The organism is Aeromonas sp. FL131 (genome assembly GCF_049860615.1).
Lineage (GTDB): Bacteria > Pseudomonadota > Gammaproteobacteria > Enterobacterales > Aeromonadaceae > Aeromonas > Aeromonas hydrophila.
Genome location: NZ_CP187595.1, coordinates 4,416,524 through 4,472,818, shown reverse-complemented (window position 1 = coordinate 4,472,818; position 56,295 = coordinate 4,416,524). Strand labels below are relative to the sequence as shown.

General features: G+C 57.0%; 55 protein-coding genes and 1 pseudogene (2 of these 56 only partly in view). 35 read left to right on the top strand and 21 right to left on the bottom strand.

Annotated features, from left to right (window positions below; all coding sequences use genetic code 11):
* Both msrP and ACPW75_RS20835 read left to right on the top strand, forming a co-directional pair.
* Positions 1 to 795 carry the 3' portion of a protein-methionine-sulfoxide reductase catalytic subunit MsrP gene (gene msrP / locus ACPW75_RS20840; RefSeq protein ID WP_077097931.1) on the top strand. Its footprint begins 213 nt before the window's first position, so only the last 795 of its 1,008 coding nucleotides appear in the window; the start codon falls outside the window, past its left edge; it ends in the stop codon at positions 793 to 795.
* A gap of 30 nt (positions 796 to 825) precedes the next feature.
* Positions 826 to 1,479 carry a protein-methionine-sulfoxide reductase heme-binding subunit MsrQ gene (locus ACPW75_RS20835; protein WP_077097929.1) on the top strand — a complete coding sequence of 218 codons (654 nt, stop codon included), beginning with the start codon at positions 826 to 828 and terminating at the stop codon, positions 1,477 to 1,479.
* Between the two features lie 212 nt (positions 1,480 to 1,691).
* Here the strand turns inward: ACPW75_RS20835 and ACPW75_RS20830 are convergent, their stop codons facing one another.
* On the bottom strand, positions 1,692 to 1,898 hold the full coding sequence (locus ACPW75_RS20830; RefSeq protein ID WP_077097927.1) for a zf-HC2 domain-containing protein: 207 nt from the start codon (positions 1,896 to 1,898) through the stop codon (positions 1,692 to 1,694).
* The gene (locus ACPW75_RS20825; RefSeq protein WP_077097925.1) at positions 1,898 to 2,515 is read right to left on the bottom strand and encodes a sigma-70 family RNA polymerase sigma factor; all 618 of its coding nucleotides are present in this window, start codon (positions 2,513 to 2,515) and stop codon (positions 1,898 to 1,900) included. Before ACPW75_RS20825 ends, ACPW75_RS20830 begins: the two co-directional genes overlap by 1 nt.
* 254 nt (positions 2,516 to 2,769) lie before the next feature.
* Between ACPW75_RS20825 and ACPW75_RS20820 the strand changes: the two genes are divergently transcribed.
* A complete protein-coding gene (locus ACPW75_RS20820) occupies positions 2,770 to 3,144 on the top strand; it encodes a NirD/YgiW/YdeI family stress tolerance protein (protein WP_077097923.1) in 375 nt (124 codons plus the stop codon).
* A 153-nt stretch (positions 3,145 to 3,297) separates the two neighbouring features.
* Here ACPW75_RS20820 and ACPW75_RS20815 read toward each other — a convergent pair whose 3' ends face one another.
* Positions 3,298 to 4,278, bottom strand: a complete 981-nt coding sequence (locus ACPW75_RS20815; RefSeq protein WP_042011362.1) for an IS5-like element IS5 family transposase — start codon at positions 4,276 to 4,278, stop codon at positions 3,298 to 3,300.
* A 377-nt stretch (positions 4,279 to 4,655) separates the two neighbouring features.
* Here ACPW75_RS20815 and ACPW75_RS20810 point away from each other — a divergent pair, with 377 nt between their 5' ends.
* Positions 4,656 to 4,997, top strand: a complete 342-nt coding sequence (locus ACPW75_RS20810) for a DUF6216 family protein (protein ID WP_425904346.1) — start codon at positions 4,656 to 4,658, stop codon at positions 4,995 to 4,997.
* Here the strand turns inward: ACPW75_RS20810 and ACPW75_RS20805 are convergent.
* The 7 genes and pseudogenes from ACPW75_RS20805 to ACPW75_RS20775 all read right to left on the bottom strand — a co-directional run bounded on the left by ACPW75_RS20805 (position 4,935) and on the right by ACPW75_RS20775 (position 11,882).
* Positions 4,935 to 6,197: a hypothetical protein gene (locus ACPW75_RS20805; RefSeq protein WP_223955009.1), complete on the bottom strand. Its 1,263-nt coding sequence runs from the start codon at positions 6,195 to 6,197 to the stop codon at positions 4,935 to 4,937. The genes ACPW75_RS20810 and ACPW75_RS20805 overlap by 63 nt on opposite strands.
* 216 nt (positions 6,198 to 6,413) lie before the next feature.
* Positions 6,414 to 6,776, bottom strand: a pseudogene (locus ACPW75_RS20800) (hypothetical protein); the annotation flags it as partial.
* A 13-nt stretch (positions 6,777 to 6,789) separates the two neighbouring features.
* Positions 6,790 to 7,722: a TniQ family protein gene (locus ACPW75_RS20795; RefSeq protein WP_077096345.1), complete on the bottom strand. Its 933-nt coding sequence runs from the start codon at positions 7,720 to 7,722 to the stop codon at positions 6,790 to 6,792.
* The gene (locus tag ACPW75_RS20790) at positions 7,713 to 8,693 is read right to left on the bottom strand and encodes a TniB family NTP-binding protein (protein WP_077096344.1); all 981 of its coding nucleotides are present in this window, start codon (positions 8,691 to 8,693) and stop codon (positions 7,713 to 7,715) included. The genes ACPW75_RS20795 and ACPW75_RS20790 overlap by 10 nt, the downstream gene beginning before the upstream one ends.
* Positions 8,686 to 10,635, bottom strand: a complete 1,950-nt coding sequence (locus ACPW75_RS20785; RefSeq protein WP_081398605.1) for a Mu transposase C-terminal domain-containing protein — start codon at positions 10,633 to 10,635, stop codon at positions 8,686 to 8,688. Before ACPW75_RS20785 ends, ACPW75_RS20790 begins: the two co-directional genes overlap by 8 nt.
* Positions 10,589 to 11,338 (bottom strand): TnsA endonuclease N-terminal domain-containing protein, encoded by a 750-nt coding sequence (locus ACPW75_RS20780; protein ID WP_081398604.1) that lies wholly within the window; start codon positions 11,336 to 11,338, stop codon positions 10,589 to 10,591. Before ACPW75_RS20780 ends, ACPW75_RS20785 begins: the two co-directional genes overlap by 47 nt.
* Before the next feature lie 166 nt (positions 11,339 to 11,504).
* Positions 11,505 to 11,882 (bottom strand): helix-turn-helix domain-containing protein, encoded by a 378-nt coding sequence (locus ACPW75_RS20775; RefSeq protein ID WP_077096342.1) that lies wholly within the window; start codon positions 11,880 to 11,882, stop codon positions 11,505 to 11,507.
* 307 nt (positions 11,883 to 12,189) lie between these two features.
* Here ACPW75_RS20775 and ACPW75_RS20770 point away from each other — a divergent pair, with 307 nt between their 5' ends.
* From ACPW75_RS20770 to ACPW75_RS20755, 4 genes are read left to right on the top strand one after another with little or no spacing between them, the layout of a single operon-like run.
* On the top strand, positions 12,190 to 12,507 hold the full coding sequence (locus ACPW75_RS20770) for a hypothetical protein (protein ID WP_077096353.1): 318 nt from the start codon (positions 12,190 to 12,192) through the stop codon (positions 12,505 to 12,507).
* 19 nt (positions 12,508 to 12,526) lie between these two features.
* Positions 12,527 to 13,738: a PfkB family carbohydrate kinase gene (locus ACPW75_RS20765; protein WP_077096341.1), complete on the top strand. Its 1,212-nt coding sequence runs from the start codon at positions 12,527 to 12,529 to the stop codon at positions 13,736 to 13,738.
* A complete protein-coding gene (locus ACPW75_RS20760; RefSeq protein WP_077096340.1) occupies positions 13,735 to 14,340 on the top strand; it encodes a 7-cyano-7-deazaguanine synthase in 606 nt (201 codons plus the stop codon). The genes ACPW75_RS20765 and ACPW75_RS20760 overlap by 4 nt, the downstream gene beginning before the upstream one ends.
* Complete coding sequence (locus ACPW75_RS20755; protein ID WP_077096339.1) at positions 14,318 to 14,998, top strand: nitroreductase family protein; 681 nt, start codon at positions 14,318 to 14,320, stop codon at positions 14,996 to 14,998. The genes ACPW75_RS20760 and ACPW75_RS20755 overlap by 23 nt, the downstream gene beginning before the upstream one ends.
* Here the strand turns inward: ACPW75_RS20755 and ACPW75_RS20750 are convergent.
* From ACPW75_RS20750 to dnaA, 6 genes are all read right to left on the bottom strand, one after another.
* A complete protein-coding gene (locus ACPW75_RS20750) occupies positions 14,933 to 15,766 on the bottom strand; it encodes an 8-oxoguanine DNA glycosylase (RefSeq protein ID WP_077096338.1) in 834 nt (277 codons plus the stop codon). The two genes, ACPW75_RS20755 and ACPW75_RS20750, sit on opposite strands and share 66 nt — an antisense overlap.
* Positions 15,766 to 16,443, bottom strand: a complete 678-nt coding sequence (locus tag ACPW75_RS20745) for a DNA adenine methylase (RefSeq protein ID WP_077096337.1) — start codon at positions 16,441 to 16,443, stop codon at positions 15,766 to 15,768. The genes ACPW75_RS20750 and ACPW75_RS20745 overlap by 1 nt, the downstream gene beginning before the upstream one ends.
* A gap of 188 nt (positions 16,444 to 16,631) precedes the next feature.
* A complete protein-coding gene (gene gyrB, locus ACPW75_RS20740; protein WP_016348869.1) occupies positions 16,632 to 19,043 on the bottom strand; it encodes a DNA topoisomerase (ATP-hydrolyzing) subunit B in 2,412 nt (803 codons plus the stop codon).
* A complete protein-coding gene (gene recF, locus ACPW75_RS20735) occupies positions 19,040 to 20,143 on the bottom strand; it encodes a DNA replication/repair protein RecF (RefSeq protein ID WP_017410490.1) in 1,104 nt (367 codons plus the stop codon). Before recF ends, gyrB begins: the two co-directional genes overlap by 4 nt.
* 2 nt (positions 20,144 to 20,145) lie before the next feature.
* Positions 20,146 to 21,249, bottom strand: coding sequence for a DNA polymerase III subunit beta (dnaN, locus tag ACPW75_RS20730; RefSeq protein WP_011704048.1), 1,104 nt, complete (start codon positions 21,247 to 21,249; stop codon positions 20,146 to 20,148).
* 83 nt (positions 21,250 to 21,332) lie between these two features.
* Positions 21,333 to 22,703, bottom strand: a complete 1,371-nt coding sequence (dnaA, locus tag ACPW75_RS20725) for a chromosomal replication initiator protein DnaA (protein WP_005307141.1) — start codon at positions 22,701 to 22,703, stop codon at positions 21,333 to 21,335.
* Positions 22,704 to 23,016: 313 nt separating this feature from the next.
* Here dnaA and ACPW75_RS20720 point away from each other — a divergent pair, with 313 nt between their 5' ends.
* From ACPW75_RS20720 to mnmE, 8 genes are all read left to right on the top strand, one after another.
* The gene (locus ACPW75_RS20720; protein ID WP_077096336.1) at positions 23,017 to 23,775 is read left to right on the top strand and encodes an amino acid ABC transporter substrate-binding protein; all 759 of its coding nucleotides are present in this window, start codon (positions 23,017 to 23,019) and stop codon (positions 23,773 to 23,775) included.
* Positions 23,776 to 24,444, top strand: coding sequence for an amino acid ABC transporter permease (locus ACPW75_RS20715; protein ID WP_011707929.1), 669 nt, complete (start codon positions 23,776 to 23,778; stop codon positions 24,442 to 24,444).
* A 12-nt stretch (positions 24,445 to 24,456) separates the two neighbouring features.
* Positions 24,457 to 25,191: an amino acid ABC transporter ATP-binding protein gene (locus ACPW75_RS20710; RefSeq protein ID WP_016352407.1), complete on the top strand. Its 735-nt coding sequence runs from the start codon at positions 24,457 to 24,459 to the stop codon at positions 25,189 to 25,191.
* Between the two features lie 269 nt (positions 25,192 to 25,460).
* A complete protein-coding gene (gene rpmH / locus ACPW75_RS20705) occupies positions 25,461 to 25,595 on the top strand; it encodes a 50S ribosomal protein L34 (protein ID WP_005307156.1) in 135 nt (44 codons plus the stop codon).
* On the top strand, positions 25,595 to 25,954 hold the full coding sequence (gene rnpA / locus ACPW75_RS20700) for a ribonuclease P protein component (protein WP_016352406.1): 360 nt from the start codon (positions 25,595 to 25,597) through the stop codon (positions 25,952 to 25,954). The genes rpmH and rnpA overlap by 1 nt, the downstream gene beginning before the upstream one ends.
* On the top strand, positions 25,921 to 26,169 hold the full coding sequence (gene yidD, locus ACPW75_RS20695) for a membrane protein insertion efficiency factor YidD (RefSeq protein ID WP_010635605.1): 249 nt from the start codon (positions 25,921 to 25,923) through the stop codon (positions 26,167 to 26,169). Before rnpA ends, yidD begins: the two co-directional genes overlap by 34 nt.
* Before the next feature lie 5 nt (positions 26,170 to 26,174).
* Complete coding sequence (gene yidC, locus ACPW75_RS20690; RefSeq protein ID WP_011707925.1) at positions 26,175 to 27,821, top strand: membrane protein insertase YidC; 1,647 nt, start codon at positions 26,175 to 26,177, stop codon at positions 27,819 to 27,821.
* A 109-nt stretch (positions 27,822 to 27,930) separates the two neighbouring features.
* Positions 27,931 to 29,292 (top strand): tRNA uridine-5-carboxymethylaminomethyl(34) synthesis GTPase MnmE, encoded by a 1,362-nt coding sequence (gene mnmE, locus ACPW75_RS20685; RefSeq protein ID WP_029302505.1) that lies wholly within the window; start codon positions 27,931 to 27,933, stop codon positions 29,290 to 29,292.
* A 70-nt stretch (positions 29,293 to 29,362) separates the two neighbouring features.
* Here the strand turns inward: mnmE and fhuB are convergent, their stop codons facing one another.
* The 5 genes from fhuB to ACPW75_RS20660 all read right to left on the bottom strand — a co-directional run bounded on the left by fhuB (position 29,363) and on the right by ACPW75_RS20660 (position 36,920).
* Positions 29,363 to 31,345 (bottom strand): Fe(3+)-hydroxamate ABC transporter permease FhuB, encoded by a 1,983-nt coding sequence (gene fhuB / locus ACPW75_RS20680; protein ID WP_077096335.1) that lies wholly within the window; start codon positions 31,343 to 31,345, stop codon positions 29,363 to 29,365.
* Positions 31,345 to 32,268 carry an ABC transporter substrate-binding protein gene (locus tag ACPW75_RS20675; protein ID WP_077096334.1) on the bottom strand — a complete coding sequence of 308 codons (924 nt, stop codon included), beginning with the start codon at positions 32,266 to 32,268 and terminating at the stop codon, positions 31,345 to 31,347. The genes fhuB and ACPW75_RS20675 overlap by 1 nt, the downstream gene beginning before the upstream one ends.
* Before the next feature lie 18 nt (positions 32,269 to 32,286).
* Positions 32,287 to 33,051: an ATP-binding cassette domain-containing protein gene (locus tag ACPW75_RS20670; RefSeq protein WP_039214120.1), complete on the bottom strand. Its 765-nt coding sequence runs from the start codon at positions 33,049 to 33,051 to the stop codon at positions 32,287 to 32,289.
* Between the two features lie 22 nt (positions 33,052 to 33,073).
* A complete protein-coding gene (locus ACPW75_RS20665; protein ID WP_077096333.1) occupies positions 33,074 to 34,732 on the bottom strand; it encodes a multidrug ABC transporter permease/ATP-binding protein in 1,659 nt (552 codons plus the stop codon).
* A gap of 79 nt (positions 34,733 to 34,811) precedes the next feature.
* Positions 34,812 to 36,920, bottom strand: a complete 2,109-nt coding sequence (locus ACPW75_RS20660; RefSeq protein WP_179101426.1) for a TonB-dependent siderophore receptor — start codon at positions 36,918 to 36,920, stop codon at positions 34,812 to 34,814.
* A gap of 383 nt (positions 36,921 to 37,303) precedes the next feature.
* On the opposite strand from ACPW75_RS20660, the gene mioC reads away from it, so the two are divergent.
* The 19 genes from mioC to ACPW75_RS20565 form a co-directional block, all read left to right on the top strand.
* Entirely contained in the window at positions 37,304 to 37,753 is a 450-nt protein-coding gene (gene mioC / locus ACPW75_RS20655; RefSeq protein ID WP_029302499.1) for an FMN-binding protein MioC, read from the top strand.
* Positions 37,754 to 38,262: 509 nt separating this feature from the next.
* Complete coding sequence (mnmG, locus tag ACPW75_RS20650) at positions 38,263 to 40,152, top strand: tRNA uridine-5-carboxymethylaminomethyl(34) synthesis enzyme MnmG (RefSeq protein WP_016352399.1); 1,890 nt, start codon at positions 38,263 to 38,265, stop codon at positions 40,150 to 40,152.
* Between the two features lie 20 nt (positions 40,153 to 40,172).
* Positions 40,173 to 40,799 carry a 16S rRNA (guanine(527)-N(7))-methyltransferase RsmG gene (gene rsmG / locus ACPW75_RS20645; protein WP_024946269.1) on the top strand — a complete coding sequence of 209 codons (627 nt, stop codon included), beginning with the start codon at positions 40,173 to 40,175 and terminating at the stop codon, positions 40,797 to 40,799.
* 26 nt (positions 40,800 to 40,825) lie between these two features.
* Entirely contained in the window at positions 40,826 to 41,629 is an 804-nt protein-coding gene (locus tag ACPW75_RS20640; protein ID WP_011707916.1) for a ParA family protein, read from the top strand.
* A complete protein-coding gene (locus ACPW75_RS20635) occupies positions 41,626 to 42,534 on the top strand; it encodes a ParB/RepB/Spo0J family partition protein (RefSeq protein WP_011707915.1) in 909 nt (302 codons plus the stop codon). Before ACPW75_RS20640 ends, ACPW75_RS20635 begins: the two co-directional genes overlap by 4 nt.
* Before the next feature lie 190 nt (positions 42,535 to 42,724).
* Positions 42,725 to 43,135, top strand: coding sequence for an ATP synthase subunit I (locus ACPW75_RS20630; RefSeq protein WP_017410469.1), 411 nt, complete (start codon positions 42,725 to 42,727; stop codon positions 43,133 to 43,135).
* A gap of 8 nt (positions 43,136 to 43,143) precedes the next feature.
* Positions 43,144 to 43,926: a F0F1 ATP synthase subunit A gene (gene atpB, locus ACPW75_RS20625; protein ID WP_011707913.1), complete on the top strand. Its 783-nt coding sequence runs from the start codon at positions 43,144 to 43,146 to the stop codon at positions 43,924 to 43,926.
* Between the two features lie 58 nt (positions 43,927 to 43,984).
* Complete coding sequence (gene atpE, locus ACPW75_RS20620) at positions 43,985 to 44,227, top strand: F0F1 ATP synthase subunit C (RefSeq protein WP_005307205.1); 243 nt, start codon at positions 43,985 to 43,987, stop codon at positions 44,225 to 44,227.
* A 52-nt stretch (positions 44,228 to 44,279) separates the two neighbouring features.
* The gene (atpF, locus tag ACPW75_RS20615; protein WP_011707912.1) at positions 44,280 to 44,750 is read left to right on the top strand and encodes a F0F1 ATP synthase subunit B; all 471 of its coding nucleotides are present in this window, start codon (positions 44,280 to 44,282) and stop codon (positions 44,748 to 44,750) included.
* Between the two features lie 13 nt (positions 44,751 to 44,763).
* Positions 44,764 to 45,297, top strand: a complete 534-nt coding sequence (atpH, locus tag ACPW75_RS20610) for a F0F1 ATP synthase subunit delta (protein ID WP_011707911.1) — start codon at positions 44,764 to 44,766, stop codon at positions 45,295 to 45,297.
* Positions 45,298 to 45,312: 15 nt separating this feature from the next.
* Positions 45,313 to 46,854: a F0F1 ATP synthase subunit alpha gene (gene atpA, locus ACPW75_RS20605; RefSeq protein WP_011707910.1), complete on the top strand. Its 1,542-nt coding sequence runs from the start codon at positions 45,313 to 45,315 to the stop codon at positions 46,852 to 46,854.
* A 43-nt stretch (positions 46,855 to 46,897) separates the two neighbouring features.
* A complete protein-coding gene (gene atpG / locus ACPW75_RS20600) occupies positions 46,898 to 47,764 on the top strand; it encodes a F0F1 ATP synthase subunit gamma (RefSeq protein ID WP_011707909.1) in 867 nt (288 codons plus the stop codon).
* Positions 47,765 to 47,797: 33 nt separating this feature from the next.
* On the top strand, positions 47,798 to 49,186 hold the full coding sequence (gene atpD / locus ACPW75_RS20595) for a F0F1 ATP synthase subunit beta (protein ID WP_005307215.1): 1,389 nt from the start codon (positions 47,798 to 47,800) through the stop codon (positions 49,184 to 49,186).
* Positions 49,187 to 49,204: 18 nt separating this feature from the next.
* Positions 49,205 to 49,633: a F0F1 ATP synthase subunit epsilon gene (locus ACPW75_RS20590; RefSeq protein ID WP_005307217.1), complete on the top strand. Its 429-nt coding sequence runs from the start codon at positions 49,205 to 49,207 to the stop codon at positions 49,631 to 49,633.
* Between the two features lie 94 nt (positions 49,634 to 49,727).
* Entirely contained in the window at positions 49,728 to 51,095 is a 1,368-nt protein-coding gene (gene glmU / locus ACPW75_RS20585) for a bifunctional UDP-N-acetylglucosamine diphosphorylase/glucosamine-1-phosphate N-acetyltransferase GlmU (RefSeq protein ID WP_077096330.1), read from the top strand.
* Positions 51,096 to 51,115: 20 nt separating this feature from the next.
* Positions 51,116 to 52,519, top strand: a complete 1,404-nt coding sequence (locus ACPW75_RS20580; protein WP_077096329.1) for an undecaprenyl-phosphate glucose phosphotransferase — start codon at positions 51,116 to 51,118, stop codon at positions 52,517 to 52,519.
* Positions 52,503 to 53,825: an outer membrane beta-barrel protein gene (locus tag ACPW75_RS20575; RefSeq protein WP_143238990.1), complete on the top strand. Its 1,323-nt coding sequence runs from the start codon at positions 52,503 to 52,505 to the stop codon at positions 53,823 to 53,825. The genes ACPW75_RS20580 and ACPW75_RS20575 overlap by 17 nt, the downstream gene beginning before the upstream one ends.
* Position 53,826: 1 nt before the next feature.
* Positions 53,827 to 54,366, top strand: coding sequence for a polysaccharide biosynthesis/export family protein (locus tag ACPW75_RS20570; RefSeq protein ID WP_081398601.1), 540 nt, complete (start codon positions 53,827 to 53,829; stop codon positions 54,364 to 54,366).
* 15 nt (positions 54,367 to 54,381) lie between these two features.
* On the top strand, positions 54,382 to 56,295 hold the 5' portion of the coding sequence (locus ACPW75_RS20565) for a GumC family protein (RefSeq protein WP_081398600.1). 231 nt of this gene lie beyond the right edge of the window; the window shows 1,914 of its 2,145 coding nt (coding positions 1-1,914); the start codon lies at positions 54,382 to 54,384; its stop codon lies beyond the right edge, outside the window.

The following is a 56,295-nucleotide window of genomic DNA, read 5'->3' as shown; positions in this document are numbered from 1 at the left end:
ACCCGGTCTGAGGGGATGATTCTCACCCCGTTGGAGAAGGCGACCACCCACAACAACTTCTATGAACTCGGCACCGACAAGGGAGATCCGGCGCGCAATGCCCACTACCTCAAGCCCGAGCCCTGGACCCTGAAGGTGGAGGGGGAGGTGGCCAAGCCCTTCACCCTGGATGTGTGGGATCTCATCAACAAGACTGAACTGGAGGAGCGGATCTACCGGCTGCGCTGCGTGGAGGCTTGGTCCATGGTGCTGCCCTGGAGCGGTATTCCGCTGGCGGAGATCATCCGCCGGGCCGAGCCCACCAGTCGTGCCAAATTCGTGGCATTCGAGACGCTCTATGATCCGAAGCAGCTGCCTGGTCAGGCCTCCAGCAGTCTCGGCGGCGGCATCGAGTATCCCTATGTCGAAGGGTTGCGTATCGATGAGGCGATGCACCCGCTCTCCTTCCTAGCGATGGGGCTCTATGGCAAGACGCTGCCCGCCCAGAACGGGGCGCCCATCAGGCTGGTGGTGCCATGGAAATACGGCTTCAAGAACATCAAGAGCATCGTCTCCATCCGGCTGGTGGAGGAGATGCCACCGACGACCTGGAATCTGCTGGCACCGAACGAATATGGCTTCTACGCCAACGTCAACCCGCAGGTGGATCACCCGCGCTGGAGTCAGGCCAGCGAGCGTTTTGTCGGCGAAGGGGGCATCTTCGGTGCCAAGCGTCAGCCCACCCTGCTGTTCAACGGCTACGGGGACGAGGTGGCCTCCCTCTATCGGGACATGGATCTGAGAAAATGGCATTGAGCGGCCAAGGCAAACGGTGAAACCAAACCTATGACAATCAAACTGACAGCACGTCATATCACTCTGTTGCGGGCCCTGGTACATCTGGGTTCTCTTGGCTTCCTGCTCTGGCTTGGGCTTGCGATACCGGCTGGCCTGCTGGGTGGAGATCCGATACAAGGGTTGACCCACTACCTCGGCAAGGGTGCCCTGCACCTGCTACTGCTCACCCTGCTGGTGTCACAGCTTGCCAAGCACTGGCGGCAGGGGCAGCTCTTCAAGCTGCGCCGCCCCCTCGGGCTCTGGTGCATGGCCTGGGCCGTGTTGCATTTTATGGTATGGCTGGGGCTGGATCTGCAGTTTGACTGGCGGCTGATCGGCGGCGAGCTGGTGAAGCGCAGCTATATCGTGGTTGGAGCCATCGCCCTGCTGCTGCTGCTCGCCTTGAGCATAACCTCAATCCCGGCCCTGTTACGAGCCATGGGACCGAGCTGGCAGAAGTTGCACAACTGGATCTACGCGGTGGCCCTGCTGGTGCCTGTGCACTACTGGTGGTCGGTCAAGAGCGGCTGGCAAGAGCAGCTCATCTATCTCCTGCTGGCTTGCGCCCTGCTGGTGCCCAGGCGAGAGAAGCTGCTGCGCCCTTGGCGTAGGTGGCAGCAGAAACGCCTGAGAACCCCGCTCAGGGATGGGGATCGCAAGTGATTGCCCATTAAACTCAGTCATCAAAATTAAACAGTACTCACACATACTCAAAAGCCTCGTGAGGGCTGACCTGTATTGCAACCATCACGCTTCGTTCGACATTGTCGTTGAGCTGAAATCAGTCCCACGAAACGAAAGGCTGAGACTCATGGGCAATCACGAAATAAAAATAGCCGGAATTGCCGGCCATTTTGGTTTATGAACGCAGGTAGTCAGTCCTTGAACTCACCGGGATCGGCATCGCCGCCCTCACCCTGAGCATAGATACGGCTGATGCGGCGCAAAACCGGCATCTGCTGGCTAAACTGGCGGCACCCCCGGCACATGCCTAGATGTACTTTCAAACGGGCCTGCTCCTGCCAAGTCAGAGGGCGATCCATCGCCTCAGATAACAAACGGGTTGCTTGCAGACAATTCATCAAAGTACCTCCTGTTCAAACCAGTTAGATTCCAGGCAATGACGCAGGCGTAGCCGTGCCCGATGCAGCATGACATTCAGGTTAGTAGGGGTGACTCCTGTGGCCTCACAGATCTCGGCTGTTTCCAGCTCAACGAATTCACGCATCATGAACACCCGCCCCTGCGCTTCCGGCAGATTTGCCAGACAGACTTCGAATACTCGCCAGAAATGATTATCCTCAAGCTGAGCATCCGGACAATGCCAACGGGCAGGTCGCTGAACAGGCTGCCAGTGATGGTTTTGATTGAACAGCTGCTCCAATAACGCCTGATCATCACCGTCTTCTTCACCAGTCTGACCCTGCATCTCACTCAGCCGGATCCAGGGGGGAGATTGTCGCAGTTGGTTAGCTATTTTGTTCTTGAGGATGGCAAACACCCAGGTGCGCAACGATGATTGCGCATGAAATCGATGCCTCGCTTGCAAGGCTGCGATCATCGCCTCCTGAACAGCATCTTCAGCCAAGTGAGTATCTCTTAGCTGTAAACAGGCAAAACGCAGCATCTGAGCATGCAGATCGATAATGTCTGTGTCAGAGACGCTATCAACTGGGAAGTCGGATTTCAAATTAGCCATAAGGTTTTCTGTTGGTTATCAGGGGCGCCTTTTCGCATCTAGCGCATCCAAAGATGCGCTGCATTCTACGCTAGTAGGAGCATAACACTGAAGATCGTTTGGCCCCCTGAATATGCGCTTCATCTTCTATGCTCACAGATAATCAGCCCTCGCCCAAGGTCATCAGCCCCCTCTACCGATAATCGACATATATTCACGAATGCTTCACGTGAGTGAACGGATGATGAGCTTATTCACACAATGGAGAAAATGACATGAAAGCGATGACGACTGCCGCACTGACCCTTTTGACCACCCTGAGCCTGCCCAGTTGGGCTGCCTATACCGGGCCCGAGCACAATGTGTCCGCCAATCAGGTTAAGTCACAGCGGGACGAGTCCTGGGTTACCTTGCAGGGGAAATTGGTGAAACGCTTGGGGGAGGATAATTATATCCTGCGCGATGCCAGCGGTGAGGTGATGGTGGATATCGACGAGGATGCGTGGCGTGGTCAGGCAGTGACGCCGAGCGATACCATTCGAGTCAGCGGTGAGGTGGACAACGACTGGAACGAGGTCAAAGTCAATGTGGAGACGCTGGAAAAAATCGGTGCCGCCCCGGTGAATAAAGGCGGCTTCAGCAATCAGTGAATGCTAAGGAAGGTGCGAATAAGCGGGGAAATTCTTCTCGGCTGACTCAGTCATTTCATTTCTTCATGTTTGAGCCGATTTTTTCTCCCGTAAATGCCTTGAATCAGCCTATTTAGACCGTTTCTTCGCCATTTAAGGCGTTATTCCCAGTTTTTAGTGAGATCTCTCCCACTGACGTATCATTTGGTCCGCCCGAAACAGGTTGGCCAGCGTGAATAACATCGCCAGTTGGTTATCGTTTTTCAGCAACCCCTTGTATCTGGCTTTCACGAAGCCGAACTGTCGCTTGATGATGCGAAATGGGTGCTCCACCTTGGCCCGGATGCTGGCTTTCATGTATTCGATGTTGATGGCCGTTTTGTTCTTGCGTGGATGCTGTTTCAAGGTTCTTACCTTGCCGGGGCGCTCGGCGATCAGCCAGTCCACATCCACCTCGGCCAGCTCCTCGCGCTGTGGCGCCCCTTGGTAGCCGGCATCGGCTGAGACAAATTGCTCCTCTCCATGCAGCAGATTACCCAGCTGATTGAGGTCATGCTCGTTGGCCGCGGTGGTGACTAGGCTGTGGGTCAGGCCACTCTTGGCATCGACACCAATGTGGGCCTTCATGCCAAAGTGCCACTGATTGCCTTTCTTGGTCTGATGCATCTCCGGATCGCGTTGCTGCTCTTTGTTCTTGGTCGAGCTGGGAGCCTCAATGATGGTGGCATCGACCAAGGTGCCTTGGGTCATCATGACGCCTGCTTCGGCCAGCCAGCGATTGATGGTCTTGAACAATTGGCGGGCCAGTTGATGCTGCTCCAGCAGGTGGCGGAAATTCATGATGGTGGTGCGGTCCGGCAAGGCGCTATCCAGGGATAACCGGGCAAACAGACGCATGGAGGCGATTTCGTACAGAGCATCTTCCATCGCGCCATCGCTCAGGTTGTACCAATGCTGCATGCAGTGAATGCGTAGCATGGTTTCCAGCGGATAAGGTCGCCGGCCACTACCAGCCTTGGGGTAAAACGGCTCGATGACTTCCACCATGTTTTGCCATGGCAGAATCTGCTCCATGCGGGACAAGAAAATCTCTTTTCTGGTCTGACGGCGCTTACTGCTGAATTCACTGTCGGCGAAGGTAAGTTGATGACTCATGATGAACCCTGTTCCATGGCTCCAGATGACAAACATGATCTCATATCAGGGACTTGTTCGCACCTTCCCTATTACCTCAAACAGCATCGGTTATATACAAGTACACTTGGAATTATTTGAGTCTCAAAAAATGAGGGGATCAGTAAGGGGTTGAAACGGTTCTTTGCTCACAAACCCAGTCATGATTTTGAGGAGGTCGGATCACGTGTTGCTCTGTCGATAAGGATTCAATGTGACCCCAACGACCTGTTCTATGATGAAACTTTATTTTCACTACGCTGGGCAACACTGGGCAGTTATCCACAATTATGATGATACTTTATCTATAGATAGCAGGCTGACCATCCAATAAGGTCAATGGGTTCGTTGAGCATAAAATGATGAAACTTTATTTTCATCCCACAGAGTCAGCAGCTAAAGAGACTCAATTAAAGACCGAAACCATCGCCAGCATTTGCGATTCGTTCACCAATGCAGCCGACGCGGCACGTATCGACGAGATTATAAAAGGTCAAAAAATATTCTTGGTGTTTGCTCTCCAGTTCATAATCTTTGCAATTTCGTCATTCACTGAGATCTTCCGAAGGCTGACGGCTGTTGAAACAGCTGCGTATCTAGCCAATAGGAAACGGATCAAGGCCGAAGCCAACGAACAATCATCCAGCTCCAACGCTCGAAATACAGAGCCCACGCAAGAAACCTCTGAGGTTGCTAGCTAGGTACACCTTCTGCCGCATCTGCTGATCCCAAACAGCATCAATCGGCTGAATCCCCCGAGAAGCCAAGTCGTTCATCACACTGGCCGAACTCCGACCGGCTTCTCGGGCCAGGTCACGCAGCAAGACATACTCCGAGCAGAACTTGTCTATCGAGTGCTGGCTGACCAGTTGCCCCGACGAATGGTTGCTGGAATATGTTTCAAGAAGACCTGTATTGGCGAGCTGGTAAGCAAACTCCTGATGAATCCCCATACGCTTCGCGGCTTCGGTTATCGAAAAGAGCTCAGAATCGGAAGATCGCTCCCGATACCAATCTTCGAACTGGTGACTATCGAAAACCAGCTCCCGGATTGTTGGCTTTGAGCTCGACGCATATGCACCCAACAAGCCCTGTTTGATCGCCTCGATGATGATCACCAACGGCTCTTTCACCCCTGCTCGAAACCGCCTCAGCGCCTGATTCATGGTCATAGCCTCGAGAGGTGCTGAACTGCTGTGAGCAAGCGACTTCAGAAACCCGGACAACTGCGCCATTGAAAAGGCCCAAACGCCCCTGGAGGCAGATCCTGGAGCCTTCTGGTATGTGATATATCCATTCTGGCGTAGCTGTCCGAACTGCTTCTTGGTAACGCCGAGATAGTCAGCCGCATCCTTAGCTGTTAGGGAGTTGGCCAGCCATTCCTTAAGCCTCACCACGTCCGGCTTCCACACCAGTACCGATTCTCGCTTTGGCCCCTGTACTGACATACTGCGTACATCATCATCCGCAATAGCACGCCTCATGTGGGATTTGGGAACTGCGAACTCCCGGCAAGCAGCTTGCAGCGCGAGCCATGGGTGGGACTGGATGGTTCGATCCTTGAAGAGTGAGTTCCGGCGGCTCAAAGCCTTTGGCCAGTGCTCATTGAGATACTGTTCCAGCAGTTGCTTGTAGGGGTCGAAGCAGCCATCCTCAAAAGACCCGTAGAACGCTTTATAGAATCGACTTAGCCGCCGTTCTCCTTGCTCAGAGGCGCTCACCGAAAAGGATGTGTCGAGGAACTTGGTAAAGCCCTCGGACCCACCAAACAGCGCATCTGCTACTTGGGTCATCACGTCGGCTGACGTATCCATATGAAGCACCCTCGTGTCGATGCCGGTCTTACCCATACCGTCACGACCGACAAAACGAGCAAACAACAGAATGAGCTCTGATCGCATTTGGAGATCCAGGTTGTGCCCTGCGGCTATCAAAGCCCTTGATACGGAGCCTTGCTCCAACCATCCTTGCTGTCGTCTCACAGCTTCTGGGGCCAGGCACAGGGCTGATTCAGATAGATCTGCACCACACTTACAAAGCTTGGTACTGCGAGCCTTGAACAGCATTGGGCTGTTACAGGCCGGACAGGTATCTCTAAGCCAGCCTCCATGTTCAGCACACACCACTGACGCTTTCAGATGCCACGCAGCCTTCCATCGTTGCGTTTCCCTGATACAGACGGGGCAATAACGTAAGCGACCCAGGCGGTGGCTCTGATCGACCAAACAAACCGCCGCCGAGATCGATGACGTTTCTGTCCCCCAACCAGTCCAACCCACTCCTGCGAGCAGGTCATGGTACAAATGCAGCTCCGATAGTCTCGGTAGTTGCCCCACTGCGCACATCCAGCGGGTAGAGCCATAGCAATTCAGTTCCGCCAAGCGAACCAAATAACCTATCGGTGACTCGTCCGGGCAGCTGGCAGGATAGATCGGAGGGTATATCAATGCACAGCCGTGACTTATGACTGGTGCCCGCATACCCTCCAGGCCCTTACTTCGGGTCATGCGGCAGCACCTGCCACTCGGCGTACTCCCATAGGTCGGCGATATCGGATGACCGGCCCAGTTCCTGGTCTAAGGCCTTTCTCAGATACACCCAGTAGCTGAGAGCCTGGTGCTTCAGAGTGTCGAAGCACGGTTGTGGAAAGTCGATATTCAGCCGCAGAACAAACTTCAATATGAGAGATGTGTAATACTCGGGACTATCTAGCTGAGACAAGCGGAACAGAAAGGTATCCAACCCCTCAGGCTGAAACAGCAGCTCAGCGGCATTCACAAGGTGAATCCGCGCCGTGCCGCACTGCTTCAGCTCGCGATTGAAGTTATGCACCGTGAGCTTCGGATAGTCTAACCAGTTACACAACAAGCTGATCAGCGCGGTCCGGGCCGGGTAATCCAGACCGTGTTCCATGGGGAGTATCGAATACGCTCCGTCCGGCACAGATCCTTCATCCAGGAACAGCTGCATTTGCTCGATGGGACTATCGATTATCTCCGCAGGCGCGTCAGCTAACCGCGCACCACAGGCACAGTACGATAGGTTCGTTGATGCCAATGGGAGCCGGGAATGACAGCTTGGGCACCGATCAACCAGCCAGATTTGGTGCTTGGTGCAAGCGCAGGATACCCAGCTTTGCCAAGCGCTACGCCAATAGCCTCTCTCCGCGATGCAAAGCGGACAATATCTGAGGTGTTGGGTATTCGCACCAACGGCACTAGCTGTTGGCTGACTACCTGCCCAATCAGCGGCTGATAGCTCAGCAACGGAGAGCGCGGGGGTTTGAAGTACGCATCGTGACGACAGGTTCCTGAATAACCAGGTTGGGCTTTCGTACTGATTCAGTTCCGCCAGACGCTTCAAATATCCATAAGGCAGTTCGTCCGGGAAGCGATCTGGATGCAGCGGTGGTTTGATCAACTCCATGACTCTCCTCCTGTCTTGGAAGCCCGTACAGCAGAAGCAGGCTCGAACAGATTAAATGGCATTCCGGGGCTATCGAGCCGCTTCCAACGGAACCCATCATTGAAGGGGTTCAGCGCGCCCTTACCTTCGTGCCACACCCAATCGACAAATGCCCTTCCGAGTACGGAGCGATCGATGGCTGGCACGGAGTGCTGAGTAGCCCAGGCGTAGCTCCCCGTCATCAACCGAACGACGTAATCGATAATGCCATTTGTGGCGAAGTGGAAACGTCTTAACAGGTCGCCATCCAGCTGCAAGGGCCTCTTTAAACCAAGCTTTTGATCGAAGTGGGTAATTACACCAGCAAAGATCGACTGTTCATGCGGCGATTCGATGGAGAACGGATTCAACTCTAGGCGCCGCCCATAGCGACGTCTCAGTTGCTCGTTTACCTGGAGGATCTGTTCACAGCGCGGAAGGCCCATCAGCACCGTCGAGACCTGGGACTGATCAATCAGTGTCTTCAACCAATCCGAAACCTCCAAAGGCGCTCTGCGGCGGCCTCGGTCGATGAAGTGCTGGAGTTCATCCACAATGATCAGCCGCACCTGCTTCTCTTTGATTAGGTTGAGAATCCGGTTTGTTTTGTCGATAGCAGACCCGCGCATAAAACAGGGTTCCCCCAACTGAACCAGCATCGCTTCTGCCATATTGCGTATGGTTGGCTGCGATGGTGTATCCACACAGAGCACAGGCAGTAACTCGCGGTCTGGCAGTAGTTCGGGTGGGTACTCATCGAATATCAGGGACTTCAGCGTCGACTTGCCGGTACCGGACTGGCCGACGCACAGCAGATGCTGAGGAAACCCTACCTGGGCACTCATCAAGTAGGCATCCCGAATAGCATCGAAAGCCGTCTGGCATTGAGGGTGGAAGATCACAACTTTTCGGAGTTCAGCGATTTTCTGATGGATGTTTAGGCTGTCAGTCATCGCCTTGCCCCCTCGTCACCACCTTGAAGTTCAGGGGCTCGAAGAGTGACTCAGCAGTCGTATCAGACTCCTTGGGGCGCTCCAGTGCCGGGTTTGAGCTCCAGGAAGGAGGAACAGGCATGGCGTCCCTGGCGGCTTTCTTACGTTCGCGAATCAGCTTGTTGCGGCTCAGATCCTCAATCTTCTGCTGGAACCTGGCCTTGCTCTCCAGTAGCGCCTCCTCGTCCTGTTCATCCAGTCCGCGCTGCTTAGTGTCCTTCAGGATCTGATCGTGTTGACGTAGCGTCAGGCCTTCCGCGTAGTCAGGGTTGGTACAGGGCACATGGATGTAATCCCCCTGCAGCTCGTCATAAACCCATACCGCGCCCATATCTTCCGGGTCGTAGCGCACCGACACGTCATACCGGGCGTTCGAGCGTATGCGCAAAAGCCCAAGTTCCGCCGAGTTATAGAACAGGTGATACACCTGAACGCCCTGATGGGAAAGTCGGCGGGTCGTTTCCTTGGTGAGGATCAAGTTCAGCTGCATCAGGCTCTCAGGCAACATTGGCTCCACCATACCGAGTCCATCCTTCCACATCGCTGTTGGCATTCGATGCGTGGCTCTGTGCACCTCTTGGTGGTAGATATCGATAACCCACTCATGGATAAGCGATTTCAGATCAGCCAGAGTGATCCGTGCCATGTCGGCGGAGTTGTAGTCACCACGATGCACAATGTTAGAGAAAGTGGTGCCAGGGATACGGTGGCAGACCGCTCGGTTTAACGTGCCTAAAAAACGCTCCACGGCCCCTTTGTAGTGGGGTTGCTGCTTGGGGCAGAACTGAAGCTCAATATTGAGCTCGGCGCAGACGCGCCTCAGTTGATGGGAGTGAAACTCCAAACCGTTATCGCAGATCAGAGTGTGAGGAATCCCGTACGCTGGCCATTCATAGCAAATATCCGGGTAATGCTCTTTAACGTAGGCTTTGGACAGAATCGCGTGACGTAAGGCCCTCATCACCGACAGCTCTGAGGGCGGCTCAAACCCGATGGAAAAACCCAACACCATACGTGAGTGACGGCACAACAGGAGGGTCAGGGTAGGTCGGCCATCCGCCAGACCTGTCCGCTCGTTAATAACAATCACATCCAGAGGGGTATGATCGACCTCGACCCTTTCAAGAATGTGCTGTGTAACCGCCCCGGCGCCGGTTGCCCGAAAATGCTTATCGGCGGCTCGCTTCCCTTCTCTGGCTGCCATGGCATCGTATTTATCGATCTGATCTACGATCCGGTAGAACTGGGCGCGGCTCGGAATCTTTATCGGCTTGAGCCGCTCCGCATTAAGCTCGTTGATACGGTGGCGAAAAGCATCGTAGACAGCCTGTATGGGTAGCTTTTCCCTAGAAAACCATAAGCGCTCAACGAGTGCATGAAGTTCATCCATCATGTCTTTGGAGAATTTTCTTTGAGTAGAAGGCTTTTGGTATTGGGGGGCCAAACACATCAGGTCTTGGCCGGATTCTAGCCACCGCCTCCACCAACGATAAACCGTTGTCGCGCTAGGGGGCCTGATTTCCCCAATATTAGCGGAAACAGTTTCGATAACGGGCCCCAGACCTGCCGCTTTAGGCTCCTTCCCAAGCCGACTGATGGCCTCCTTGATGTATTCGTACTTACGCAGAACCTCTTCGCGCTGTGACTTGGATAACGCCTTTAAATCGCGTGAAGGTCGGGAGCTCAATCCAGCATCGGAATTCGACTCCCGGTTGTTGGGAGACTCAATGCTCAGCTCTCCTGCTGCCAGTAAAGCGGCCAATTCTGGCTTAGTCTTAACAAGAACTCCGCCATCGGACAGCCGCTCCAGGTAGCACTCTCCTGATACCAGAATCCTATCGATGCGGTATCGCGTGCTATTCAAAGTCAGGCGCAGTCCGGTATGAAAAGAGGCAAGTTTCATGGCCGATACCCTCCGGCGAATGCAATGTGGTAGTAGGAGAAAAAGGAGTGAGAAGATCGACGTGCAGGACTTGCTGGGCAATCAGCGCATAGACCTGTGTTGGTGAGTTCAGTAGCTCGGCTAATTGTTCGAAAGTGACGGAACCTATAGCACGGAGCCAATGCCCAATTCGCAACCACACCTCATCAGGTACATGGACACGTTGATGGGCCCTGAGTAACTTCAGGTTACGTTGTAAGGTCGGGTGGTGAAGTTCTATATCCGTGATAACGCCAAATTGTTGGCCGTGCATCTCCCAAAATCTTGCAACCTGCTGAAACCGTCTTTTGACAGAATGACCTTGGAGCTTGGCAAAAGGCTTAACCTCCAAGTACATCGATCTGCCGTCATGAAACCTCAGCTCAAAATCAGGGGTATAACGCCGCATTTGACCATCGCTTTCGAAGTAGATAGTGATCGGCTGTTCTCGATAACTCACCACATCAGCTGAAAACTCAAATAGAGCGCAAGCTTTCTGCTCCAGTTGTGATTCCCAGGCAACGAGTCGGTTGTTCTTCGTTGACGGGTAGAACCCGACAACTCGCCCAGTTGTCGGCCGAACCGGCTCACGAACGCGAACATCTTTACGTTGTCGCACAGATTTTTGGCATAGCTTCGCCTTCTGCCTTGTGCCAAACGGCACGACAGTGTTCTTTGAAGACATAAGTTCCCCTTACTCTGACGAGTAACGAAGTTAACTAACTGGATTAATGTCTAGGCAGGCAGATTGACGCCAATGGAGCAAGTGGAGATACTTAGATTTCTCAAGTCGTGAGTATCATTACTTGCGCCAAATAGCGGGACAATCCACCCGGTGCGTCCCGTTATATCTACATTGCAATCCCCTCCTGAGAGTTGACCCCCAAGCCAATAACCTTCCGTATGATCAGTACCTGGTCTTCATTCAGCGTACCTAAGTGATTTCGTAAATCGTGGACCATTTCAAACTCATCTTGAGACATACCTTCGGGCAAACGGAACGTCATCTCTGATAGTTCAACAGAGCGCCACAGCCCTTCCTGCTCATTTCGAGATAAGTTCAAGTTCTTGATTAGCCGATTGAGCACTTCTGCCGATGGTGGCCCCTTACGCCCTCGCTCAAGAGTGCTTACATAGCATGGATTGATGCCCATCAGGTCCGCGAGCTGCTTTTGCTGAATGCGACGACTACGCCGGAGATTTTCAAGATAGATACCAAAAGGAGTCATAAACACACGGTCCAAATTTGTGTATTTATTGTCCAGAATATAGGAAAAGTCACTCGAAAACCAAACTAAAAAAAAACAAAAAAATACATAAAATCAATGATGTACACATTGATTATCAAGATCACATATTTTGAATCTCCACACCAAGTAATCCTTGCCATGGACAAATGAGGACATAAGTCACCAATGGCTACAGAACCTCATGATTAGATACGCTTTTTATCATTATGGCGGTGTGATCATAGTCTTACATCATTGTTCTGTGGTATAGAAAAAGACTCCAATTGAGTAGCAAAAGGGAATGCAAATGTCTGGATCTGGTGGTAGTTATTTCGGCCCCTCAACTCCTGCAACATCATGTCAGGCGCTTCAATTTGACGCACAACTTGCCTCACCAAAAGCACAGGTAGTTACACAATTAACTATCGGTCACCTGCTCGATGTAGCTTTTCAGAATGGGAATCAACAAGTCGTTGTTGCCCTTTGGAACGGGCAGGAAGCAGGAGGCATTGTCGGCCCAAATCTTGCCCAGCTGCGTAACTGTATGAGCCAAGGAGAACAATTCCAGGCAAAAGTACTTTCTGTAAGTGGTGGCCAAGTCCGTCTTAGGGTTTACCACGTCTAATCAGGAGCAAGGAGATATCATGATTACTGTAGTTGGGGGAGTCTACCGGGAGAGATGCATGCGTCCAGCATGGGATGATATCTACGGCTCTGCAGGGAGGGCTGCAACTGCAATCTCCCGTTTTGGTGGGCAAGTTGAATTGCGCGCTTGTTTAGACAAAGACACTCAAGATGTTCTTGATGCTCGCGCAATGTTTGAAGGATTTAAGTTAAACTCATCACTCACAGATTCTAACTTTACATTTGAGTATATTCATGGGCTGTCCACCCCGGATGTTTTGGGTGAAAAAAATTCTAATTTTAAAATAGAAATTTGTTCCGAAAAAGTTCTCCGGTTTGGCATGATTGATGGAACCGCTGTAGTTAATGCCAAGTATGCCGTCTTCGACCCACAGAATGCAGATTGTCCAGAATCATTTAAAAGTAATGGTTCTACAGCTGAACATTTAGCTCTCGTCTTGAACCGCTACGAAGCTAATTTATTAATGCCGGATTCTAGTATCATGTCAGTAGAAGAACTGGCAATTAAACTTGCTAAGCAAGAGGGAGCTGAAGTTGTCATTATCAAAATGGGGCCGCAAGGTGCTCTAGTTTACGAAAAAGGAAATATTACTACCGTACCGGCCTATAGAACTAGGAAGATATGGAAAATTGGCTCGGGTGATACATTTGCAGCCCACTTTGCTCTTGGGTGGATGGATAATGGTCTATCAGCTCACGCTGCTGCTGAAAAAGCCTCTATTGCAACAGCTTTCTATTGCGAACACCAAGGGTTTCCTGACCAAGAACTATTAAAGACTTACTCCCCTGATCCTTTAGTCCCTTCTGCCCGTTATTGCGATGGCTATACTCCAAATGTTTACCTAGCAGGCCCATTTTTTACTCTTGCAGAACTGTGGATGGTTGGACAGGCTCGTAGAGATCTTCTAGCAATGGGATTGGATGTGTTTTCTCCTTACCACGATGTTGGAATTGGCTCCGCCGAAGATGTTGTAGAAAAAGACCTGGAAGGCATACGGAAATGTGATGTTCTATTAGCAATAGGAGATGGTCTTGATTCCGGTACTATCTATGAAATTGGCTATGCAAGAGCTCTAAATAAACCGGTTATTTTCTATGCCGAGAATGAATCAGTTCAAGATAAAAAAATGATAGAAGGTTCCAACTGTTACATCACTGATGATTATGTGAGTGCAATCTACCACACTGTTTGGGAAGCAATAGTACTATGAAGACTGGACTTTTACTTTCTGGTGGTATGGATTCCGTTGCTTTAGCATGGTGGAAAAGACCAGATATGGCTTTCACATTAAACTATGGCCAACTAGCAGCCCAAGCAGAAATAGATGCTGCAAAAATAATTTGTCAGGAACTAAAAATCCCTCATCAAGTAATTGAAATTGATTGCCGGCAGCTCGGCTCTGGAGATATGGCTGGTTGTAAACCAGATCACCTAGCACCAGCTTCAGATTGGTGGCCATATAGAAACCAGATGTTAGTTACATTAGCAGCCATGAAAGCTATCGCTTTTGGTATCACTCATCTTTGGTTAGGTACAGTTAAATCTGATGGCCTCCACAAAGACGGAACGCCAGAGTTTATGTCAGCAATCAGCCATTTATTGTCTATGCAGGAAGGAGGTATTGTTGTGGAGGCTCCTGCGATCGAACTTACTACTTCAGAGCTGGTTCGTAAATCTGGGATACCTGCAAATCTACTGGCATGGGCGCATAGTTGTCATAAATCACATATAGCGTGTGGCCACTGCCGTGGTTGTAATAAGTATATGGAGGTATTTCAAGAGGTAGGATATGACTTGGATCGACTTGGGTGACCCACATCCGAAACAAAGTGTTAATAGATATGACCCAATCGTGTGGGATGTGGGCGAGAGCCTTCAACTTCCTGAGTGTTCAGAAGAGCTTATATGGCCATTTAATGAGGTCCTGAATCAGAGGTTCTCAAAGCGAGATTTTGATTATTTGGATGAAAAGCGCCTTGGTTCATTTCTGTGGAATGCCTGTAGAACTCGAGGGATTGCTGTGTCGGAGCTTGGCTTCGATTTAGAGCATCGATCTTCTCCTTCAGCCGGAGCTATTCATCCAATACACATTATTATTAAGCGCCCTGAAGATTCTCGTTGGTGGTTATATCAACCACAAACACATTCAATTTTAGAAATAAAGCAAGCAGACTGGAAACTTGCCCCCCTTTATAAGCATAGTTTAACTGTATTGGGAGGCGATAACGCAACACGTATTCTTTTTTTAGCTGAACCAGGTAAAACATTGGGGAAATATCAAAACGGATGTAGCCTAATTTGGCGTGATGCAGGAGTCCTACTGGGTGTTATGGCCCTCACAGCAACAGCACAAGGGCTCAATTTTTGTCCCTTAGGCATTACTGGAGAACCATGGGCAAGCAATCTAGCAGAGCAGGGAAAGTTGGCCGGAGTAGGTCTCGCTCTTCTTGGTTCTCCTCCTTTGACTTGATGCTATTGTCTGACGCCCCATCCCCATTATGCTATGAACTGTAGCAGGAGAAGACATCATCTCCATCCACATGAGAGCATCCAGCTCGGATGCTCTTACCCCTAAAGCTATGCTGAATCGGATAAATTGCTCCTCGAGCTTTAAATAATGTCGTTCTACTGTCAGGTGACTATCAAAGAAATTGCCCAATAATCCAGCTCGAAGAATATGAATATCCAAAATTGCCACATCGTCAGCATCTAGCCAATTACGTGCGACCCATGAAGCAGTCTTGTAACCGATACCAGGAATATCTAGCAGCCAGTTACGCAACGATTTTCCAGTATCGAGTGGTGGTTGTTCTTCAGATAGTCTTCTCAGTGCAGCACAAAGATAGCGAGCCTTCTGTTTGGCAAAACGATATCTTACTTGGCGACCATCAACTTCCAATGGTTCTTTCAACCATTCCAGTAACTTTTCTTCTGAAGGAGGTTTCACTTCAAAAGCACCGCTATTTCTAAGATGGTTAAATGCAGCAATACCTACATTGGCAGGTATCCCATGCCCCCCTAACAAGCAAGCACCAACCTCCTCTTTCAAGGTTGACCCAAGCTTGTAGTTGATACGATCACCTGTTAGACGGCGTGCATATACTTGGTAAGCCCAATAAGCGGGAGTAAGGAACTTCTCTATTGAGCCCCAAGGTACACCAGGAATAACCTCATCTTCAGGTTTGGGTAACTCAACATTAAAGACTGCTTGCCCCATGAAAATTGCACCTAACTGCATTAAGCAACCTCCTCGGCATTACCATAGTGTTCTTGCATCCACTCCAGTAGATCGTGACGCTCAACTGGATCTAGGCTCTGAATACGAGAACGGAGTCTAGCTTGACGACGTTGAATGGTTTGGCGATCTCGAAAAGTCTCCCCCATATAACGACTATCATGCAAACGCACAGGTGGTTCAAAGTTCATCCAGACAGTTTCATCACGCATCTCAACATGTGTCTTAGCAGGAAAGCTAACCTTGTGCCATCCAGAAAGCTCACGATTGTAGAGTTCACAGTCATAGCCAGAGAGCATCACTTTGCAAGGTAAAGTGAGTAAGCATTTCAATAATCGAATATGTTGACTTTCTGTATAGTCACAGCGATATATCTTGGCTCGTCTGCGAGTTTCTGGGACATAAGGTGGGTCCACATATACAAGCTCTTGGCCGTCATAGGTATAGCTTTCAAGGAAAGCTACGGCATCAACCTGGTACAACTCACAAAGACTTGGAAACTGAGTTTTCCAAAGTTCTATGACTGTCGCATCAAGGTCTAAGCCTATGTTCCGCTGCGCAGCTTTTTTGTTGCGCATGACAGCCCCACCACCAAGATGGGATTCGATGTATGTCTGATGCGGAGGCATCAGATTGATCAAGCGCTGATAGCACTTGCCTTTACCGCCTGGATATCTCATATACAAATCATCGTCATTTTTGACGATGATGTCAACTTCGTTCTATTGATAGGCAAACAGTAAGCAAAAAAAGAGAGGGACATAAGTCCCTCTCTTTGGTGCTCATAACCTATTGCATTTTCAATGAGACGCCATTGCACGTATATGAGACGTCATTTCATTTGCAATGAGATCCCACAAGCGCCGAATTAGACGTCGAGGTTGGCCACGCGCAGGGCGTTGGTCTCGATGAAATCACGACGCGGCTCAACGGCATCACCCATCAGGGTGGAGAAGAGCTGGTCCGCACCGACGGCGTCGTCGATGGTGACGCGCAGCATACGACGGGCTTCCGGATCCATGGTGGTTTCCCACAGCTGGTCCGGGTTCATCTCGCCCAGCCCTTTATAGCGCTGGATGTAGATGCCACGCTTGCCTTCGCCCATCAGCCACTCGACCGCTTCGACGAAGCTGGCGACCGGCTTCACCTTCTCGCCACGCTTGATGTAACCACCTTCCTCGATCAGGTTGGCGATCTCCTTGCCCAACGAGACCAGTTGACGGTACTCGGAGGATTGCAGGAAGTCGTAGCTGAGCGGGTATTCGCGGTCGACCCCGTGCTGGCGTACCACGGCGTGCGGCACGAACAGACGGCGCTCTTCGTCGTGGCGTACCTGCATCTGGTACTGGATGCCGTGGTTGCTCTCGTTGAGCACGGCTTCCATGCTCTGACACCAGGCCAGCAGATCGCTCTCGCTGCTCAGCAGCGCTTCGTTCAGCTCCGGCTGATAGATCAGCTGGGTCAGTACGGCTTCCGGCGCGCGGCGGGACATGCGGGTGATCAGGTGAGTCACCGAGCGATGCTGGTTGACCAGACGCTCCAGCGCCTCGCCACCGATGGCCGGGGCAGACTCGTTGACGTGCAGGGTCGCACCGTCCAGCGCCATGGCGGTCTGGTACTGCAGCAGCGCATCTTCGTCTTTCAGATACTGTTCCTGCTTGCCCTTCTTCACCTTGTAGAGCGGCGGCTGGGCGATGTAGACGTAGCCACGCTCGATGATTTCCGGCATCTGACGATAGAAGAAGGTCAGCAGCAGGGTACGAATGTGCGCACCATCGACGTCCGCATCGGTCATGATGATGATGTTGTGGTAACGCAGCTTGTCCGGGTTGTACTCGTCACGACCGATACCGCAACCCAATGCGGTGATCAGGGTGCCCACCTCCTGGGAGGAGATCATCTTGTCGAAACGGGCCTTCTCCACGTTCAGGATCTTGCCCTTGAGCGGCAGGATGGCCTGGTTCTTCCGGTTGCGACCCTGCTTGGCGGAACCGCCAGCAGAGTCCCCTTCCACTATGTAGAGTTCGGAGAGCGCCGGGTCTTTTTCCTGACAGTCGGCCAGCTTGCCGGGCAGACCGGCGATATCCAGCGCGCCTTTGCGGCGGGTCAGTTCGCGGGCCTTGCGGGCCGCTTCGCGGGCACGGGCCGCATCGATGATCTTGTTGACCACGATCTTGGCATCGCCCGGGTTTTCCAGCAGAAAGTCGGCCAGCTTCTCACCCATCGCCTGTTCGACCGCGGTCTTCACTTCGGAAGAGACCAGCTTGTCCTTGGTCTGGGAGGAGAACTTAGGGTCAGGCACCTTGACGGAGATAACGGCAATCAGACCTTCACGCACGTCGTCGCCACTGGCGGCAGACTTGGCCTTCTTGCTGTAGTCCTCTTTGTCCATGTAGGAGTTCAGAGTACGGGTCAGCGCGGTACGGAAGCCCACCAGGTGGGTACCACCATCCCGCTGCGGAATGTTGTTGGTGAAGCAGTAGACCCCTTCCTGATAGGCGTCGTTCCACTGCATCGCCACTTCGACGCCGATGCCGTCCTGCTCGGTGGTGAAGTGGAACACTTTCGGGTGGATCGGGGTTTTGTTCTGGTTCAGGTATTCGACGAACGCCTTGATGCCGCCTTCGTAGCAGAAGTGCGCCTCACGACCGTCACGCTCATCCAGCAGGCGGATGGAGACGCCGGAGTTGAGGAAGGAGAGCTCACGCAGACGCTTGGCCAGGATCTCGTAGTGGAACAGAGTATCGCTGAAGATGGTCGGGCTCGGCCAGAAGCGGACTTCGGTCCCGGTGCCGGTGCTGTCGCCAATCTGCTTGAGCGGTGCCTGCGGCTCACCCAGGTGATAGGTCTGCTCGTAGACATGGCCGTTACGACGGATGGTCAGCAGCAGCTTGTCAGAGAGGGCGTTTACCACGGAGACGCCGACACCGTGCAGACCACCAGAGACCTTGTAGGAGTTGTCGTCGAACTTGCCGCCCGCATGCAGCACGGTCATGATGACTTCGGCAGCGGAGCGACCCTCTTCCGGGTGGATGTCGACTGGAATACCACGACCGTTGTCACGGACGGAGACGGAGCCGTCGGAATGGATCTTGACCTGAATATCGGAGCAGTAGCCGGCCAGAGCCTCGTCAATGGAGTTGTCGACGACCTCGAACACCATGTGGTGCAGACCCGAGCCATCATCCGTATCGCCGATATACATCCCCGGGCGCTTGCGGACCGCATCCAGGCCCTTCAGTACCTTGATATTCGAGGAGTCGTAAGTATTTTCACTCATAGCTTACTCTCTGCCTTCTCTAACGTTTCGGAGATCTTGCCTTGTTCCACGTGGAACAACTTGCAGTCATTCGCATCCATCATGTCTGCGAGCTGACCGGTGTCGATGGCGGTAATGAATACCTGAGACGCACACTGCTTCAGCCTTGCGGCCAGCAACCGGCGCTTGTCGACATCCAGTTCAGAGGCAAAATCATCAATTAAAAAAATACAGCCACGGCTGCTATGTTGATTCAAATAGAGCCCTTGGGCCAGTCGCATGGCACAGACCAGTAACTTCAACTGACCCCTGGACAAAATATCCTGAGCGGGGACGCCGTTCGCCTTGAGTCGCACATCGGCCTTCTGTGGGCCTACTCCTGTGTAACCCAGCGCCCGATCCCGCTCAAACCCCGCCTCCAGCAATTCATTGAGCGGGGTATCTTTTTCCCAGCCTCGATAGAATCCAAGGCTGATATCGAATTCCGGCAAAAAATCCGCCGTCATCTCCTTGATCAGGGGCGTAATGGCCTGACAATAACTGGCGCGAAACTCGGCCAATTCACCGCCCAGCCGTACCAATTCCTGATCCCAGTACGCCAGCTGGCGATACTGGCTGCTCTGACGCAGCAGCGCATTGCGCTGTTTCAGCAACCGACGCACTCGCCCCCACAAGGAGAAGAAGGTCGGCTCCTGATGAAAAACACCCCAGTCGAGCCAGGCACGCCTGGCCTGAGGCCCGCCGGTCAGCAGATTGAAGCCATCCGGATGGATCAACTGCACCGGCAGCAATTCGGCCAGCTCGGCCAGGCGCTGGGCCTGGGCACCGGCGATCTTGAGCTGGGTCTCGCCACTCTTGTCCTTGGCGAGGCCGATGGGCACCTGGCGCCCTTCCAGTTCACACTGGGCAAACAGGGTAAACGCCCGCTCCCCCTGGCGGATGACCCGCCCGGTCAGGTGAGTACGAAAGGAGCGACCGAGACCGAGGTAGTGAATGGCTTCCAGCACGCTGGTCTTGCCACTGCCATTGCACCCGACCAGGATATTGAGGCCGGGCGACAGCGCGAGACTGGCCTGCTGGATATTGCGAAAGTCGCTGAGCTGGAGTTTGACCAGGGACACGACTAGATCCGCATCGGCATTACCACGTACTGAGCATCCTGACTGTCAAAATCCTCAATAATGGCGCTGCTGATGGAATCGCTCAGGCTGATCCGGATTTGGTCACATTTTAACGTATTCAGCACGTCCAGCACATAAGAGACGTTGAAACCAATCTCCATCTCGCCGGCTTCGTATTGTACGTCAAGCAGCTCTTCGGCTTCTTCCTGTTCCGGGTTGTTGGCGGTGATGCGCAGCAGGTTTTCCTGCAGATTGAGACGCACCCCACGGAATTTCTCGTTGGAGAGGATGGCGGCACGGGCAAAGGCCTGGCGCAGATCCTCACGACCGGCGATCAGGGCCTTGTCGCTGTTGCGCGGAATGACGCGGCGCCAGTCCGGGAAGCGGCCGTCCACCAGCTTGGAGGTGAAGATGAAGCCGTCGAGGGCGGCACGCAGGTTGCTGCGGCCGATCTGCAGCCGTACCGGCTTGTCTTCCGCTTCCAGCAGGCGCACCAGTTCCAGCACGCCCTTGCGCGGCAGGATGACCTGATGATCGGGCAGCGATTCCGTTACCACCTCGCGGCGGCAGGTCGCCAGCCGGTGACCGTCGGTCGCCACGGTACGCAGGCCGTGGCCCTCGCTCTCGAACAGCATGCCATTCAGGTAGTAACGCACGTCCTGGCTGGCCATGGAGAACTGGGTGGCATCGATCAGCTTCTTCAGCTCCAGCTGGCCGATGTCGAACTCGAGCACGGATTCCCAATCCTCGATGTTCGGGTATTCGGTAGCCGGCAGGGTCGACAGGTTGAAGCGGGAGCGGCCGGAACGGATGATCAGGCGCTCGCCTTCGGTATTGAGGCGAATGTCCGCCCCCTCCGGCAGACCGCGGCAGATGTCCAGCAGCTTGCGCGCCGGCACTGTGGTGCGGCCATCCTGACTGTCGCTGTTGAGATAGACCTGACCGATCATCTCCACTTCGAGGTCGGTCCCGGTCAGTGACAGCAGACCGTTGCTGACATCCAGCAGCACGTTGCCGAGGATTGGCAGGGTCGGCCGGCCACCGAGGGCACCGGACACCAGTTGCAGAGGACGTAACAGGGCCTCACGGCTAATTTCGAGCTGCATCTGTGCTCTCCGTTGTTATTAGGAGGAAAAGGTTCGGATCAGGTTGGAATATTCGAACTGCATCTGTCCACTCCGTTCCGTTGTCAGGAAGAAAGGGTACGGATCAGGTTGGAATAGTCTTCCTTGATGTCGTGACTCTCTTCCTTCAGCTGCTCGATCTTGCGGCAGGCATGAAGCACGGTAGTGTGGTCACGACCACCAAAGGCATCACCAATCTCCGGCAAGCTATGGTTGGTCAGCTCCTTGGCCAGCGCCATCGCCAGCTGGCGTGGGCGGGCAACGGAGCGGGAACGCCGCTTGGAGAGCAGATCCGCCAGCTTGATCTTGTAGTACTCCGCCACCGTCTTCTGGATGTTGTCGATGGTGACCAGCTTCTCCTGCAGCGCCAGCAGGTCGCGCAGCGCTTCGCGCACGAAGTCGATATTGATCGCCCGACCGGTAAAGTTGGCGTTGGCGATCACCCGGTTGAGGGCACCTTCCAGCTCGCGCACGTTGGAGCGCAGCCGCTTGGCGATGAAGAAGGCCACTTCGTCCGGCAGGTGGATCTGGTTCTCGTCCGCCTTGCGCATCAGGATCGCCACCCGGGTTTCCAGCTCCGGCGGTTCGATCGCCACCGTCAGGCCCCAGCCGAAGCGGGACTTGAGACGATCTTCCACCCCGTTGATCTCCTTCGGATAACGATCCGAGGTCAGGATGATCTGCTGGTTGCCTTCGAGCAGGGCGTTGAAGGTGTGGAAGAACTCCTCCTGGGAGCGCTCCTTGTTGGCAAAGAACTGGATGTCATCGATGAGCAGGGCATCGACGCTACGGTAATAACGCTTGAACTCTTCAATGGCGTTATTCTGCAGCGCCTTCACCATGTCCTGCACAAACCGTTCGGAGTGCATGTAGATGACCTTGGCGTCCTGCTTGCGCTCCTTGATGGCGTTGCCGACGGCATGCAGCAGGTGGGTTTTGCCCAGACCGGTGCCGCCATAGAGGAACAGCGGGTTGTAGGCCCCGCCCGGATTGTCGGCAACCTGACGGGCAGCCGCACGGGCCAACTGGTTGGACTTACCTTCGACGAAATTCTCGAAGGTATAGTTCACGTTGGTGTTGCTCTTGTGGTTCGGCTCGGGTTTGGCCTCGGCCTTGCTTTCCCAGCTCTTCTGCGAGTTATTCACAGGATCCGCACCCCGCGCTGGCGCTCTGGCGACCGCGACGGGATGGGGACGATTACCGATGTCAAAACGCAGAGTGGGGCCGTCGACCCCGCAGAGTTCATTGATGATGCCGTTCACCCGGATGAGATACTTGTCTCGAACCCAGTCCAGAACAAAGCGATTCGGTGCATACAGGGTCAGAGTATTGTCACTCAACTCCGCTTGAAGCGGCCGGATCCACATGCTGAATTCTGCCGAGGGCAACTCATCTTGCAGCCGGTTAAGGCACTGCTGCCATAGCGAAGCAGTCACTCTAAACTCCCGTCGATTGATTAACTAAAGACCGGCTATTCTACGTTTTTAGCGGCTGGATCTCTAGCCGCGACCTCGCGGATCCAGCAAATAAGATCCTTGACTTTCAAGGATCCAGCAACGCCGAATCCGATTTCATCCCCAAAGTTACCCACAGCCAGATCCATCGACACGGGCACCAAAGATCCAGACCTGAAGCGGTTATTTTATATAACCAAATATCATTTATTCTTTAGCTTTTATTCCAATAACATCAGCGCAAATCCAGTGTTTACAACTAAAAATACAGAACAACAGAGAGAGAGGAATCCCCATGACGTCATCCATCAAGCTGGTCTCCGGCGCTGCCATTTTGCTGGCCGCCCTGTCCGGTCAAGCCATCGCCCAGGAAACCATCAAGGTCGGCATGTCCGGCAAGTACTTCCCGTTCACCTTCGTCAAGCAGGACAAGCTGCAGGGCTTCGAGGTGGATATGTGGAACCAGATCGGTGAACGCACCGGCTACAAGGTCGAATTCGTGACCGCCAGCTTCTCCGGCCTGTTCGGCATGCTGGAAACCGGCCGCGTCGATACCATCTCCAACCAGATCACCATCACCGACGAGCGCAAGGCCAAGTACGCCTTCTCCCAGCCCTACGTCTATGACGGCGCCCAGATCGTGGTCCGCAAGGGCAACAGCACCATCCACGGCATCAAGGATCTGGAAGGCAAGAAGGTGGCGGTGAACCTGGGCTCCAACTTCGAAGAGCTGCTGCGCAAGAACGACCCGAACAAGAAGATCGACATCCGCACCTATGACTCCGCCTTCGAGCAGGATGTTGCCCTGGGCCGGATCGACGCCTTCGTGATGGACCGCGTCTCCACCGCCCAGCTGATCAAAGAGTCCAAGCTACCGCTGCAGCAGGCCGGCGCACCGTTCGAAACCATCGAGAACGCCCTGCCCTTCCTGAAGACTCCTGAAAAGCAGGCGCTGCTGAAGAAGGTCGACGATTCCCTCACCGCCATGCGCAAGGACGGTTCCCTGCGTCAGATCTCTGAAAAATGGTTCGCTTCCGACATCACCGACAAATAAATGATGGAATTTGACCTCGAATACACGCTGGGGCTGTTTCCCATCCTGCTCAAATATCTGGGCACCACGATGGAGATGGCCCTGTGGGGATTCGTCTTGGCACTCGTACTGTCGCTGGCCCTGGCGATAGTACGGGTGTTTCGCGTTCCCGTGATCCACTGGCTGGCGATGCTCTATATCTCGTTTTTCCGGGGTACACCGCTACTCGTCCAGCTGTTCCTGCTCTATTACGGGCTGCCGCAGCTGTTCCCCATCTTCGTGGGAATGGATGCCTTTACCGCCGCCATCGTCGGCCTGACCCTGCACTTCGCAGCCTACATGGCCGAATCGATCCGCGCCTCCATCATCGGCATCCACAAGAGCCAGATGGAAGCCGCCCTCAGTATCGGCATGAGCCGCTACCAGGCGATGCAGCGGATCATATTGCCGCAGGCGGCTCGCATCGCTACCCCGTCGCTGATGAACTACTTCATCGACATGATCAAGAGCACCTCGCTGGCCTTTACCCTGGGGGTGGCCGAGATCATGGGCAAGGCGCAGATGGAAGCCTCCTCCTCCTTCAAGTTCTTCGAGAGCTTCATGGCGGTGGCGCTGGTCTACTGGGTGGTGGTGATCTTCTTTACCCGCTTGCAGCATCTGCTGGAAGTCCGTCTCAACCGTGCCTATTAAAGGAGGGCCATCATGATCAAGTTAACCGGCCTGTCCAAGGCATATGACGGCAATCAGGTGCTGAACAGCATCGATCTGGAGGTGAAAAAGGGGGAGATAGTGGTCATCATCGGCCCCTCCGGCACCGGCAAGTCGACCCTGCTGCGCTGCCTCAACCTGCTGGAGACCCCGGATGCCGGCAGCCTCGCCATCGACGATCTGCAGCTCAACCTGGCCAGGGCCAGCGAGCAGCAGGCGATAGAGCTGCGCAAGCGGGCCTCCTTCGTGTTCCAGAACTACGCCCTGTTCGCCAACAAGACGGCGCTGGACAACATCGCCGAAGGGCTGATCACCGTCTGGAAACAGCCGAAGGCAGAGGCCCGTGCCACCGCCCTCGGCATCCTCAAAGACATCGGCCTCGCCGACAAGCAGGACGCCTATCCGGCTTCCCTGTCGGGCGGTCAGCAACAACGGGTCGGCATCGGCCGGGCCATGGCCGCACACTCCAAGGTGATCCTGTTTGACGAGCCCACGTCGGCGCTCGACCCCGAGTGGGTCGACGAGGTACTGGGCCTGATGAAGGAGCTGGCCCGCCAGCACCAGACCATGGTGGTGGTAACCCATGAGATTGAATTTGCTCGAGATGTTGCCGATCGGGTGATCTTCATGGAGGGGGGCCGGATCGTGGAACAGGGCCCGCCGGATCAGATATTGGTCGATCCGCAGGATCCCCGCACCCGGGAGTTCCTGCGCAAAGTGCTTAAATAGCTCTCTCTTTGGCGGCATTGCCGCCTTTTTTATTGGAGGATCCTTGTTAAACACCGGGTTGCCAGTATAATCCGGAGCCCTCGATCCTCTGGATCCTCACTGCCGGTTCGGGCCTTTGCAAGGTCAGGGCAGGAAGAGAGGGAACGGCGGATTGACTAAAAGCCGAACTCTGTTTAGAATTCGGCCTCTTTTGCTAGTCGTCACACGCTATAGCTGGCGCGTCGGCTAAGTGTGACAATCAAAACTGTACAGAAATACGGAATCGAATCATGAAACGTACTTTTCAACCGTCCAACCTGAAGCGCAAGCGCTCTCACGGTTTCCGCGCCCGCATGGCAACTGCCAACGGTCGTAAAGTTCTGGCCGCTCGTCGTGCCAAGGGTCGTGCCCGCCTGGTAGTCTAATGCCTACCCAGCACGCCTTTTCTCGGGAGTTACGTCTGTTAACTCCCGAACACTTCAAACGCGTTTTCGCCGAGCCTGTCCGGGCCGCTTCTCCGCAAATTACGCTTCTCGCCTGTCCCAATACCCTCGAACATCCTCGCCTTGGTCTCGCTGTGCCCAAAAAAGCACTCAAGCGTGCCGTCTGGCGCAACCGTGTAAAACGGGTGGTTCGGGAAAGTTTCCGCCTCAATCAGGCCAATCTGCCCGCTATCGACATCGTCGTGATCGCCAAGGCCGGTGTGAAAGAGATGGATAACGAGGAACTGTTCAAGTTACTGGAAAAGCTATGGCGCACTCTGTCACGCCGTTGCAATGGGTAGCTGTCAAACTGATACGCCTGTATCAGCTAATCATTAGCCCGCTGCTCGGGCCGCGCTGCCGTTTCACTCCGACTTGTTCCCAATTTGCGATAGAAGCAATCCGACTTCACGGTTTCATAAAAGGCGTTTGGTTAGCCAGCAAACGTCTATTAAAATGCCATCCCTTATCCGAGGGTGGTTATGACCCGGTTCCGCAACCAAAGCGAAGAAACTGAAGACTATGGAATCACAACGCAATCTCATCCTGATCGGTTTGCTGTTCGTGAGCTTTTTGCTCTGGCAACAGTGGGAGTCCGACAAGGCTCCGAAGCCGGCCCCGACTACCGTGGCCCAAACCGAACATTTCGTACCTGAAGCCGGTCAGACCGGTGATATTCCTCAGGTTTCCGAGCAAGCCAATGCGAACACCGCACGCAAGCTGATCACCGTCTCCTCCGACGTGCTCAAGCTGACCCTGGATACCCAGGGTGGCGACATCGTCTCTGCCGATCTGCTGGCCCACAAGCTGGAAGAAGGCAAGGATCAACCGTTCGTACTGCTGACCAGCCAACCTGAGCACCTCTACGTTGCCCAGAGCGGTCTGGTTGGTCGCAATGGTCCTGACAGCCAGGCCCAGGGTCGTCCCACCTACGAAGCCGCCCAGACCAGCTACCAGCTGGCCGATGGTCAGGATCAAGTCGTCGTACCGATGACCTGGACCGACAGCAAGGGCGTGGTCTTCACCAAGGAGTTCGTCCTCAAGCGTGGTGACTACGCCGTTGGCGTCGATTACAAGATCGACAACAAGTCCGCCGAGCCGGTCCAGGTACAGTTCTACGGTCAGCTGAAGCAGACCGTGACTACCCCGAAAGACCAGCAGGGTCATGCCATGGTGGCCAGTGCCTACCGTGGTGGTGCCTTCTCCAGCGAAGATACCCGCTACAAGAAGTACACCTTCGACGAGATGAAGGATGCCGACCTGAACAAGACCACCAAGGGTGGTTGGGTCGCCATGCTGCAACACTACTTCGTCTCTGCCTGGGCACCGAATGCCGACGATACCAACAGCTTCTACAGCCGCGTGATCCCTGGCAAAGACCAGGCCATCATCGGCTACAAGGCGCCGCTGGTTGACGTGGCTGCCGGCCAGCAAGCCGAAGTGACCAGCAAGCTGTGGGTCGGTCCCAAGCTGCAAGACCAGATGGCCAAGGTGGCAAACCACCTCGACCTGACCGTCGACTACGGCTGGCTCTGGTTCATCGCCCAACCGCTGCACTGGCTGCTGACCGTGTTCCACGGTTTCGTCCAGAACTGGGGTGTGGCCATCATCATGCTGACCCTGCTGGTACGCGGCATCATGTTCCCGCTGACCAAGGCCCAGTACACCTCCATGGCCAAGATGCGCATGCTGCAGCCCAAGCTGGCCGCACTGCGTGAGCGCTTCGGCGACGATCGCCAGAAGATGTCTCAGGGCATGATGGAGCTGTACAAGAAGGAGAAGGTCAACCCGCTGGGTGGCTGTCTGCCGATCCTGGTGCAGATGCCGATCTTCATCGCCCTCTACTGGGCACTGATGGAATCCGTTGAGCTGCGCCACGCGCCGTTCGCCCTGTGGATCACCGACCTGTCGGTGAAGGACCCCTTCTTCGTACTGCCGATCCTCATGGGTGCGTCCATGTGGTACCTGCAGAAGATGAGCCCGACCACCATCACCGACCCGATGCAGCAGAAAGTGATGCAGTTCATGCCGATCATCTTCACTTTCATGTTCCTCTGGTTCCCGGCAGGTCTGACCCTGTACTGGCTGGTGAGTAACGTCATCTCCATTACCCAGCAGACCATCATCTACCGTCAGCTGGAGAAGAAAGGCCTGCATACCCGCAGCTAATCGCTCCAGATGGCAAGATGGATAACAAAAGAGGCGGCCTTCGGGCCGCCTTTTTTATTACAATGACCCCACTGCTGTGAACCATCAGCGAACAAATGAGCCAAGCAAGATGACTACAGATACCATCGTGGCCCAGGCCACCGCCCCCGGCCGGGGTGGCGTCGGCATAGTCCGCGTCTCCGGTCCCGCCGCCGAACAGGTCGCCGAGATAGTGCTCGGCAAGCTCCCCCGGGTGCGTTATGCCGAATATCTGCCGTTCAGGGATGAGCAAGGCCAGCCGCTGGATCAGGGCATCGCCCTGCTGTTCAAGGCTCCCAACAGCTTCACCGGCGAAGATGTGCTGGAACTGCAGGGCCATGGAGGTCCGGTGATCATGGACATGCTGGTACGCCGCATCCTACAGATCAAAGGGCTGCGCCCTGCCCGCCCCGGCGAGTTCAGCGAACGCGCCTTCATGAACGACAAGCTGGATCTGGCCCAGGCCGAGGCCATCGCCGACCTTATCGAAGCTTCCAGCGAGCAGGCGGCCCGCAGTGCCATGCACTCCCTGCAGGGGCAGTTCTCCGGCAAGATCCAGCAGCTGGTGGAGAGCCTCACCCGGTTGCGTATCTATGTGGAGGCCGCCATCGACTTCCCGGACGAGGAGATCGATTTTCTCTCCGACGGCAAGGTGGCGGGCGATCTCTACGCCATCATGGCGGAGCTCGATGACGTACGCGGGGAAGCCAAGCAGGGCGCCCTGCTGCGGGAAGGGATGAAGGTGGTGATAGCCGGCCGCCCCAACGCCGGCAAATCGAGCCTGCTCAACGCCCTGGCCGGCCGCGAGTCGGCCATCGTCACCGAGATCGCCGGCACCACCCGCGACGTGCTGCGCGAGCACATCCATCTGGATGGCATGCCGCTGCACATCATCGACACCGCCGGCCTGCGCGATACCCAGGACAAGGTGGAGCAGATCGGCATCGAACGTGCCTGGGCCGAGATTGAGCAGGCCGATCGGGTGCTGTTCATGGTGGATGGCACCACCACGGCTGCGGTCGACCCGCGGGAGATCTGGCCGGAATTTGTTGATCGGTTGCCAAAAAAGATCGGCCTCACCGTGGTGCGCAACAAGGCCGACCTGACCGGCGAAGATCTGGCTCCGAGTCAGGAGCAGGGCCACGCCGTCTATCGCATCTCCGCCAAGACCGAGCTGGGGCTGCCCGCCCTGCGCGAGCACCTGAAGGCCTGCATGGGCTTCCAGGGCAACACCGAGGGGGGCTTCATGGCCCGCCGCCGCCACCTGGATGCGCTGGAGCGCGCCGCCGAACGGCTGCTGGTGGCCAAGGAGCAGCTGGAGGTGTTCGTGGCCGGCGAGCTGGTGGCCGAAGAGCTGCGCCTGGCGCAGGAGTCCCTCTCCGAGATAACCGGTGAGTTCAGCTCCGACGATCTGCTGGGTCGCATCTTCTCCAGCTTCTGCATCGGCAAGTAAGCCTGCACGGCAGGCAATGAAAAGCCCGGGTTCATCCCGGGCTTTTTTTGTGCATTTTTCATCCACCAACCTACAGGCGGCGTAGGCACCACATGAAGTAAGCGCCCCCTAACAAGGTGGAGACCAGCCCTACCGGTACCTCCTGCGGGAACAGGATCTGCTGGCCGATCCAGTCCGCTGACACCATCAGCAGGGCGCCGAAGACGGCGGCACCGAGCAGATGCCAGCGTGCCCGCACCAACCCCATCAGCTTGGCCATGTGCGGTGCCAGCAGACCGACGAAGGAGAGCGGTCCCACCACCAGGGTCGCGCTGGCGGTCAGCACGGCCACCAGCAGCAGGATGGCGAGCTGAGCCCGGTTGAGCCGAATGCCGAGCGCGGCGGCCACCGCCGGCCCCATCGGCAGCAGATCGAGCCAGCGACTGAGCAGCAGGCAGGCTGCCAGCAGCGTCAGCGCCAGCACGACCAACCCGCCGGCAATCGGCAGGGTGACGTAATAGGTGGAGCCGGACATCCAGGAGAGCAGTTGCTGCACCCGCAGGTCACCGTTGGCCAGCGCGATGGCCTGCAGCGGCTCGAACAGCGCCGTGATGGCGATGCCGGAGAGCAGCAGCCGCTCCGGCTGGAAGCCGTGGCTGCGATTGACCAGCAGCAACAGCAGCAGACAACCGAAGGCACCGAGCAGGCCGCCGGCCAGCATCATGGGCAGCGGCAGTGCGGGCAGCAGCAGCGCCGTGGCAATCACCCCCATGAAGGTGCCACCACTCACCCCCAGCAGCTCGGGGCTCGCCATGGGGTTGCTGCTGACCCGTTGCAGCAGGGTGCCCGCCAGCGCCAGCAGCATGCCCGCCGCACCGGCCGCCAGGGTGCGCGGCAGCCGCCACTCCAGCTGGGCCTGCCAGCGCAGCCAGCTCGGCCAGTGCCAGCCGTCCATCCCCTGTCCAAACAGCAGGGAGGCGATCACCGCCAATACCAGCCCCATCAACATCAGGCCGACAAGGCGGGCCGGTGCCGGGTGGCGGGCCACCAGCAGGGCAGCATTCGCCTTCGGCGTGCCCGATTTGATACCCAGGCGCGGGATCAGCCACAGCAGCAGTGGCGCCCCCAGCAGGGCCGTCATGGCACCGGTCGGGATGAGCACAGAGCCGCTGCGGCTCAGGGATTGCAGCAGCAGATCGGTAGCCGCCAGCAGCAGAGAACCCAGTACCGAGGCCCACAGCAGCCGCAGGGCCAGTTTTCTCACCCCCAGCAAGCGCACCAGGGCGGGCGCGGCCAACCCGATGAAGCCGATCAGCCCCACCACGCTCACCACGCAGGCGGTGACGAACACCGCCAGCCCCAGCCCGGCGAAACGCAGGTGTTGAAGGGAGACCCCCAGGCTGCGGGCGCTGGCATCATCCAGCTCCAGCACCGCCAGCGGGCGCACCAGCACCGCGGCCAGCACGCCGGCCAGCAGCAGACGGGGCAGCAGGTAGCTCACCCCGCTCCAGCTGTTCTGCACCAGCGAGCCACTGCCCCACACCAGCAAGCCTTTCAGCTCCTCCTGGAAGAACAGCAGAAGCCCCATGCTGATGGCCGCCAGATAGAGGTTGATCACCAGCCCGGCAAAAACGATGACCACTGGATTGAGCTGGCGACGCCAGGCCAGGGCAAACACTAGCCCCATGGCGAGGCTGCCGCCGGCCATGGCGATCCACTCCCGCCCCAGCAGCAGCCAGGAGGGAGCAAACAGGGTCACCATCATCAGCGCCAGCTGGGCGCCGGAGGCCACCCCCAGGGTGGTGGGCGAGGCCAGCGGGTTGCGCAGCACCTGCTGCATCAGGGTACCGGCCAGCCCGAAGGCGGCGCCGGCCAGCAAGCAGATGGCAAGACGAGGCAGCCAGCTGAAGTGGACCACCGCCTGACTGGCATCGGTCAGATCTGGCGACAGCAGGGCCGCCAGCCAACGCGCCACCGGCAACTGACCGGCCAGCTCCCAACCGGCTAGCGCCAGCGTCAGCCCCAGCAGCAGGCTGACGGGAAGCCGCAGCGGCGACGGAAAAATCCGGTTCATCACAACCCCTCCCCGCTTTGCCCATCCTGCTGCAGCGCAGTACTGAGCTGCACGGCGAAGCGACGCGCCGCCAGCACGCCACCAAAACTCCACACCGCGGGCAGATGCAGCACGGCCGCCGCCCTCACCTGTGGCAGCTGCTGCCACAGACCGGGCTCCTGCAGCCGCTCGCTCACCCCGACCGGGATCGGATCGACCACCACCAGCCGCGCTTGCGGCAGCGCCATCAACTGCTCCAGGCTGGCCACGGCAAAGCCCCAGGCATTGGTTTCCCCCTGCCAGCCATTGCGCAGGCCGAGCCGCTGCATCACCGCCGCGAACAGGCTGTGGCGGCCAAATACCCGCACATGGCGCTCATCGATGAACTGCACAACCAGCAGGGGCGGCAGATCTTCGGGTAATGTGGCCCGCATCTGAGCCAGATCCTGGTCCAGCCTGGCCAGCAGTTGCTCGGCCTCGGCGGTCTTGTTCACCAGTGCGGCGATGGTCAGGGTCGCCTCGTGCAGCCGCTGCCACAGATCGACATCCGGTTCGTAGAGCGCGATGGATTGCACCGGCGCGATGCGGGAGAGGGTCGGCGCCAGCGGGGCCGCCAGCGGCGAGATGAGGATGCGATCGGGTTTCAGCTCGGCCAGCAGCTCGCGGTTGGGCTGGGCGCGCTGGCCGATATCCACCACGGCGGCCGGCAGCAGCGGTTCGCCGACCCAGGCGCGGTAGGAGCCGACATCCCCCACCGCCAGCGGCGTCACCCCGAGTGCCAGCAGGGTTTCGGCTATGGTCCAGTCGACGGTGGCAATGAGGGGTACCGACTTCACAGCATCGGCTTGAGGGTGGTCTGCTGCGGCAAGCATCACTGGCTCGGCCTGCAACATGAGCGGAGCCAAGAGGCAGCAGAACCAGCCAACTTTCTTGAATAAGAGCATCGAGATAACAAGCCTTATCTAAACGATGGCGATGGCGTGGTCATGGGCCGGGTGGCGAATGACCTCCATCGGTATGCCATAAATGGCGTGCAGGGTCTCGCCGGTCATGATCTGCTCGGGTTCGCCGTGGGTGAGCAGGCGGCCGGAGTGCAGCGCCACCAGCCGATCGCAGAAACGGGAGGCCATGTTGATGTCGTGAATGACGATGATGACCCCGAGCTTGAGCTGACGGCTCAACTGCTTGACCAGCGTGAGCACCTCCACCTGATGGGCTACGTCCAACGCGGCCAGCGGCTCGTCCAGCAGGATGAAACGGCTCTCCTGGGCCAGCAGCATGGCCAGCCACACCCGCCCCCGCTCGCCGCCGGAGAGCGTATCCACCAGCCGGTCGGCAAAGCGTTCGGTATGGGTCAGCGCGATGGCCCGTTCGACCTGGCGGTGATCCTCCACCCCCATCCGGCCCAGCAGGCCGCGCCAGGGGTAGCGACCCATCTCCACCAGCTCCCGCCCGAGCAGGTTTTCGGCGCTCGGCAGATGCTGGGGCAGATAGGCCACCTGACGGGCGAAGTCGCGCGCCCCCCACGCCGGCAGCGGCTTGTCATCGAACCGGATCTCGCCGTCACTGAGCGGCTGCTGACGTGCCAGCAGCTTGAGCAGGGTGGATTTGCCCGAACCGTTGTGGCCGATGAGGCCATAGACCTTGCCCTGCTCAAAACAGAGATCGGTGGGGTGCAGCAGCGTGCGGTCATTGACCGCGAAGCTGGCTGATTTCATCTCAAACATAAGCGGTTCCTGTTGGCCGGGTTCAAACCGGCACCTCTGCATTCAAGTCACAATCCAGATGGGCGACCGCATCGCGGCTCACCTGCTCGCGCCGCTCGCCGGTCAGCTCGCTGAGCCGGCCCTGGCGCATCTCCAGCAGCCGGTCGGCCTGGGAGAAGTAGAGATCGTCGTGGCTGATGGCGATCACGGTCTTGCCCATCTCCTTCAGGCGCGGCAGCAGCAGCTGATAGAAGATGCGGCGGAACTGGGGATCCTGATCCGCGGCCCACTCGTCAAACAGCATCACCTCGCGCTGCTCGGCCAGCGCCAGCAGCAGGGCGACTCGCTTGCGCTGCCCCTGGGAGAGGTCGATATCGGCGATGAAGCCATCTTCGATGGTGAGCTTGCTGCCCATCTGCAGCCGCTCCAGCCACTCGGCCACCAGCTCATCCTTGGGTTCCGGCCCCAGCAGGTGCTGGAACAGGTGATAGTCGGTGAAAATGGCGGAGAAGAGCGCCAGATAGGCGTTGCGATCGGTGACCGGCTCCCCATCCAGCAGGATCCGGCCCGATACCGGTTGATAGAGGCCGGTCAGCAGCATGGCCAGGGTCGACTTGCCGGAGCCGTTGCCACCGATGATGAAGATCTGCTCCCCCTTTTCGATGACCAGATCGATAGGGCCGACGGCAAAGCCGCCCTCCCCCTGATAGTGAAAGATCACCTGCTCCAACTCGATGCGCTGCCAGGCGCGGGGCGCGGACGGCAGCGGGAAGTCGGCGTCCGGCGCGGCCAGATTGAGGGCCGCAATCTTGTCGAACGCCACCTGGGCAGAGAGCAGGGTCGGCAGGGCGCCAATGCCCTGCAGCAAGGGGGTACGCAAGAACAGCAGGGTCAGCGCGAAGGTGGCGGCCACCCGGGTGTCGGCCCAGCCCAGTCCGTTGGCCAGGAAGAAGACCAGGCCGATGGCCCCCAGCATCATGATATTCGACCAGTTCACCGCGCTCAGGTGATAGGTGTCGGCACGGATGATCTGCTGGCGGTACTCCTGCGCATTCTGCTGATAAAGCTGGTGGTAGACGAAGTGGGCACGCTCGCGGTTGAGCGCCAGCTCCTTGCTGCCGGCGATGATGGCCTGATAGTTCTGATAGAGCCGATCCTCGGCCTGACGCATGTGGGAGAGATGACGATAGACCCGGTTCACCAGCAGCCAGCCCACCACCATGGTGAAGGTGACCCAGAGCGTGGTGACGCCAAGCAGGGCCGGCGACAGCCAGCCGAGGTAGAGGGCCGACCCCAAGGTGAGCACCAGCCCCTGCACCAGCTCCGGCAGGCGCACGAAGGCGATGGTGATCTGGCCGATGTCGCTGGAGAGGGAGGCCAGCAGCGGCCCCTGGCCAATCTGGCGCAGACGGGCGACATCGGTATCCAGCAACTGCTTGAGCAGGCGGCCGCGCAGCCGGTAGACGAAATGATGGCCGAGGGTGGTCAGCGCCAGCTGAGAGCCGAGCGTGATCACCAGCAGCAATAAAATGAGGCCGATCAGCTGACCGAGCACCGGCAGCGGATCGCCGACGGATTCAACGAGAGGCTGATTGATAAAGGCAATGACACCAATCCCGCTGACGGCACTGAGCAGGCTGAGCAGGGTAATGGCGATGAAGGGCCAACGATATTGGCGATAAACCAGAGACAAGAGTTCCATAACGGACCGGTATTCCAGAGAGATCAGAGCAACTGCAGGTGAAAAGAAGGGCGGGAACCCGGTTCCCGCCCCACTTCGATTACCAGCGGTAGTTGATGCTGCCCACTACGCTGCGCGGCTCGCCGTAGTAGCAGTAGTAGTCGCAGCTGGCCACGTAGGTATCACCCAGCAGGTTGTTGACATTGAGCTGAGCCCGCCAGTTCTTGGCAAAGTCATACCCGATCATCGCATCCCATACGGTATGGGCCGGCACCTCGGCCGAGCCATAGATGGGGGTGTAATCCGCATTCACGGCACCGATGCCGACGCTGGAGCCGACGTAGCGCACGCCGCTACCCAGTTCCAGACCGGAGACCGGACCCTGCTGCACCTTGTAGTTGCCCCAGAAGGAGGCCTGGTGGCGCGGGATCAGACTGGCACGGCGATCGCCCTTGCCGGTGTCGTTGGTCTTGGCATCGGTATAGGTGTAGGCGGCAGTCAGGCGCAGCGCCTCGGTGGCCTGCACGCTCCCTTCCAGCTCGACGCCCTGGGAGGTCACTTCACCGGCCTGGGTCTGCTGGCCGGAACCGGTGGAGACCAGCGAGTTGGTCTGCTCCAGATCGAACAGGGCCAGGTTGATGTAGCCATCGAGGAAACTCGGCGCGTACTTGACGCCGGTCTCGTACAGGGTGCCCTTGAGCGGCTTGTAGGATTGGCTGGTGTTGGGGTCGATCCCCGGCAGCACCTCGAACGACTCGGCATAGGCAATATAAGGAGAGAGACCGTTGTCGGCCAGGTACATCAGGCTGCCGGAGAGGGAGAGCTCGTGATCATACTGCTTCTCGTTCTTGCCCTTGGCTTCGCTGATGTTGTGGGTCTCCACGTAGTCGAAGCGACCACCGCCGGTCAGCAACCAGCGATCGTCCCAGCGGATCTGGTGCTGGGCGTAGAGACCGCTCTGGCCCTTGGTGCTCTTCTGGTGGGTGGCGGTGGATTCATCAAAACCGGGGAAGCCGCTGTAATCCGGGTTCATGGTATTGATGGAGCCCATGCCGTAGTTGTCGGCTTCCTGGCCTTCATTGACATGGCGCTGCAGATCCACCCCCAGCAGCAAGGTCTGTTCCGTACTGTCGGTGTTCCAGTAACCCACCATCTGGTTGTCCATGGTGGCGCTCTTGGTGGTGCCATCGCGATAGACCAGGCCGCGGAAGGCGGTAGTGCCTTCATAGGTCGGGAATATATAGGTCTGGCGCAGCAGCAGATCGTTGTAGTTGAAGCGGACGTTCTGCTTGAACTCCCAGGTCTGGTTGAGCTGGTGGGCCAGCTCGTAACCGGTGGAGATCTGGGTGTTACGGTTGCGATCGTAATCCGGCTGGCTCAGGTTGGTGCTGGGATCGATCTGGCCACCGCTGGTATTGAGGGTGCCGTAAACCGGGAAGAAGCCGTTGGTCGGCACCCCTTCGTCGTGCAGGAAGCTGGCCAGCAGGGTCAGGCTGGTGCGATCCGAGAGATCGAAGGTCACGCTCGGCGCCAGATAGACGCGATCGTTGTAAGTGCCATCCAGCACGCCGTCACGCTCTTTATAGAGAGCAACCATGCGGTAGCGGCTGTTGTCGGTCAGCGCATCGGAGACATCCACCCCGATCTGGCGGTGATCCCGGCTGCCGAGCTGCAGATCCAGCAGCCCCTGCGGGGCGGCGGTAGGCCGCTTGCTGATGGCATTGATCACGCCTCCGGGAGGCGCCTCGCCGTAGAGGATCGAGGCTGGTCCTTTCAGCACTTCCACGCTCTCCAGGCCGAACGGCTCCGGCGTCCAGACATAGTAACCGGTGCCGAACAGGCGGTTGCCGTCCAGATAGGAGGCGGCATCGAAGCCACGCACCTTGAACCAGTCGGTATTGTTGTCGGAGCCATAGAGGCCGCTGAGCACGCCGGAGCGGTAGCGCAGGGACTCGTCAAGCTGCTGCACGGCGTGCTGATCCAGGTCCTCGCGGTTGACCACGGAGACGGCGCGAGGCGTCTCGGCCATCGGCACTTCCACCTTCATGGCGGTGCCGGTGACCAGCATGGTCTCGCTGGCCTTGAGCAGTTCTTTCGGTGGTTCGGCCGCCAGCACGGGCAGGCTGGCCAACAGGCAGGAGAGCGGCAACAGTTGCTGTGCGCCTCTCTTTCGCATTGCTGCGATGGGGGTGTCTTTTTGCGCAATCATAGTAAGTGTCTCAAATATCAATGAGTTGTTTCTGATTTCTTATTATTGGTGCCCGGTCATGCCGGTAGCCCGGTTCCTCAGGCGAATAAAGCAGCGACATGCTACTACAGGAGCCATGATCGAATCGATTCAATAATTGCTAATCATTTGCATCTGCATTGTTACTTAACGTATCAAGGCGTCGATTGAGCAGCATATGAAGAGGGGGAGCAGATCTTTTTCTGCCAGTCGGCAAGAAGGTGTCAACGGAGCGCCGGGGATCCCCATTGATGGGCAAAAAGCACCGAGGATCCATTATCCCCAAGCTTTATCCATATTTATCCACACCCTTTGGCGGTAGAATCCGGCTTTTCCTCGCTTTGCCAGAAATCAGGATCCATTACATGGCCAAACTCAATCTCGTCGTCGGTTCCATGCTGGGAGCCGCCGAATATGTTGCAGATCACGTCGCCAGCTTGCTGGAACAGGCAGGCCATCAGGCCGAGATCCACAATCCGGCCAGCCTGGCCGAGGTGCTCGCCGAGCCCGAAGCCATACTGCTGGTGGTCACCTCCACCCACGGCGCCGGCGATGTGCCGGACAACCTGCAGCCCTTCGCCAAGGATCTTGCCGAGCAGCATCCGGATCTTAAAACATTGAAATATGGCGTGATCGCGCTGGGTGACAGCAGTTATGACACCTTTTGCCAGGGCGGCAAGACGCTGGATCGACTGCTGGCCGAGTGCGGCGCCAGCCGGATTGGAGATCGTCTCGACATCGACGTGACCCAGCACGAGATCCCGGAAGATGCCGCTGAAGGCTGGATCCGGGACTGGCTGGCATTGATCGCCTGAACGGGAGCGGGAGATCCGGTAAAAAAGGCCTTGATCTCCCCGCTTATCCCCAGATCGCTATCCACCAGGTTATTAACAGATGGATCCGGATAAGTTGTTCTACGCCGTTACCCACAACGACGCCGAGAAATGTGTATAACTATGGTGTAAAACTCTGTAAAACCTATAGTTATCCATGTATGAGATCCAGAGCGGCAAGCCTCTGTGCATAAAAACCCTTGTTATCCCCCAGTTCACGGGGCCAGGATCCAAGCTTTTCCACAACCTGGGATCGTCTTTAACACGATGATCTTTATGATCAAAAAGTGCTTATCAACAGAAGTGGCGGATCCTAATAAAAGATCCAATAAAAGATCGATCTAAAGATCCTTAAGATCTATTTAGTGGATCCTCCCTCCATACTGAACGCTAAGTAGACGTTCCCCTCAGGGCGTGAAACAGATAGAATGTTCCGCCCTTCAGCCCAGGCAAATAAAGATCTTCAGGCGTGCAGATCAAGGTGATCCCCAATGCAATACCATGAACAATTTGATGTGATCGTCGTTGGCGGCGGTCATGCAGGAACCGAAGCAGCAACAGCGGCAGCCCGGATGGGGCTGAATACCCTGTTGCTGACCCACAATATCGATACGCTGGGACACATGTCCTGTAATCCGGCGATCGGCGGGATCGGCAAGGGACACCTGGTCAAGGAAGTAGATGCCCTCGGCGGGATCATGGCGCGCGCCATCGATCTTGGCGGGATCCAGTTCCGCACCCTCAACTCCTCCAAAGGACCGGCAGTGCGCGCCACTCGTGCCCAGGCGGATCGCCTGCTGTACAAGGCCGTCGTACGCCAGATGCTGGAGAACTACCCCAACCTGAAGATCTTCCAACAGGCCTGTGACGATCTGATCATGGACGGGGATCGGGTTGCCGGCGTGGTGACCCAGAGCGGGATCCGCATCAGTGGCAAGACGGTAGTACTGACCGTCGGCACCTTCCTGAACGGCCTGATCCACATCGGGATGGAGAACTACAAGGGCGGCCGCGCCGGGGATCCTCCCTCGATCGCTCTCGCCCAGCGCCTGCGGGAACTGCCGCTGCGCATCGATCGCCTCAAGACCGGCACTCCGCCGCGCATCGATGCCCGCAGCGTCGATTTATCGGTGATGCAGGCCCAGTACGGCGACGATCCGCGCCCGGTCTTCTCCTTCATCGGCGACGCCAGCCAGCACCCGCGTCAGGTGCCCTGCTACGTTACCCATACCAACGAGCGCACCCACGAGGTGATCCGCAACAACCTGGATCGCAGCCCCATGTACGCCGGGGTGATCGAGGGGATTGGGCCGCGTTACTGCCCGTCGATCGAGGACAAGATCACCCGTTTTGCCGACAAGACGGCGCACCAGATCTTCGTCGAGCCGGAAGGCCTGACCACCCACGAACTCTACCCGAACGGGATCTCCACCAGCCTGCCGTTCGACGTGCAGGTGCAGATCGTCCGTTCCGTGCGCGGCTTCGAGAATGCCCACATCACCCGTCCCGGCTACGCCATCGAGTATGACTTCTTCGATCCGCGGGATCTCAAGGCCAACATGGAGAGCAAGTGCATTCCAAACCTGTTCTTCGCCGGCCAGATCAACGGCACCACCGGCTATGAAGAGGCGGCCGCCCAGGGTCTGCTGGCCGGTCTGAACGCCGGTCTGCGGGCGCAGGAGAAAGATGCCTGGCATCCGCGCCGGGATCAGGCCTACATCGGCGTGATGATGGACGATCTCTCCACCCTGGGGACTCGCGAGCCCTACCGCATGTTCACCAGTCGCGCCGAATATCGCCTGCTGCTGCGCGAAGACAACGCCGATCTGCGTCTGACCGGCATCGGCCGTGAACTGGGTCTGGTGGACGACGAGCGCTGGGGCAAGTTCAACGCCAAGATGGAGCAGGTGGAGCAGGAGCGTCAGCGCATGCGCTCGACCTGGATCCACCCGCAGCATCCGTCGCTGGAGGCGGTCAATGCTCTGGTCAACACCCCGTTGACCCGCGAGCAGAGCCTGGAAGAGCTGCTGCGTCGCCCCGAGGTGACCTATGAGGCCCTGATGGCTATCGAGGGGGTCGGTCCGGCCCTGCCCGATACGGCAGCCGCCGATCAGGTGGAGATCCAGATCAAGTACGCCGGCTACATCGAACGCCAGCACGACGAAGTGGAGAAGCAACTGCGCAACGAGAACACCTTGTTGCCGCTGGACATGAACTACCGCGACGTCAACGGCCTCTCCAACGAGGTGATCGCCAAGCTCAACGATGCCAAGCCGCAGACCATAGGTCAGGCGTCCCGCATCTCAGGCATCACCCCGGCGGCCATCTCCATCCTGCTGGTTCATCTGAAAAAACACGGCCTGCTGCGTAAAACCGCCTGAGGATCCTACCGTTGCAAAACATGCTGGAAAGATTGAACGGCCTGCTCATGCAGGCCGGAATTGTTATCACCGATACCCAAAAGACCCAGTTGGTTCAGCTTGTCGAGTTGCTGCACAAGTGGAACAAGGCTTACAATCTCACCTCGGTACGAGATCCGGACGCCATGCTGGTCAAGCATATCCTCGACAGCCTGGTGGTGAGCCAGCACCTGCACGGTGAGCGCTTCATCGATGTGGGCACCGGCCCGGGCCTGCCCGGCCTGCCGTTGGCGATCATCAACCCGGACAAGCAATTCGTGCTGCTGGACAGCTTGGGCAAGCGGATCAACTTCATCCGCCAGGTGATCCTGGAGCTGGGCTTGACCAACGTGACGCCGGTCAAATCCAGGGTCGAGGAGTATCAGCCCGAGGTCGGATTTGACGGTGTGCTGAGCCGGGCATTCGCCTCGCTGGAAGACATGCTGAACTGGTGTCACCATCTGCCGTCGGCCCAGGGCAGCTTCCTGGCGCTCAAGGGACAATTCCCCGAGCAGGAGCTGGCCCAGTTGCCCGCCAACATCCATCTGGTCGCCTCCCATCAACTGGTGGTGCCGGAGCTGGAAGGCGAACGTCATCTGCTGGAATTCAAACATATCCAGCCCGAATAGGGTCGCAGTTTCATTTAGGGGACAGTGTGGGAAAAGTCATCGCCATAGCCAACCAGAAGGGTGGAGTGGGTAAAACCACCACCTGTGTGAACTTGGCCGCCTCCATGGCCGCTACCCGCCGCAAGGTGCTGGTGATCGATCTGGATCCGCAGGGCAATGCCACCATGGGCAGCGGTGTCGACAAGTACGACGTCGAGCGCACCGCCTATGAGCTGCTGATCGAGGATGCCCCCATCGGCGAGGTGATCATCCCCGAAACCTCCGGGGGCTATCACCTGATCGCCGCCAACGCCGACGTGACCGCAGCCGAAATCCGGCTGATGGAATTCTTCGCCCGCGAGATCCGCCTGCGCAATGCGCTGGCCTCGGTACGAGACAAATACGACTACGTCTTCATCGACTGCCCGCCTTCTCTCAACATGCTGACCGTCAACGCCATGGCTGCCGCCGACTCCGTGCTGGTGCCCATGCAGTGCGAATACTATGCGCTGGAAGGGCTTACCGCCCTGGTCGACACCATCAGCAAGCTGGCAGCAGTGGTCAACCCGGAGCTGAAGATCGAGGGGGTGCTGCGCACCATGTTCGATCACCGCAACCGGTTGGCCAATGATGTGTCCGATCAGCTTAAACAGCACTTCGGGGACAAGGTCTATCGCACCATCATTCCCCGCAACGTAAGACTGGCTGAGGCGCCGAGCTTCGGTGCGCCGGCCATGCACTATGACAAATCATCGGTGGGCGCCAAGGCCTATCTGGCTCTGGCTGGCGAGATCCTGCGCCGTCAGGAGCAGGAACGTCAGGTGACCATCGCAGACCGAGAGAGCATATGACGCCGAAAAAACGTGGGCTGGGCAAGGGGCTGGACGCTCTGCTCAGCACCAGCACGGCCGCGCGCCAGAAACAGGTGATGAGCGACCAGCGCACTGAGCAGGCCATGGCCCCGACCAACCAGGGCGAGCTGCGCAAGCTGCCGGTGGAGTGGCTGCAATCCGGCAAGTACCAGCCGCGCAAGGATATGTCGCAGGATGCGCTGGAAGATCTGGCCAACTCCATCCGTGCCCAGGGGGTGATCCAGCCCATCGTGGTGCGTCCGCTCGGCGAGCACTCCTTCGAAATCATCGCCGGTGAGCGGCGCTGGCGCGCCTCCCAGCTGGCCCGCCTCGAGGTGGTGCCCTGCCTGGTCAAGGACGTGCCCGACGAGGCGGCCGTCGCCATCGCGCTGATTGAGAATATCCAGCGCGAGGATCTCAATGCCATCGAAGAGGCGGTCGCCCTGCAGCGGCTGCTGACCGAATTCGAACTGACCCACCAGCAGGTGGCCGAGGCGGTGGGCAAGTCCCGCACCACGGTCACCAATCTGCTGCGCCTCAATCAGCTCAACGACGACGTGAAGCGCTTCGTCGAGCACGGCGACCTCGACATGGGTCATGCCCGTGCCCTGCTGGCCCTGAGCGGCCAGGCACAGTCCGAACTGGCGAAACTGGTGGCCCAGAAGGGGCTGACAGTGCGAGATACCGAGAAGCTGGTGCAAAAAGCGCTGGAACCGGCAAAAGCCAAGGTCGAGCCCGTCCGTGATCCCCAGTTTGGTTATCTCGAGCGCCAGATTTCAGAAAAAATTGGCAATCAGGTACAACTTCAGCCGGGAAAACAGGATAGCGGTAAGTTAGTAATAAGTTACGAGAACTTGGCGGATTTGGACCGGGTATTGGGCTATTTTGGCCTGTCAGAAACGTGATTTTTACGCTTTTTGTAGTAATAAAACATCCATTCCTTTTGATATGAACATAACCTTAATTCTGTGCGGAAAGCCGCAAAAATTAAGGATTTTTGCCATGTTGCAATAGCTGTCTTCAAGGGTATAATTTGACCGGCTTTTTGGGCTGTAAACGCGGGGTCTTCGGATCCCGATTTTTTACAGTTCTGTAATGTTCAGGGGTAGGTTGGTGAAGCAGAAAATAGCCTTGGAAGGTTTAACGCTGGCCTTGGCTATGCTCGTTTGTCAGCTCGTCCTGATCCTGGCGATCAGTACCGTCTGGTTTTACCAGACCGGTGCGTTTGCCGGACGCTCCTCCCTCTTCGGGGGGGGCATGTACTGGGTTCCTCAAGCCCTGTTCACGCTCTGGGTTCTGCGCCGCAAGGTGACGAAGGAGAGTGTGGGCCTGGTTCTGCGGGACTTTTATGGTGGGGCAGGGATTAAGCTCATTACTACAACAGGACTTTTCGCCCTGATGTTTGGCGCCGGGATCGAGGTCGATACCGTCTCGTTCTTCGCCACTTATATCCTCGCCCTCGTTGTACAGTGGATAGTCTCATTCACGCTTAACAACCACTATTAGGAAAACTCATGTCTGCAACCGGAGAAGTCCTGACTCCTCAGGGATATATCTCCCACCATCTGACCCATCTGCAAGTCGGGTCTGGGTTCTGGACGGTGAATATCGATTCCATGATATTTTCCGTCTTGCTAGGCGCTCTGTTTATCTGGTCGTTCCGCCGTGTCGCCGTCAAGGCTACCAGTGGTGTGCCCGGCAAACTGCAGTGCTTTGTGGAGATGCTGGTCGAGTTTGTGAGTGGTAACGTCAAGGACATCTTTCACGGTCGTAACAAGGTCATCGCACCTTTGGGCCTGACAGTGTTCGTGTGGATCTTTCTGATGAACCTGATGGATCTGATCCCCGTTGACTTTATCCCCCACGCTGCACAGTTGATGGGTGTTCCCTATCTGCGTGTGGTTCCCTCTGCTGACGTTAACATCACCATGTCCATGGCTTTGGGCGTGTTCTTCTTGATCCTGTACTACAGCATCAAGGTCAAGGGTATCGGCGGGTTCGTGAAGGAGCTGACGCTTCAGCCTTTCAACCACCCGGCGGCCATCCCGGTTAACCTCATCCTGGAAACTGTTACGCTGATTTCCAAACCTGTTTCTCTGGGTCTTCGACTGTTCGGCAACATGTATGCTGGCGAACTGATCTTTATCCTGATTGCGGGTTTGCTACCCTGGTGGTCACAGTGGATCCTGTCCGTGCCTTGGGCAATTTTCCACATCCTGATCATCACTTTGCAGGCGTTTATCTTCATGGTGCTGACCATCGTCTATCTGTCGATGGCACAAGAAGACCATGGTTGATGCAACTCAAATAATCCTTTTTATACAATCAATTACATCTAAATAAATGGAGATCCTCATGGAAAACTTGAACATGGACCTGCTGTACATCGCTGCTGCAATGATGATGGGTCTGGCGGCTATCGGCGCGTCCATCGGTATCGGTATCCTGGGTGGCAAGTTCCTGGAAGGCGCTGCTCGTCAACCTGACCTGATCCCTGTTCTGCGTACCCAGTTCTTCATCGTGATGGGTCTGGTGGATGCGATCCCGATGATCGCCGTTGGTCTGGGTCTGTACGTGATGTTTGCGGTTGCTGGCTAAGTCTCAACGACTCCCGGACATAACCCATTAACTAACTAAGAGGACATAGGCTGTGAATATCAACGCCACCCTCCTCGGCCAAGCAATTGCTTTTTTCATCTTCGTAGTGTTTTGCATGAAGTACGTATGGCCGCCGCTGATGGCAGCCATCGAAGCCCGTCAGAAAGCCATTGCTGACGGTCTCTCTTCCGCGGAGCGTGCCAAGAAAGATCTGGATTTGGCCAAGGCCAACGCCACCGATCAGCTGAAAGAAGCCAAGCTCCAGGCTGCAGAAATCATTGAACAGGCTAACAAACGTAAAGCCCAGATCATTGATGAGGCTGCTGCCGGTGCCCACTCTGAGCGGGAAAAAATCCTGGCTCAGGGCCGTGCCGAGATCGAAGCTGAACGTCATCGTGCCAAAGAAGAACTGCGTAAGCAGGTTGCTGCTCTTGCCATTGCTGGTGCAGAGAAGATCCTGGCGCGTCAAATCGACCAGGCTGCCAACAGCGACATCGTCGACAAACTGGTAGCAGAACTGTAACGGGAACGGGGCTATGTCTGAACTGACTACAATCGCTCGCCCCTACGCCAAGGCTGCTTTCGAGTTTGCCGTTGAGCACAAGGCGGTTGACCAGTGGCTGGGGATGCTCGGCTTCGCTGCACAAGTAGCGGAGAACGAGACCATCCACAACCTGGTAAACGGCTCTGTGGCTGCTGAAGAACTGGCAAGTATCTTTGTCGGTATCTGCGGTGAGCAACTCGACGAGCATGGTCAGAACCTGATCCGGGTGATGGCTGAGAATGGTCGCTTGGGTGTGCTGCCGGCGGTCGTTGCTGAATTCGTCGCGTTCAAGGCTGAACTGGATAAAGAAGTTCAGGCTGACGTGATTTCGGCGATCGAACTGACCGACCAGCAGAAAGCCAATATTCAGGCTTCTCTGGAACAACGTCTCGCGCGCAAAGTGAAGCTGAATTGCAGCATGGATGCGTCCTTGATGGCCGGGGTGCTCATCAAGGCCGGTGATCTGGTTATCGACGGTACAGTCCGCGGTAAGCTGGATCGCATGGCTGACGCGCTGCAATCTTGATTGGGGTATTAGAGCATGCAACTGAATTCCACTGAAATCGCCGAGCTGATCAAGCAGCGCATTGCGCAGTTTGATATCAAGAGCGAAGCGCGTAACGAAGGTACCATCGTCTCTGTGAGCGACGGTATCATTCGTATTCACGGCCTGGCCGATGCCATGCAAGGTGAGATGATCGAGCTGCCGGGCAACCGCTACGCTCTGGCATTGAACCTGGAGCGTGACTCCGTCGGTGCGGTGATCATGGGTTCCTATGACGGTCTGTCAGAAGGAATGAAAGTAAAAGGGACTGGCCGCATTCTGGAAGTGCCGGTCGGTCGTGGTCTGTTGGGCCGGGTGTTGAACACCCTGGGTCAGCCGATCGACGGTAAAGGTCCAATCGACAACGACGGCTTCTCGCCGATCGAAGTGATTGCACCGGGCGTTATCGAGCGTAAGTCTGTTGACCAGCCGGTCCAGACCGGTCTGAAAGCCATCGATGCCATGATCCCTATCGGTCGTGGCCAGCGTGAGCTGATCATCGGTGACCGTCAGGTTGGTAAGACCGCCATCGCGATCGACACCATCATCAACCAGAAAGACTCCGGCATTAAGTGTGTCTACGTTGCGATTGGCCAGAAGGCCTCCACCATCGCCAACGTGGTACGCAAGCTGGAAGAGCACGGCGCCCTGGCCAACACCATCGTGGTAGTTGCCTCTGCTTCCGAAGCTGCCGCTCTGCAGTACCTGGCTCCGTATGCCGGCTGCTCCATGGGTGAGTACTTCCGTGACCGCGGTGAAGACGCGCTGATCATCTATGATGACCTGTCCAAGCAGGCCGTAGCTTATCGCCAGATCTCCCTGCTGCTGCGCCGTCCGCCAGGACGTGAAGCTTACCCGGGTGATGTTTTCTATCTGCACTCCCGTCTGCTGGAGCGTGCTGCTCGCGTCAACGCCGAGTACGTAGAGAAGTTCACCAATGGTGCCGTGAAAGGCCAGACAGGTTCCCTGACCGCGCTGCCGATCATCGAAACCCAGGCGGGTGACGTATCTGCATTCGTACCGACCAACGTGATCTCCATCACTGATGGTCAGATCTTCCTGACTTCACAGCTGTTCAACTCCGGTATTCGTCCGGCGGTTGACCCGGGTATCTCCGTATCCCGTGTGGGCGGTGCTGCTCAGACCAAGATCGTCAAGAAGCTGTCCGGTGGTATCCGTACCGCGCTGGCCCAGTATCGCGAACTGGCGGCATTCGCCCAGTTCTCCTCCGATCTGGACGACGCAACCCGCAAGCAGCTGGACCACGGTCAGAAAGTGACCGAGCTGATGAAGCAGAAACAGTACTCTCCGCTGAGCGTGGCTCACCAGTCTCTGGTGCTGTTCGCCGCGGAAAAAGGCTATCTCTCCGATGTCGAGCTGAACAAGATCGTCGACTTCGAAGCCGCTCTGCTCTCTTACGCCAATACCCAGCATGCTGAGCTGATGGCTGAAATCAATGCCAAGGCCGACTACAACGACGCGATCGTTGGCAAGCTGACTGCGTTGCTGGATGACTTCAAGGCAACCCAGACCTGGTAAGCGTGTGTGGCAGCGCGAGCTGCCACCTGATGGAGAGTAAGAGATGGCCGGCGCAAAAGAGATACGTAACAAGATCGGGAGTGTGAAAAACACTCAGAAGATCACCGGCGCTATGGAAATGGTGGCAGCAAGCAAGATGCGCCGTGCGCAAGATCGCATGTCTGCCAGCCGTCCGTACGCTGAAACCATGCGCAAGGTGATCGGCCATATCGCTCAGGGGAACTTGGAATACAAGCACCCCTACCTCATCGAACGTGAGGTCAAGCGAGTGGGTTACATCGTCGTCTCCACCGACCGTGGCCTGTGTGGCGGTTTGAACATCAACCTGTTCAAGGCTGCCCTCAATGATATGAAGCAATGGAGCGCGAAAGGAGCCAAGGTTGACCTGGCTCTGATCGGCAACAAGGCCTCCAACTTCTTTGAACGGCACGGCGCCAAGGTGAAAGCTCATGTCGCAGGACTGGGCGATAACCCGAGCGTCAATGACCTGATTGGTTCAGTCAAGGTCATGCTGAAGGCTTACGACAACGGTGAGATTGACAGGCTGTACCTGGTGTACAACAAGTTCGTCAACACCATGGTTCAGCAACCACGAGTCGATCAACTGCTGCCTTTGCCCGTAACTGAAGACAGCAAGCTCGCCAAGAAACACCACTGGGATTACCTCTATGAGCCGGATCCCAAGCAACTGCTGGATACCCTGCTGATTCGCTACGTCGAATCCCAGGTGTACCAGGGGGTAGTGGAAAACTTGGCAAGTGAACAGGCAGCCCGAATGGTTGCCATGCAAGCCGCGACTGACAACGCCGGTAACCTGATTAACGATCTGCAACTGGTATACAACAAGGCCCGTCAGGCCAGTATTACCCAGGAACTGACAGAGATCGTATCCGGTGCTGCTGCGGTGTAAGGCAAGGGTTATCAAAGGTTTAGAGGATTTGACATGAGTAACGGTTTCATCGTCCAAATCATCGGCGCTGTGGTGGACATCGAGTTCCCGCAAGATGCCGTGCCCCAGGTGTACGATGCACTGAAGGTTGTCAGCGAAGGTCAAGGCCAGGGTCTGGTGCTGGAAGTTCAGCAACAGATCGGTGGCGGCGTCGTTCGTTGCATCACCATGGGCTCCTCCGACGGTCTGCGTCGTGGGTTGGAAGTAGTGAATAGCGGTAAATCCATCCAGGTGCCGGTCGGTGTATCGACTCTGGGTCGGATCATGAACGTACTGGGCGATCCGATCGACGAAAAAGGTCCGATTGGTGAAGAAGAGCGTTGGTCCATCCACCGCGCGGCTCCCAGCTACGAAGATCAGTCCAACAGCAACGACCTGCTGGAGACCGGCATCAAGGTTATCGACCTGGTATGCCCGTTCGCCAAGGGTGGTAAGGTTGGTCTGTTCGGTGGTGCCGGTGTAGGCAAGACCGTCAACATGATGGAGCTGATCCGTAATATCGCGATCGAACACAGCGGTTACTCCGTGTTCGCCGGTGTAGGTGAGCGTACCCGTGAGGGTAACGACTTCTACCACGAGATGATGGAGTCCAACGTACTGGACAAAGTATCTCTGGTTTACGGTCAGATGAACGAGCCGCCCGGAAACCGTCTGCGCGTGGCGCTGACCGGTCTGACCATGGCCGAGAAGTTCCGTGACGAAGGTCGTGACGTGCTGTTCTTCGTGGACAACATCTACCGTTACACCCTGGCCGGTACTGAAGTATCCGCACTGCTGGGCCGTATGCCTTCCGCAGTAGGTTACCAGCCGACCCTGGCCGAGGAGATGGGTGTTCTGCAGGAACGTATCACCTCCACCAAGACCGGTTCCATCACCTCCGTACAGGCCGTTTACGTGCCTGCGGATGACTTGACCGACCCGTCTCCGGCGACCACCTTCGCCCACCTGGATGCGACCGTCGTACTGTCCCGTCAGATCGCGGCACTGGGTATCTACCCGGCCGTTGACCCGCTGGACTCCACCTCCCGTCAGCTGGATCCGCTGGTGGTTGGCAAGGAGCACTACGAGACTGCTCGTGGCGTTCAGACCGTACTGCAGCGCTACAAAGAGCTGAAGGACATCATCGCCATCCTGGGTATGGATGAACTGTCAGAAGAAGACAAACTGACCGTAGCCCGTGCCCGTAAGATCGAGCGTTTCTTGTCCCAGCCGTTCTTCGTGGCAGAAGTGTTTACCGGTTCCCCGGGCAAATACGTGCCGCTGAAAGAGACCATCCGTGGTTTCCAGGGCATCCTGAAAGGCGAGTACGACGATCTGCCGGAGCAGGCGTTTTACATGGTTGGCAGCATCGACGAAGTTGTCGAGAAAGCCAAGAAACTGTAAGCCTCGATAGGAGGGCCCATGGCAGAGATGATCTCCTTTCACCTGGACGTGGTGAGCGCTGAAGGAAAACTGTTTTCCGGTCGCGTGCAGTCCGCTCAGGTATCAGGCTCCGAAGGTGAGCTGGGTCTCCGCCACGGTCATGCTCCGTTGCTGACTGCCATCAAGCCGGGCCTGGTCCGCTTGGTGAAGCAGAATGGAACTGAAGAGGTGCTGTACATCTCCGGCGGCATGCTGGAAGTACAACCCGAAGCCGTGACCGTGCTGGCGGACACCGCGATTCGTGCCGACGATTTGGATGAGGCGAAAGCCCAGGAAGCCAAACGCGCGGCGGAAGAGCGGATCCACAGCTCCCATGGTGATATCGACTACGCCCAGGCCGCTACCGAGCTGGCCAAGGCGATGGCTCAATTGCGGGTCATCGATATCGTCAAAAAGAATTACCGTTAATAACGGTGAGGTAAAAAGCGACCTGCGGGTCGCTTTTTTTTTACTCGTTGGATAGACTCCGCCGAGTATTTCTTCATGTTCCAAAGGTCGAATTATGTCTCTCAACGTCGTGATCCTGGCGGCGGGTAAAGGTACCCGTATGCGCTCCTCCCTGCCCAAGGTGCTGCACCCGGTCGCCAACAAGCCGATGGTTTCCCATGTGATCGAGACTGCCCGCAAGGTCGGTGCCGAGCAGTTGCATCTGGTGTATGGCCACGGTGCCGAACTGCTGAAGGAGCGGATCCAGGCATCCGACCTGAACTGGGTGCTGCAGGCCCAGCAACTGGGGACCGGCCACGCCGTCGCCCAGGCCATCCCGTTCTGGCAGGACGAAGACGACGTGCTGGTGCTGTACGGCGATACCCCGCTGATCCAGCCGGAAACCCTGCAGCGGCTGCTGGCCGCCAAGGCCGCCGACGGCATGGCACTGTTGACCGTGGTGCTGGACAACCCGACCGGCTATGGCCGCATCGTGCGCAGTAACGGCCAGGTGGTCGGCATCGTCGAGCAGAAGGATGCCAATGCCGAGCAGCTGGCCATCCGCGAAGTGAACACCGGCGTGCTGGTGGCCAACGGTGGCCAGTTGCGTCAATGGTTGTCACGTCTGGACAACAAGAATGCCCAGGGCGAGTTCTATCTGACCGACGTGATCGCCATGGCACACGGGGATAATTGCCCGATTGCTGCCGTGCATCCGGACCATGCCATGGAAGTGGAAGGGGCCAATAATCGGGTTCAGCTGGCTCAGTTGGAGCGCAGTTATCAGCAGATGCAGGCCGAGCGGCTGATGATTGCCGGTGTCACTCTGATCGACCCCCTACGCTTTGATTTACGAGGAGTTTTGGATATTGGTGAGGAAGTTCTTATTGATGCAAATGTCATCATTGAGGGCAAGGTGGTGCTGGGCAACCATGTACGCATCGGAGCCGGTTGCGTGCTGAAGGATTGCGTGATCGGCGATCACACCGAGGTGAAACCTTACTCCGTCATCGAGGGGGCTCAGGTGGCAGATCTGTGTTCGGTCGGCCCATTTGCCCGCTTGCGTCCTGGCGCCGTGCTGGAGCAGGATGCGCACGTTGGCAACTTCGTCGAGATGAAAAAATCCCGTCTCGGGGTCGGTTCCAAGTGTGGTCATCTTACCTATCTGGGGGATGCAGAGATCGGCGCCAAGGTGAATATCGGGGCCGGCACCATCACTTGCAACTACGACGGGGTCAACAAGTTCCAGACCATCATCGAGGACGATGTGTTCGTCGGTTCCGATACTCAATTAGTAGCGCCAGTTCGCATCGGCAAGGGAGCAACCCTAGGTGCGGGCTCTACTATTACCAAGGATGTGGGTGAGCATGAACTCGTGATTACCCGGGTACCCCAACGCCACATCCGCAATTGGGCTCGTCCGGTCAAGAAAACTGATAGGTGATATCAGTATGAAGGCCATCCATGAACAAACGAATCATCCGGCTTGCAGATGCAAGCCACAGCCTGTTTTCCCGCTTTGTCGATCTGGTGGGAATATTTATCTCCATGCTGTTGCTGTCCCGGCATTATGGTTTGCTTCATGGATTGGACGAGATGTCCCTGGCTACGCTGGGCATGGTGGTCTTTTTTCTGGTTTCCCAGAACACAGGGCTCTACCGTAGTCAGGTTCGCAATCATCTGGCGCAGTCTCTGCTGCGCCTGTTCAGCACCTGGGTGCTGACTGGTTCTCTGCTTTATCTTCTTATCTGTTTCGTTCCTCTCTTCCAGCCTCATCACGCATTTACGCTGAACATAGGTCTGCTCTGGCTGTCTCTGGCCTGCCTCTCTTCTGCCTGCTATCGACTGTTGTACCGGCTGGTAACCCTCTGCTTCAGTACCCCGTCTCATGGCCGGCGCGTAGCCATCATCGGTGTCACCCCGACAGGTCTCGCCATCGAGAAGTCCCTGTGGGAAAGCCAGACCAATGATATCCAGATGCTGGGTTTCTTTGACGCCCGCAGTGAGGATCGCTTTGGTTACCCGACCCGCAGTCCTGTGCTGGGTGAAGTGGACAAACTGCTGGCGTTGGCGCGTCAGGGGTTGGTGGATGAGGTCTATCTGGCCCTGCCACTGACGGCCAGGGATCGCATCAATCACTATCTGTACGAGCTGTCGGATACCACGGTCGACACCTATCTGGTACCCGATTTCTATGAGTACAGCCTGACTGTTTCCCAAATAAAACGGGTGGGCGACATCTATACCTTCAGCGTGTTCGATTCCCCCTTCGAGGGAGGCTCGGCCTTGCTCAAGCGGATCGAGGATCTGGTGCTGGGTTCGCTCATTCTGCTGCTCATCTCCCCCGTCATGGTACTGGTGGCGTTGGGGGTTCGTCTCTCCTCCCCGGGACCCGCCCTGTTCAAGCAGGATCGCTACGGCCTGGGCGGCAAGCGGATTCGGGTATGGAAATTTCGATCCATGCGGGTCATGGAGAATGATGCCGTGGTGACCCAGGCCACCAGGGGGGATCGCAGAGTCACCCGTTTCGGTGCCTTTCTCCGTCGCACCTCACTGGATGAATTGCCGCAGTTTTTCAATGTGATCCAGGGCTCCATGTCCATTGTCGGTCCCCGTCCCCATGCGGTTGCTCACAACGAACAATATCGCACTTTGGTGGATCGCTACATGCTCCGACACAAGGTCAAGCCTGGTATCACAGGCCTGGCTCAGATAAGCGGATGTCGTGGCGAAACCGATACCCTCGACAAGATGGAAATGCGGATAAAGTTCGATCTCAAGTACATCCAGTACTGGTCGCTCGGACTGGATCTCAAGATCATTTTCCTGACCGTGTTCAAGGGGTTCACTGGTGCATCGGCTTACTAGCCTGGTTTGCGCCGGACTGCTGCTCTCCCCTTCTCTTTCAGTCCGTGCCGACGTCACTCCCGTATCGCATCAGGGGCCGCTTGGCCTGGCGATCCAGACCGAGGTGGCGAGCCGTCATGGTCATGACAGCAACCTGCTGTGGCAGCGTGAAAGTCATCAGGCGATCGATTCCGATTTCATCGGGATCGCCCCGGAATTCCGGATGGTGGGCGAGCGGGGTCTGGATCGTTATCAGCTGAGCTACCAGGGCGACTATCGCCGTTATGACGGCAGTCGGGCCGATGACTATGCGGATCATCAACTTCAGCTCGATGGCAGCTGGCGTTTCTCCCTGCGCAACGCCTTTCAGCTGATGTACCAGTATCGGTTGGGCCACGAGGCGCGTGGCGAGGGCCTTACCGAAGGCTTTCTGCTGCAGGGCGACGAGGGGGATGCCACGTTTGGCTGGTTCAACATCGCCGAGCCGTTGCGCTTCAGGCGCACCGAGCTGGGTGGGCGTTACAGTTATGGCGCCCCCGAGGCCAGAGGCAAGCTGGAGCTGGCCTGGTCCCGCAAGGTGATGCGCTATGCAGACAAGCACCATTATCTGAATGGGTTTGAGCGCTACGTGACCGAGCAGGAGTGGCAGGAGAACACGGCCATCGCCGAGCTGTTCGATCAGGTCAGCCATGTCAGCCGTTTTCGCTACACCCTGCAGGCCAACCTGCGGCGCTACCCTGCCAACCCGAACAAGGACTCTGACGAGTTTTTTCTCATCACCGGGGTGATGAGCCAGCTGACCGGCAAGACCCGGATCGATGCCAATATCGGCGGGATCTACAAGCGTTTCATCAACGATCCGCAGGCGGAGAGCTTCAGAGGACTGAACTGGGATCTGCGTCTGGGATGGCAACCACTCGACTACAGCAACTTCGCGCTGATCTCCAGCCGCACCATTCGTGATCCGGGCGGTGACGGCGGCTATGTCAGCAGCCAGCAATATGGCGCCGAGTGGCAGCACTACTGGTCAGCCAAGGTGGCGACCACGCTCTCTTACCAGGATATCCGCGATGACTATCACCAGTCGGTTGTCTGTGGTCAAGACCATCGCCACCGTCAGGATGAGATCCACCGCTGGGGCATGGGGCTCAGCTATGACCTACGCCCCTCCATCAACCTGGGGTTGAGCTATCAGCTGGCCGATGCCACGTCCAGTTTCAGTGGACAACCCATCGAGATCGGCAGTGGCTCTGGGTCAGCCTGCTACGGGCGGGCGCTAGGTTATGACAAACAACAGCTTTCTCTTTCACTCAAGGTAGCCATTTAACATGAACAAAAGCGTGATGGTGCTTCTGCTTGGCTGCTTGTTCAGCCTGTCAGGCTGGGCCGGTCAAGACCCCTTGAATACCCAGCAGGTCTATCGTCTGGCTGCGGGAGACGAGGTGGAGATCCGGGTCTATGGCGAGCCTGACCTGTCGATGAAGTTCAGGATCGATACCAGCGGCCATGCCAATTATCCCTACCTGGGGCAGGTGCTGCTGATGGGGCGTACCACGGCGGAGGTCGCGGATTTCCTGGCGCATGGCCTCAAGCAAGGGGTATTGCGCGACCCCATGGTGACGGTGAATGTGACCACCTTCCGTCAGGTGTTCGTTGCGGGCGAGGTGGCGCAGCCTGGTGGCTATGAATATCAGCCCGGGTTGACGGTGGAGAAGGCGGTGGCACTGGCGGGAGGATTCACCGATCGGGCGGCTCGGCGTGACATCAGCTTGCGCCTCAACGGCGACGACAGGTTGCTGGAAGAGGTGAGTCTGCAGCAGCGGCTCAATCCCGGCGACATCATCACCATAGAACAAAGCTTCTTCTGAATCAGGACTCCATTCATGTCTTCATTGTTGGTTGAAAATGGCCGTGCGCTCGAGAGTCGCATCGATTTCAGCGCGCCCTGGCGTGCCTTGAAGGCCAATTGGTGGAAGGTAGTGCTGTTTGCCCTGCTGATGACACTGGCGGCGGCGCCCTTCATCCTGGTCATGCCGCCCTATTATCAGGCCAGTGCGGCACTGCTGCTGAAAGCCGACACCGACAGCGCCTCCCCCGTCGAGCCCATCTATCGGGTCGACACCAGCCGGCGCGAGTACTACAACACCCAGTTCGAGCTGCTCAAGTCGCGTCGGGTGGCGGACAAGGTGGTGACCAGTCTGGGGCTGGCCGATGAGCCCGAGTTCAATGGTCAGCCTGACCCGGATGGCTGGTGGGCCCGGCTGAAGGGGTTGGTGCGGGAGCCCCAGATCGAGAGTGAATCGGCGCGTCACCAGCATGCGCTCGATTACCTGGCCAAGCACCTGACCGTCTCGCCGGTGCGCGATACCCAGCTGGTCAGCATAGGTTTCGAATCCCGTTCCGCCGAGCTGGCCGCCAGGGTGGCCAACGAGGTGGCCAAGACCCATATCGCCCTCAGCGTGGAGGAGCGGGTCGATGCCAACACCATGGCGTCCAAATGGAATCAGACCCGGCTGGAGGAGGTCAAGGCCAGTTTGAACCGCCAGGAGCAGCGGCTCGGCGATTTTCTGGCGAGCCACGACTTGCTGACCTTTCGCGGGGTCGATGGTCTGCAGACCGAAGAGCTTGGCATCATCACCAACAAGCATGCGGATGCGCGGGAGCGGCGGTTGGCCGCCCAGGCCGAATATCAGAGTATCCAGGGTTATGGCGGGTGCGATCCGGCGACGCTTGCCTCCTTGCCTGAAGTATCCAACCACCCCCAGATGCAGGATCTGCGTATCGCGCTCATCAAGGCGCAGCAGGCGCTCTCTGAACTCTCCAAGCGCTATGGCCCCAGGCATGAACGCATTCTGCAGGCGCAAGCCCGCATCACGGCGCTCAACACCCAGTCCGACCGGCTGCTGCGCGAGATAGCCAGAGGGATCCAGGAACGTTACCAGAGTGCCCTGCACAAGGAGCAGCAGTACCTGCAGCAACTGGAAGAGAAGAAGCGGGAATTTGCCTCGCTGGCGGTCAAGAAGGATGACTACAACAACCTGAAGAACAACATCGACAAGACCCGCCAGCTCTACAACGAGCTGTTCCGTCGCCAGGAGGAGACCCGGCTCAATGCCCAGTTGCACGAGCCGAGTGCCATCCTCTATGACGATGCTTCCGTCCCGTTGCTGCCCTCCAAGCCGAACAAGCTGCTGTTCCTGCTGATGGTGTTGATCATGGCCGGCATGGTGGCCGTGCTGGTGGTGATCTCCGCCGGTGCCTTGCGCAATACCCTGGACCGTTTGAGCCAGCTTGTCCCGCAGCTCGGAGTGCGGGTGCTTGGCGAGATCCCGCGGCTGGCGGCCCTACAGGAGCAATCCGTGCTGTTGCGGGCCGGGTCGGTCAACCCCAGGGTGGGGGCCTGTGCGGATGATCTCTACGCCATCCTGCGGCTGGAATCGAACCCGCTGCAGCGCATCATGATCACCTCCACCCGCGAAGGGGAAGGCAAGTCCACCCTGGCGGCCCTGTGTGCTGCCAGCTTTGCCCGCCATGAGCGGGTGCTGCTGGTGGACGGCGATCTGCGACGCGGCACCCTCAGCCGCCAGTTAGTTGGCCCGTCAGCCAAACCCGGATTGGCAGAGTTGCTCGCGGCTGAGGCCGAACTTGCCGATTGTCTGGTACAAAAAGAAGGGCTGACCCTGCTGCCGGTGGGGCGTCTGGTCATGTCGCCATTGGCGCTGCTGGGTTCCCCGCTCTGGGCCGAACTGTTGGTCACCCTGACGTATCAGTTTGATCGCATCATAGTGGATACGCCG

Coding starts and splice junctions, on each gene's coding strand:
- ACPW75_RS20835 (WP_077097929.1), top strand. CDS start 826: ATGACAATCAAACTGACAGCACGTCATATCACTCTGTTGCGGGCCCTG.
- ACPW75_RS20830 (WP_077097927.1), bottom strand. CDS start 1,898: ATGAATTGTCTGCAAGCAACCCGTTTGTTATCTGAGGCGATGGATCGC.
- ACPW75_RS20825 (WP_077097925.1), bottom strand. CDS start 2,515: ATGGCTAATTTGAAATCCGACTTCCCAGTTGATAGCGTCTCTGACACA.
- ACPW75_RS20820 (WP_077097923.1), top strand. CDS start 2,770: ATGAAAGCGATGACGACTGCCGCACTGACCCTTTTGACCACCCTGAGC.
- ACPW75_RS20815 (WP_042011362.1), bottom strand. CDS start 4,278: ATGAGTCATCAACTTACCTTCGCCGACAGTGAATTCAGCAGTAAGCGC.
- ACPW75_RS20810 (WP_425904346.1), top strand. CDS start 4,656: ATGATGAAACTTTATTTTCATCCCACAGAGTCAGCAGCTAAAGAGACT.
- ACPW75_RS20805 (WP_223955009.1), bottom strand. CDS start 6,197: ATGCGATCAGAGCTCATTCTGTTGTTTGCTCGTTTTGTCGGTCGTGAC.
- ACPW75_RS20795 (WP_077096345.1), bottom strand. CDS start 7,722: ATGGAGTTGATCAAACCACCGCTGCATCCAGATCGCTTCCCGGACGAA.
- ACPW75_RS20790 (WP_077096344.1), bottom strand. CDS start 8,693: ATGACTGACAGCCTAAACATCCATCAGAAAATCGCTGAACTCCGAAAA.
- ACPW75_RS20785 (WP_081398605.1), bottom strand. CDS start 10,635: ATGAAACTTGCCTCTTTTCATACCGGACTGCGCCTGACTTTGAATAGC.
- ACPW75_RS20780 (WP_081398604.1), bottom strand. CDS start 11,338: ATGTCTTCAAAGAACACTGTCGTGCCGTTTGGCACAAGGCAGAAGGCG.
- ACPW75_RS20775 (WP_077096342.1), bottom strand. CDS start 11,882: ATGACTCCTTTTGGTATCTATCTTGAAAATCTCCGGCGTAGTCGTCGC.
- ACPW75_RS20770 (WP_077096353.1), top strand. CDS start 12,190: ATGTCTGGATCTGGTGGTAGTTATTTCGGCCCCTCAACTCCTGCAACA.
- ACPW75_RS20765 (WP_077096341.1), top strand. CDS start 12,527: ATGATTACTGTAGTTGGGGGAGTCTACCGGGAGAGATGCATGCGTCCA.
- ACPW75_RS20760 (WP_077096340.1), top strand. CDS start 13,735: ATGAAGACTGGACTTTTACTTTCTGGTGGTATGGATTCCGTTGCTTTA.
- ACPW75_RS20755 (WP_077096339.1), top strand. CDS start 14,318: ATGACTTGGATCGACTTGGGTGACCCACATCCGAAACAAAGTGTTAAT.
- ACPW75_RS20750 (WP_077096338.1), bottom strand. CDS start 15,766: ATGCAGTTAGGTGCAATTTTCATGGGGCAAGCAGTCTTTAATGTTGAG.
- ACPW75_RS20745 (WP_077096337.1), bottom strand. CDS start 16,443: ATGAGATATCCAGGCGGTAAAGGCAAGTGCTATCAGCGCTTGATCAAT.
- gyrB (WP_016348869.1), bottom strand. CDS start 19,043: ATGAGTGAAAATACTTACGACTCCTCGAATATCAAGGTACTGAAGGGC.
- dnaN (WP_011704048.1), bottom strand. CDS start 21,249: ATGCAGCTCGAAATTAGCCGTGAGGCCCTGTTACGTCCTCTGCAACTG.
- ACPW75_RS20720 (WP_077096336.1), top strand. CDS start 23,017: ATGACGTCATCCATCAAGCTGGTCTCCGGCGCTGCCATTTTGCTGGCC.
- ACPW75_RS20715 (WP_011707929.1), top strand. CDS start 23,776: ATGATGGAATTTGACCTCGAATACACGCTGGGGCTGTTTCCCATCCTG.
- ACPW75_RS20710 (WP_016352407.1), top strand. CDS start 24,457: ATGATCAAGTTAACCGGCCTGTCCAAGGCATATGACGGCAATCAGGTG.
- rpmH (WP_005307156.1), top strand. CDS start 25,461: ATGAAACGTACTTTTCAACCGTCCAACCTGAAGCGCAAGCGCTCTCAC.
- rnpA (WP_016352406.1), top strand. CDS start 25,595: ATGCCTACCCAGCACGCCTTTTCTCGGGAGTTACGTCTGTTAACTCCC.
- yidD (WP_010635605.1), top strand. CDS start 25,921: ATGGCGCACTCTGTCACGCCGTTGCAATGGGTAGCTGTCAAACTGATA.
- yidC (WP_011707925.1), top strand. CDS start 26,175: ATGGAATCACAACGCAATCTCATCCTGATCGGTTTGCTGTTCGTGAGC.
- mnmE (WP_029302505.1), top strand. CDS start 27,931: ATGACTACAGATACCATCGTGGCCCAGGCCACCGCCCCCGGCCGGGGT.
- fhuB (WP_077096335.1), bottom strand. CDS start 31,345: ATGAACCGGATTTTTCCGTCGCCGCTGCGGCTTCCCGTCAGCCTGCTG.
- ACPW75_RS20675 (WP_077096334.1), bottom strand. CDS start 32,268: ATGCTCTTATTCAAGAAAGTTGGCTGGTTCTGCTGCCTCTTGGCTCCG.
- ACPW75_RS20670 (WP_039214120.1), bottom strand. CDS start 33,051: ATGTTTGAGATGAAATCAGCCAGCTTCGCGGTCAATGACCGCACGCTG.
- ACPW75_RS20665 (WP_077096333.1), bottom strand. CDS start 34,732: ATGGAACTCTTGTCTCTGGTTTATCGCCAATATCGTTGGCCCTTCATC.
- ACPW75_RS20660 (WP_179101426.1), bottom strand. CDS start 36,920: ATGATTGCGCAAAAAGACACCCCCATCGCAGCAATGCGAAAGAGAGGC.
- mioC (WP_029302499.1), top strand. CDS start 37,304: ATGGCCAAACTCAATCTCGTCGTCGGTTCCATGCTGGGAGCCGCCGAA.
- mnmG (WP_016352399.1), top strand. CDS start 38,263: ATGCAATACCATGAACAATTTGATGTGATCGTCGTTGGCGGCGGTCAT.
- rsmG (WP_024946269.1), top strand. CDS start 40,173: ATGCTGGAAAGATTGAACGGCCTGCTCATGCAGGCCGGAATTGTTATC.
- ACPW75_RS20635 (WP_011707915.1), top strand. CDS start 41,626: ATGACGCCGAAAAAACGTGGGCTGGGCAAGGGGCTGGACGCTCTGCTC.
- ACPW75_RS20630 (WP_017410469.1), top strand. CDS start 42,725: ATGTTCAGGGGTAGGTTGGTGAAGCAGAAAATAGCCTTGGAAGGTTTA.
- atpB (WP_011707913.1), top strand. CDS start 43,144: ATGTCTGCAACCGGAGAAGTCCTGACTCCTCAGGGATATATCTCCCAC.
- atpE (WP_005307205.1), top strand. CDS start 43,985: ATGGAAAACTTGAACATGGACCTGCTGTACATCGCTGCTGCAATGATG.
- atpH (WP_011707911.1), top strand. CDS start 44,764: ATGTCTGAACTGACTACAATCGCTCGCCCCTACGCCAAGGCTGCTTTC.
- atpA (WP_011707910.1), top strand. CDS start 45,313: ATGCAACTGAATTCCACTGAAATCGCCGAGCTGATCAAGCAGCGCATT.
- atpG (WP_011707909.1), top strand. CDS start 46,898: ATGGCCGGCGCAAAAGAGATACGTAACAAGATCGGGAGTGTGAAAAAC.
- atpD (WP_005307215.1), top strand. CDS start 47,798: ATGAGTAACGGTTTCATCGTCCAAATCATCGGCGCTGTGGTGGACATC.
- ACPW75_RS20590 (WP_005307217.1), top strand. CDS start 49,205: ATGGCAGAGATGATCTCCTTTCACCTGGACGTGGTGAGCGCTGAAGGA.
- glmU (WP_077096330.1), top strand. CDS start 49,728: ATGTCTCTCAACGTCGTGATCCTGGCGGCGGGTAAAGGTACCCGTATG.
- ACPW75_RS20580 (WP_077096329.1), top strand. CDS start 51,116: ATGAACAAACGAATCATCCGGCTTGCAGATGCAAGCCACAGCCTGTTT.
- ACPW75_RS20570 (WP_081398601.1), top strand. CDS start 53,827: ATGAACAAAAGCGTGATGGTGCTTCTGCTTGGCTGCTTGTTCAGCCTG.